Raw genomic sequence first — 57,081 nt, 5'->3', positions numbered from 1 at the left:
GTCATTTCGCAGTTTCGCGATACGCAGTACCACCAGCGGGAAGACCATCAGCACAACCTCAAGCCAGAACATGGCTGAGTAGAAATCGCCTGCAAACGCATACGACAACTTGTCCCGATAGATCAGTTCACCAAAGCGTAGAACCACGAAGATCGCCAACAAGACGCTAATCGTATTCGTCAGTTTGATGAACAAACTCTTCTCGTCCGGCCCATTACCTTTCAGGCCGCTTTGTACCAGCGAACCTTCAAAGATGACTATCGAGAAGCCCATTATAAAGGCGGTAAGCACCGAGAATAGCGGCAGCATTTCATAGGCTTGCCACAGTGGATGCACCTTATTACCAGCAGAAATCATCAATGAACCCATTGAAGACTGGTGCATTGTCGGCAGCAGTGCGCCGAGGGCGATAATAAAGAACATCACTTTGTTCAGACGCTTGAGCGAAACTTTCCACCCCAGGCGTTCAAACAAGGCCGGCGCAAATTCCAGCGCCATGATGCCGATATAAATGGTCATACAGACTGCCGTTTCGAACAGCACCGAGTTCACGTTAAAGTGGCCCGGAATGTAGAAGTACGGCAGGTTCCAGTAACGACCGACGTCGATGGTGATCGACAGGCCACCCAGAGAATAACCAAACAGGCTCGCCAACAAGGCTGGGCGCACCAGCGGGTGATATTCCCCTTTGTTGAAAACATAGACCGCCCATGCCAGTGCCCAACCGCCACAGGCAAAACCGGTGCCGATCAACAGGTCAAACGCGATCCATACACCCCACGGGAATCCACCGTTCAGATCGGAGACTGAGCCCAACCCGAAGACCAGACGTTTTACGATCAGGAGCATACACAGGACGATTAACGGCCCAAAAATAATGACCGGCTTGCTGATTATTCTTCCGCCCAGCGGTTTAGGATCATGACTCATGATCGTCTCCTCCATCGTGATGGTCGTTTTTCATATTACGACGAACCAGCACGGTTATGCCCGCCAGCGCTGCCAGGGGTAAAATCATGCCCTTATACAGGGAATGTTGAACATGCTCAGAACGCGCACCGGTTGACAGATCAGCCAGCTGTGGGAGATCCAGATTTTCATAAGGAACGCCCGTCAGTACCAATACCTGCGTACCGCCGCCTTCTTTCTCGCCGTACAGGTGCGGGTAATATTTCGGCACCGTGTGCAGATAGGTATCGCTGTCTTTCACCGTCTGACGCGGATAGTGGTATTCGCTGCCAGGCTTCAGCGCCAGGCGTTTTTTCGCCTCAGCCATCAGCTCTTCGCGCGTACCAAAAATCACCGCACCGGCAGGACACACTTCAACACAGCCCGGTAAACCACCTTTATCCAGGCGCTCTACACCTTTCTGGTTACACAGCTCGCACTTATGGAGTGCACCAAACGGGTTGTTGTAGTCGTATTTAGGCACGTTGTACGGGCAAGCGACCATGCAGTAACGGCAACCGGTACAGACATCTTTGTCATAGTGGACGATGCCGGTTTTCGGATCTTTTTTCAGCGCGGAGACCGGACAAACAGAAACGCAGTTCGGATCGACACAGTGCATACATTGTTTCTTGATGTACGCGTAGCCGTTCTGCTCCTGGTCTTTGTTAACGCCTGTTCCACTACGCCACACCTGAATGATGTTATTGGTGTACGGTGACAGTTTGTCGTTGTTCGACCAGGTTTGCTCCCCCTCAGGGTTGCGCGCTGGGAAGTTGATGTCCTGACACTTGGTGACACAGGCCTGACAGCCGACACACAGCGTCGAGTCATACAGCATCCCAAGGGAACCCGGGATCGGCGGACGGTTTTCTGCAGCCGCATGGCTGACGGACGGCGCAGCGCCCAACAGCAATGCTCCGCCAGAAGCTGCTTTAATAAAGTTACGTCTGTTCACGGTTATTCTCCCCGTGAGTCAGCGTTATCTTTCTTTTGCTGACGTCCCAGTTCACGTACCGCCATCACGCTGACGCCGGCCACCAGTCCTACTACGCCACCCAGCAGCCCAATAGCCCCAGCAGAAATGTTGCCACCTTCTTTCAGGTTGACATCCGGCTTCTCTGAACGCGGAGTTTGGTTTTCCACAGAAGCGAGTTGGTGAATGCCTTTATGGAAACCGACGCCTTCTTCGTTACAGCCGTAGCAAGGGTGACCGATCGCCACTGGCCACACGCCGCCAACATCACAGAACTGTAACGTTGAGCAGTTGCCGTAGGTTTCTGGCCCTTTACAGCCCAGATGGTAGAGGCACCAGCCTTCACGATGGCCTTCATCGCCGAACTCTTTAGCAAAACGACCCGCATCAAAGTGCGGACGACGCTCGCAGTGTTCGTGGATCAGGCGACCGTAGGCAAACGTTGGACGGTTTTTCGCATCCAGCTTCGGTGGCTTACCGTAGGTGATGATGTGTGCGACCGTTGCGAGGAAGTTATGTGGGTTCGGCGGACAGCCTGGAATATTGATGATGGTTTTGCCTGGCAGGACTTCCTGCAAGCCAACTGCCCCCGTTGGGTTAACGCCAGCGGCAGCAACACCACCCCATGCGGCACATGAGCCGATAGCAATGATCGCCGCAGCGCCTTCGGCCGCCTTGCGGATATGATCCACAATAGGCTCACCGGCAACCATGCAGTAAACACCGTTATCTTTCAGTGGGATAGAACCATCTACGACCAGAACATACTGCCCTTTGTACTTCTCCAGAGCGTTATGTTTGTTCTCTTCGACCTGGTGGCCGAAGGCGGCGGAAAGCACCTCATGGTATTCCAGAGAGATCGTCTCCAGGACGAGGTTTTCCACGGTAGGGTGTGTCGCACGAAGTAGCGATTCAGTACAGCCCGTACACTCCTGAGCACCTATCCAGATAACCGGCGGGCGCTGAGGGCGGGATACTGATTCCGCCATTTCTGCGGCGGCTTTGCTACTGAGCCCCATGGTAGCGGCCAATGCTGCACAAAGCTTCATGAAATCACGGCGATTGATGCCGTTCGAATTGATGAGAGAGTTATCTCCAGTCATTTTATTGTTATTCCGTTGCGAAGACCTGGCTTTTATTTTGCACCATTCGCATGTTGCTTATTGCGATCGGCGCGCCATTACCACACTTTTTATATGGTTATGTGCGTTATAATACTTCGGCAGGGCAACAAAACGAAGGTGTAGGTCAATAGTGTAATTAATTAAAGCAAGATAATACCCCTTTCGGATCAAGCTTCGAGCCGATAACCGGCCATGAAAAAGCGAATTGTTGTACTGGACTGGTTCTCCTTGAAGAAATCCATCACCATTTCTTTATCCAGCCCGTAGCGGCGCGTGAGGATCCCCGCCTCCCACGCACTCAGTTGCCGATCGCCCGTTCGTTCAAACATCCGATGTGAAAAGCCCAGCACAAAGCCACGCTTATAGTCAGCACAAAAATTCGCCACCGTTCGCGCGCTATCTGCACTTGAGGCGTTTAATCCTGCCATCAGGCCTTTTCCAAAATGGTTATCCATGCATTACCTCCAATCGCTATATAAGAAATTATATAGCGATTTTTTAAGCAAAGGCCAGAGGTATCACGCACTTTTTTGTGCCAGATTAAAAGGCCACCCATTCATCCGGTTTAGATGCTTTAGGCGCAGCGCTTTCTTCGGCGGGTAAAACGGTGTTGGTTGGTGCATGCTGCACGTCACTTGCGGAAAGCCGGAACTGCTGAACGGCACGCTGCAGGTCTTCGGTTTGTCGCTCCAACGCCACTGCCGCCGCCGATACCTGCTCCACCAGCGCGGCGTTTTGTTGGGTCACGCTGTCCATTTGTGTGATCGCGACGCTCACCTGTGAGATGCCTTTATTCTGCTCTTCAGAGGCGGAGGCAATTTGTTTCATAATTGCCGTCACTTCGGTTGCTCCGCGCAGAATAGCGTCCATCGTCAAGCCGGTCTCCTTGACCAGACGCGCGCCCTGATCGACACGGCGCGCCGACTCGCCAATCAACGTCTCAATCTCTTTCGCCGCGCCTGCGCTGCGGCTGGCAAGATTTCGCACCTCACCGGCAACCACCGCAAAACCACGGCCCTGTTCGCCCGCTCGGGCCGCTTCGACGGCGGCGTTGAGCGCCAGGATGTTGGTCTGGAATGCGATGCTGTTAATAACTGAGGTAATTTCGGCGATCTGCTTAGAACTGGCAGCAATCCCGTCCATGGTATCCACCACCTGCGAAACCAGCGTGCTGCCTTTGCCCGCCGTTTCTGATGCCGTATCGGCAAGCTGGCTGGCCTCGCGCGCATTCTCAGCATTCAGTTTCACCGTGGCGGTGAGTTGCTCCATGCTGGCGGCGGTCTCTTCCAGCGCTGCGGCCTGCTCTTCCGTACGCGAAGAAAGATCGTTATTGCCGCTGGAAATCTCCGTCGCGCCGCGCCAGATGTTGTCACTGCCTGACCGAATCGTACTGACGGCTTCACGCAGGCTGTCCTGCATCGCACTGAGTAAAGGCACCAGTTGCCCTACGCAATTACGACCAAATTCTTCAATCGGATGGCTAAGGTCGCCGTGGGCAATCTGGCGGAACTGCTGGCGAATGCGTGCCAGCGGCTTCACCATCATTGCCACAAGATAGCGGTCGGTAAAGATAAGAATGGCAATACCGAGGATAACGGCGGTGATAATCAAGGTGCGGATAATCGATGTTTTACCGTCGACCATAATGCGCGTCGCATCCAGTCGCTTACCGGCAGCGGTATTAAACCGCTCGGCACTGGCACCAAAATCGCGGCTTAGCGCCGGTGTAACGGTGCTGGCATGCTCTGACCATGCGGTAAGCGATCCCTGCTGCGCCAGTTGCATCTGCGGGATCACACCTTTCTCCAGCAGCGCTTGCCACGTCGTCAGCACCGCGGTGGCAATTTCCGCATCCATCGGCCCCGGCGACAGCGTTTTCATCTGCTCAAGTTTTTTACGCATGCCATCCAGAGATTGCTGAGCCGGACCAAAGTCAGGCGTTCCGCCGCCGATTTTGACATCCACAGCTCGGCTTAGCCGCGTGACAAAGCGAAAGTACTGATCGTTCCCCTGACTAAGAACCGTCATCTGCTGTACGAGATGACGATCAATCTCATTGCCTTCTGATATTTTAGATAACGAATGGAGGCTAAATAACCCCACGCCCGACCAGAGCAGGCAAAATAGTCCCAGTATTGCCAGCATGACAATACGAATAGTGAAGTTTTGCAGCAAACGCATAATAGTTTCCTTGCCGTAGATGAGGATTTTCGCCATCAGGCGAGACTTATCCTTGTTATCGGCAGGTCACGAAGAAGATATAATGCGTTGTTTATTTTTTTACTTTTTTAAGCACATCGACTCTTCCTGTTCCTCCCCGTTATATCGATATGAAGGCTAATAAAACCAGCAATTATTATTACCTGGGGAATCAAGTCCATACGTTAATTAAGTGCGTACCTATCTGGCCCGACGCCTGAGGGTTACTTTCAACACGAAACACAACTCTCAGTTTTTCATCTCAATGTGACCTGGTGAACGGGATAATCATCGTGAAACAGCTAGAATAGAAACGTCGTTTCGAAATTCACCTGCACGATTAACCTGCACTAAGGAGATCTCATGGCCTGGTTTGCCAACCCTGAACGTTATGAGCAAATGCTCTATCGCTACTGTGGTCGCAGCGGTTTGCGCTTGCCTGCACTGTCGCTGGGTTTATGGCACAGTTTTGGACACGTCCAAGCACTGGATTCACAGCGTGCCCTGCTGCGTAAAGCATTTGATTTAGGCATCACGCATTTCGATTTAGCCAATAACTACGGGCCGCCGCCGGGCAGCGCTGAAGAAAACTTCGGCCGATTATTGCGTGAGGATTTCGCGCAGTACCGTGACGAATTAATCATCTCTACCAAGGCTGGCTACGACATGTGGCCGGGACCGTACGGTTCTGGCGGCTCGCGTAAGTATCTGCTTGCCAGCCTCGACCAGAGTCTGAAACGCATGGGCCTCGATTACGTCGACATTTTCTATTCTCACCGCGTTGACGAAAGCACGCCAATGGAAGAGACCGCCGCGGCGCTGGCTCACGCCGTGCAAAGTGGCAAAGCGTTGTATGTTGGTATTTCATCTTATTCCCCGGAGCGCACGCAAATAATGGCCGACCTGCTGCGGGAATGGAAAATTCCGCTGCTGATCCACCAACCGTCCTACAACCTGCTTAATCGCTGGGTCGACAGCAGTGGCCTGCTGGATACGCTGGACACAAACGGTATTGGTTGCATCGCCTTTACCCCGCTGGCTCAGGGGTTGCTGACGGGGAAATACCTGAACGGTATTCCAGAAGGTTCGCGTATGCAGCGTGAAGGGAAAAAAGCCCGTGGCCTGACGGAAAATATGCTGACGGAAGAAAATCTTAACAGCCTGCGGTTGCTGAACGAGATGGCGCAACGGCGTGGACAGTCGATGGCGCAAATGGCATTGAGCTGGTTACTCAAAGATAACCGCGTGACGTCAGTGTTAATTGGCGCCAGCCGTCCCGAGCAGTTAGAAGAAAACGTTCAGGCGTTGAATAACCTGGCATTCAGCGCTGAAGAACTGGCGCAGATAGATAAGCACGTCACCGACGGCAAGCTCAATCTGTGGCAGGCCTCATCAGATAAATAATCGTCTAAACAGTATGCCGGGGGGGCGGTAAAATTGCCGACCCGGCCGTACTGATTTAGTGATTGTGGCGCGTCAGTCGATCCAGATACCCCATCACAAAGGCTGAGAGCACAAAGGTCAGGTGGATAATGACGTACCACATCAGCTTGTTATCAGGGACATTTTTAGCATCCATAAAAATACGCAATAAATGGATGGAAGAAATGGCCACGATAGACGCCGCAACCTTATTCTTCAGTGACGTGGCATCCATCTTACCCAGCCAGCTCAGCTTCTCTTTGCCTTCAGTAATATCCAGTTGTGAGACAAAATTCTCGTAGCCGGAGAACATCACCATGACCAGTAACCCACCGACCAGGGTCATATCGACCAGCGACAGTAGTACCAGAATGAGATCGGCTTCTGCCATCGAAAAGATATTGGGCAGAACGTGAAAGATCTCCTGAAAGAATTTCAACGCCAGGGCAACCAAAGCAAGAGAAAGGCCAAAATACACGGGAGCAAGCAGCCAGCGGGACGCGTACATTGCGTTTTCCAGAAAACGTTCCATATGATCCTGTCTTGTAACTAAACCGGGCAGTAGTATATCGCAATTGTGCAACATCGAAACAACATACGCCTCAAACCTCTTCGGCATTGATGGGCGGGCGCTGGAGCTCTGGCCACACCAGTGCGACGAGTGCAGGATAGGCTTCCAGGCTGAACTCCCTGAAACATTGACGCAAATTGAGCACATCTAAATCGGCGTGCGGGACTTTCTCTCCGCTCAGGCAGCGTTTTTTGATGTTGTCGTAATATTTGTAGACCGCTGAATTGAGATCGCTGCAGCGCCGCTGTGCATCAAATAGCCCTGGCGTTTCATTTAACTCCACCATGGTCATACGCTTTATTGTCGAGTGGATAAAATCAATATATTCATGATTGACCCGCCAATACCATACCGGCGTAATCGAATTCATCAATGCTGAGAAATGATCTTCTCCCTCTTCTTTGCTAAGCGTTTCCAGTTTGGGATAAGAGGTAAGTTCCTCATTCGATCGATTTTTATTTGCACCGCGCATCAGCACAAGAACCCCGCAGGTAAGCAATAGCAGGGTAATAACAGAATAAAATATACTGTTCATATACAAGCTCCATTTTTTTTGATTTTAAAATTACCCCATGCTATTGTCAACGCAGCCTGTCTTATTAAAAAAACTTACCTCACTGGCAGTAAAGGATATTTCAACATGCTTCCCGAGCATCTTGTTCCCTCTCGTTTTCATTTATCTACATCCCCAACCAATACTGATACCGTAGAAAATAGTGAAAATTTGACTCAGGGAAAGACAACCTTAAGCGAGTTTGAAGCGGATATTTTAATTAGCGCCACCGCTACCGGTCAGACCCGTAACATGTTATTTGAAGAATGTGACCGCCATTTAAAAGAGCGACTGTTTCGCGCAGCAAAAATCGAATCATTCACCCGTCTGCTTAATTCACTGCAAGCAGAAGGTGACATTAACGCACAAGAATTAAGTAAAATTTTGGCAAAAAACACTGCGTTAATAAATGAGCAGGGCAATAAAATTTGGCTTAATTTACTGACTCGCGAAACCAGCGATCCGATTTTTTATTCTCTGGAAGAGAAATAAAATGAAAGATGTTGAGGATAACAACGTTTATTTGGCTTTAGACAACCATAAAAGTGACGAATTTGTCTTAAAGCAGAATCTGGATATCTTAATTGCCAATAAAAATGCCACGCTGGAGAGCGTGGCTCAGGAAATGGTATCAATACCCGCAGCCCTGGTACGCATGAAGTGGCAAAACCGCCGGGAAATCTATGCTCTGCAAGCCAAAGAAGAGATCTACGGTGCCACCATTGAAGCCATTATTGCCCAACAGCCGGCGCTGCGGGACAAAATCATGGCCCGTCTGGAAAGCGCGTACCAGCATTTACTCGCGCGAGAAACGGCGACATTGCGCCTGACGCGTAAGCTATCTGAAGGGAGTTATGCCGCGACCAGAGTCACTACCGTCGCGCTGGACGAAAAGAAATGAGGGGATGGAGGAAGCCGAAAGAGGAGGCCGGGTAAGGCGAAACCCTTCACCCGGCAACAGAGATTACTTCGCTTTCACGGTCTCTTCACCAACCAAACCAATCTTCAGGAAACCTGCCTGATGCAGCGTATCCATCACTTTCATCATGGTTTCATAGTCGACGGTTTTATCAGCCCGGAAGAAGATAGTGGTATCTTTCTTGCCTTCTGTCAGCGTGTTTAGCGCGTTAATCATGGTTTCATCGGTCACCTGATCGTTGCCGATAAACATCGTGTTATCCGCTTTCACTGACAGGTAAACCGGTTTTTCAGGACGCGGTTGCGGCGTGCTGGTCGAAGCCGGTAGATTCACCTTCACATCCACCGTTGCCAGCGGCGCGGCCACCATAAAAATGATCAACAACACCAACATAACATCGATAAACGGCGTGACGTTGATGTCGTGCATTTCACCGTTATCGTCCAGGTTTTCATTAAAACTCATTGCCATGGAACATTATCCTACACGTAATTTCTGCGCAGCGCGTACCGGATGCGCCGCAGCGCTTGCACTCAGGTCCAGATCGCGACTTTGCAATAACAGCACCTGTGCCGCAACATCACCCAGCATGGCTTTGTAGCTGCCAATCTGACGGGCGAAGATGTTGTAGATAACAACAGCAGGAATAGCGGCAACCAAACCAATCGCGGTGGCTAACAGCGCTTCTGCAATCCCCGGCGCAACCACGGCCAGGTTCGTCGTTTGCGTTTGTGCAATACCGATGAAGCTATTCATGATGCCCCATACTGTACCGAACAGACCCACAAAGGGAGAGATAGCCCCAATGGTCGCCAGGTATCCATTACCCCGCCCCATATGACGCCCTACAGCTGCAACGCGACGTTCCAGGCGGAACCCGGTACGCTCTTTAATCCCTTCGTTGTCATCGCTGCCTTCTGACAGTTCCAGCTCGTTCTGCGCTTCGTTAATTAACATTGCGCCCAGGCTTTTGGCATCGAATCCAGCGGCAATCTCACTTGCCTGGTCTAAAGAGCGGGCATCTGCCAGCAGTTGCTGTTCGCGCTTAAGACGGCGCTTCTGCGTAAAGAACTCAAGGCTCTTACTGAAGAAGATAGCCCAGGTGACCACGGACGCCAAAATTAGCCCAATCATCACGCACTTAACCACGATATCGGCGTGCTGATACATACCCCAGACGGAAAGGTCCGTCTGCATCAAATTATTACCCACTCTGTATCTCCAGGACGCAAATCACAAAATCTGAGCGTAATGATATCAAAAAGACGTCGAATTGATAGTCGTTCTCATTACTATTTACATAGTGCCGCACCTTTGGTTTCTTTTCCTTGCGCTTACGCAGTAAAAAAGTCAGCAGACACATTTTGGGACTATTTTCTACTTTATGGCCCTTCTGCAGGATGCGTCGCCGAAGATCCATGCTAGTTTAGACATCCAGACGTATAAAAACAGGTAACCCAACATGGCAGACAAGCATCTTGAGACCAAACTCGTTCAGGCAGGACGCAGTAAAAAGTACACGCAGGGTTCCGTCAACAGCGTGATCCAACGCGCCTCTTCACTGGTATTCGAATCCGTTGAGGCTAAAAAACAGGCCACCCACAACCGCGCTAACGGCGCACTTTTTTACGGACGCCGCGGCACGCTGACACATTTCTCCCTGCAGGAAGCCATGTGTGAGCTGGAAGGCGGCGCGGGTTGCGCCCTGTTTCCCTGCGGCGCCGCAGCCGTTGCCAACACGATTTTGGCCTTTGTTGAACACGGCGACCACGTGCTAATGACCAACACGGCCTATGAGCCGAGCCAGGATTTTTGCACGAAAATCCTCGGCAAGCTCGGCGTAACCACCGGCTGGTTCGATCCGTTAGTCGGTGCCGATATTGTGAAGCACATTCAGCCGAACACCAAAGTGGTATTTCTGGAATCTCCCGGCTCCGTCACTATGGAAGTGCATGATGTTCCGGCGATTGTCGCTGCCGTCAGAAGCGTAGCGCCGGACGCCATCATTATGATCGATAACACCTGGGCTGCCGGGGTGCTGTTCAACGCGCTGGATTTTGGAATCGACATCTCAATTCAGGCGGGCACCAAATACCTGATTGGCCATTCCGATGCAATGGTCGGTACGGCGGTATCAAATGCCCGCTGCTGGGACCAACTGCGCGAAAACGCCTATTTAATGGGGCAAATGCTGGATGCCGATACCGCCTATATGACCAGCCGCGGACTGCGGACTCTGGGCGTTCGTCTGCGCCAGCATCACGAAAGCAGCCTGAAGGTTGCCGAATGGCTGGCCGATCATCCGCAGGTCGCCCGCGTCAACCACCCCGCGCTTCCCGGCAGCAAAGGGCACGAATTCTGGAAACGTGATTTTACCGGCAGCAGCGGTCTGTTCTCGTTTGTGTTGAATAAGAAGCTGAACAATGACGAGCTGTCAGCGTATTTGGATCACTTTACGCTGTTCAGCATGGCCTACTCCTGGGGCGGGTTTGAATCACTGATTCTGGCCAATCAACCCGAACACATTGCCGCCATCCGTCCTGAAGGCAACGTGGACTTCAGCGGTACGCTCATCCGTTTACACATCGGTTTAGAAAATGTTGACGATCTGATTGCGGATTTAGCCGCCGGATTCGCCCGAATCGAGTAACATTGCCGCAGTTGGACATATATGCAGACACTTCTGGTGGAAAAGTCTGCAATTGTTGCGTCCGGGATCAAGGCATCCCGGACAATTCAGGAGTACAATCCACTCATAAATGCTGTTCCACAGGAAAGTCCATGGTAGTCATTCAAGATATTATCTCCGCGCTCTGGCAACACGATTTTGCCGCGCTGGCAGATCCGCACGTTGTGAGTGTGGTGTACTTCGTCATGTTTGCCACGTTGTTTTTAGAAAATGGTCTGCTGCCTGCTTCCTTTTTACCCGGAGACAGCCTGCTGTTACTGGCCGGAGCGCTGATCGCGCAGGACGTGATGAGCTTTCTCCCGACAATTGCTATTCTGACTGCCGCAGCCAGTCTGGGCTGTTGGCTGAGCTATATTCAAGGGCGCTGGTTGGGCAATACGCGGACGGTGAAAAGCTGGCTGGCGCAATTACCTGAAAAATATCATCAGCGTGCCACCTGTATGTTTGACCAACACGGTCTGATGGCGCTGCTCGCGGGACGTTTCCTGGCATTTGTTCGCACCCTGCTGCCAACAATGGCGGGGATTTCAGGTCTGCCTAACCGCCGGTTTCAGTTCTTTAACTGGCTGAGCGGCCTGCTGTGGGTCACCGTGGTCACCAGCTTTGGCTATGCTCTCAGCATGATCCCATTCGTTAAACGCCATGAAGATCAGGTGATGACCTTTCTGATGATCCTACCCATCGCGCTGTTAACTGCTGGTCTGCTAGGTACCTTGTTCGTGGTGATTAAAAAAAAATGCTGTAGCGCCTGAGTCGTCATCGTTGGCCGGGTAAAATCACCCGGCATTTTCGCCTGATGCCGCTTTGCTAATCAGGCCAACGGTGAACATCATTAACTTCCCTGCATCGTCCGAATTCTTGCCGCATCCTCCCCCGGCGTTACGCCAAAGTACCGTTTAAACTCGCGGCTAAACTGCGACGCGCTCTCATAGCCAACCCGCATTGCTGCCGCGCTGGCCTTCATGCCGTCGTGAATGATCATCATCCGAGCCTTATGCAGGCGATAACTCTTCAGATACTGCAGCGGTGAAGTGCTGGTCACCGATTTAAAATTATGATGAAACGCCGACACGCTCATGTTGGCTTCTGCCGCCAGTTGCTCAACGTTGAGGTTCTCGGTGTACTTGTTTTCGATGCGCTTCAGCACGCGACTGATCAAACTGAAATGCGTCTGACGACTGACCAACGCAAGCAGCGCGCCACCGCGTGGACCGGTCAGCACATGGTACAAAATCTCACGGATGATCTGTTTTCCCAGAATTCGCGCGTCCAGCGGTCGCTCCATCACATCCAGCAAACGCTCGGCCGCGCAAAGAATCTCATCAGAAAGCGTGGCCGAGTTTATTCCGCTCGCCGCCATTGCAGGCTGGAACAGTTCATCTTCGCCAATGTCCATCAGGAGTTCCTGCAATTGCAGGATATCGACATTCAGCCGCAGACCGGCCAGTGGAATCTCCGGTGTCGCATACGTTTCACATTCAAAGGGTAAAGGTACGGTGAGCAGCAGGTATTCGTTGGCGTCATAACGAAATACACGCTCATTGATGTAACCAATTTTATGACCAGAGAAGAGAAATATAATGCCAGGTTCATACATCACAGGGGTGCGCAGCCCAGGCTCCATGCCATACAGTAAACGCACATCAGGCAGCAATTTATTGAGTTTATTTTCATTATTTTTCAGCTGCTTAATTTTTTCCGTCAGCAGAAGGCAGACATCATCACGGTTCATAGAGCGCCCTTTCGTCATCGAATTGTAACGTCCACAGTGTGCGTATTTTTATCCGTTTTCTCCAGTAGTCTGTAGAAATAGGCAAGACATTGGCAGAAATGAGCATTGAGAGGAATGCGTCTGACGACCACAATGTTCACCATCAGGCAGACACTCACCTGCCCTCTTTTTTTACCCACACAAGGTAACGAGCAATGAATAACTTTAACCTCCATACCCCAACCCGCATTTTGTTCGGTAAAGGCGCTATCGCTGAACTGCGCGATCAAATCCCTCAGGATGCTCGCGTGCTGATTACCTACGGCGGCGGCAGCGTGAAAAAAACCGGCGTACTGGCACAGGTTCAGGATGCCCTGAAAGGTCTGGATGTACTGGAGTTTGGCGGTATTGAGCCGAACCCGTCTTATGAAACGCTGATGAATGCGGTCAACATCGTGCGTGATGAGAAGGTGACATTCCTGCTGGCCGTCGGCGGCGGCTCTGTTCTCGATGGCACTAAATTCATCGCCGCAGCGGCCCATTACGCTGAAGGTGTAGATCCGTGGCGCATCCTGGAAACTCACGGCAACGACGTAAAAAGCGCCATCCCGATGGGCTCCGTTTTGACCCTGCCGGCAACCGGCTCTGAATCAAACTCCGGCGCGGTAATTTCCCGCAAAACCACCGGCGATAAGCTGGCCTTTATGACACCGTTTGTGCAGCCGGTCTTTGCCGTGCTGGATCCGGTTTACACCTACACTCTGCCGCCGCGTCAAGTCGCAAACGGCGTAGTGGACGCGTTTGTTCACACCGTAGAGCAATACGTAACATACCCGGTCAACGGCAAAATACAGGACCGCTTTGCCGAAGGTATTTTGCTCACATTGATAGAAGAGGGCCCGAAAGCGTTGCAGGAGCCAGAAAACTACGATGTCCGCGCCAACGTCATGTGGGCAGCGACCCAGGCGCTGAACGGCCTGATTGGCGCAGGCGTACCGCAGGATTGGGCTACCCATATGCTCGGTCACGAACTGACCGCGATGCACGGTCTCGATCACGCACAAACACTGACCATCGTTCTGCCGGCACTGTGGAATGAAAAACGCGACACTAAGCGCGCCAAACTGCTGCAATACGCGGAGCGCGTCTGGAATATCACCGAAGGGAGTGATGACCAGCGTATCGATGCCGCCATTGCCGCGACGCGTCAATTCTTCGAGAAGATGGGCGTCCCAACCCGCATGTCCGACTACGGTCTGGATGGCAGTTCCATCCCGGCGTTGCTGGAAAAACTGGCAGCGCACGGTGGGACGAAACTGGGCGAACATCAGGACATTACGCTGGACGTCAGCCGCCGCATTTACGAAGCGGCACGCTAGGTTTTTTGACCTCTGACTTTCGTTTTTGGGTATTTATACCAGGCTTAAGTCACACAAACCTCACCGGGGCTGCTCCGGTGAACTCAATTTACACCCAATCATTCATGATGCATCGAGGCGGCAATTGAGTGAATCCCCGGGAGCGTACATAAGTACGTGACCGGGGTAAACGCAAGCAGCCAACAAAGAGGCAGCCTGAAGGATTCAGTGTAGGGGGGAATTATGACCAGTCCGACCATTATCAAGCTACAGGATGGTAACGTCATGCCTCAACTGGGCCTGGGGGTCTGGAAGGCAAGTAATGAGGAAGTCATCTCCGCGATCCATAAAGCGCTGGAAGTCGGTTATCGCTCTATTGATACCGCTGCCGCGTATAAAAATGAAGACGGTGTCGGTAAAGCATTACGCGACTGCGGCGTGCCCCGGGAGGAGTTATTCATCACCACTAAACTGTGGAATGACGACCAGAAACGTCCCCGAGAAGCGTTGCTCGAAAGCATGGAGAAACTCCAGCTCGATTACCTCGATCTTTACCTCATGCACTGGCCCGTCCCGGCAATCGACCATTACGTTGAAGCATGGGAAAACATGATCGACCTGCAAAAACAGGGACTCATTAAAAGCATTGGCGTGTGCAACTTCCAGATCAACCATCTCCAGCGCCTGATGGATGAAACGGGCGTTGCGCCAGTGATTAACCAAATCGAGCTGCACCCGCTTTTACAGCAGCGGCAGCTTCATGCCTGGAACGCCACGCATAAAATCCAGACTGAATCCTGGAGCCCGCTGGCACAAGGCGGCAAAGATGTGTTCGATCAAAAGATAGTTCGCGATCTCGCCGAAAAATACGGTAAATCACCGGCACAAATTGTCATTCGCTGGCATCTGGATAGCGGCCTGGTGGTGATCCCTAAATCAGTCACTCCTGCGCGTATCGCGGAGAACTTTGATGTCTGGGACTTCCGCCTGGACAAAGATGAACTAGGCGAAATGGCCAAACTCGACCAGGGCAAACGTCTGGGGCCGGACCCGGACCAGTTCGGCGGCTAATCCCTTCTCTCCAGCCCGGCATCCCAGTCGGGCTCTTCCTGCATGGAAATATCAAGAAACAATTCACTTACATTTATTGATGTATTTATTTCAGTCGCTGGAGCAGCATTGCGCCACATAACCTACTAATTATTCACTAAATATATTCATACGGTGAATATATTCACAATGTATATAGGTGCATGACCGTGGCTGAAAAAAAATCGCAGGGAGTTAAATGGCTCCCATTAATTCTAATAATTTTGATTTCAGCCGGGCTCTGGCAACTTACCCCACCAACGGGATTAAGCGCTTCCGCCTGGCATTCGGCAATTATTTTCGTGGCCACTATCGCCTCTATCGTGGCAAAAGTTCTGCCCATTGGAGCAGTCGGTATTATTGGCATAACCGTCTTTGCCCTCGCCTATGCCGCCGGGGATAAAACCGCCAGCGGTGCGATTACCACCGCTCTGAGCGAACTGAACAGTTCACTCATCTGGCTGATCGTCGTTGCCTTTATGATTGCCCGCGGGTTTATCAAAACCGGCCTTGGTCGACGTATCGCCCTGCAGATGATCCGCCTGCTCGGCAAGCGCACGCTCGGACTTGCCTACGGCCTGGCGTTTGCCGATCTGATCCTCTCTCCGGCGATGCCCAGCAATACGGCACGCTGCGGCGGCGTCATCTATCCGATTGCCGACTCACTGGCGCGCAGTTTTCATTCCAATCCGGAAGATGAATCGCGCAGCAAAATCGGCACCTTCCTCATTACCTGCATTGGCAACGTCAACGACGTCACCGCCGCACTGTTTATGACCGGCTATACCGGCAACCTACTGGCAGTAAAACTGGCGGCCAACGCCGGGGTCACGCTAACCTGGGGAAGCTGGTTTATGGCGGCGCTGCTGCCTTGCATGGTGTCTTTGCTGTTGGTTCCGCTGCTGGTGTACTGGCTGGTGCGTCCGGAAATTAAACACACGCCGGATGCCCCGAACCTGGCCCGTCAGGAACTGGCGGAAATGGGCAGCATGTCACGCGGTGAGTGGTTGATGCTGGGTACCGTTGGCGTCCTGCTGGTGCTGTGGATTTTTGGCGATACGCTAGGCGTCGATGCCACCACCGCGTCGTTCGTTGGACTCTCAATTTTACTGCTCAGCGGTGTGCTGAGCTGGGAAGACGTCAAAAGCGAAAAAGGTGCATGGGACACGCTGATTTGGTTTGCCGCACTGCTGATGATGGCAAACCAATTGAAGAAGCTCGGTTTCACCACCTGGTTTGGTAATCTGATTGGCGATAGCCTCAGCAGTACCATGCATGGCACCAGTTGGGTGGTCGTCCTGCTGCTGCTTAACGCCGCCTACTTCTACACCCACTACTTTTTTGCGAGCGGAAATGCGCAGATCGCCGCATTGTACGCGGTATTCCTTGGCGTCGGCCTGCATCTGAATATCCCGGCAGCCCCGACCGCGTTGATGCTGGCTTTCACCAGCAGCCTGTACTGCTCTCTCACCCAGTACACACATGCGCGTGGTCCGATCCTGTTTGGTGCGGGGTATGTGCCGACAGGCGTCTGGTGGCGAACAGGGTTTATCGTCAGCCTGTTTAACCAGGCAGTCTTTATTACCGTAGGTCTGATGTGGTGGAAGGTGTTGGGGCTGTACTAAAACAGATTTGCCGGATGGCGGTGCAAGCACCTCATCCGGCTTTCAAAGCAGTGGCCCAGTAAGCAGAGCGCTACCGGGCTTCAGGATTAACGCCCTGCTACTTTGCCACGTTTTTTATTCGCGGCGGGCGTCTGGCGCTGGTGTGCAACAGGTGTGTGCTTGGTCAGTGCCGGGCGAGTATGACGATTCTGGCGACGCGCTTCACGCATTTCTTCCAGCGTAGGCGACGGAACCAGACATTCACGACGACCGCCAATCAGGTGCTTTTTACCCATATCTTCCAGCGCCTGACGGATTAACGGCCAGTTAGCCGGATCGTGGTAACGCAGCAGCGCTTTATGTAAACGACGCTGCTTATCGCCTTTCGGCACCACCACATCTTCACTCTTATAGCCAATTTTACCCAGCGGGTTTTTCCCGGTGTAATACATGGTTGTCGAGTTCGCCAGCGGTGATGGGTAGAAGTTCTGTACCTGATCAAGGCGGAAACGACGCTGCTTCAACCACAACGCCAGATTCACCATATCTTCGTCACGCGTACCCGGGTGCGCAGAGATAAAGTAAGGGATCAGATACTGCTCTTTACCGGCCTGCTTCGAGTAGGTGTCGAACAGCTCTTTAAAGCGGTCGTAGCTACCCATGCCCGGCTTCATCATCTTCGACAGCGGACCTTCTTCGGTATGTTCCGGTGCAATCTTCAGATAGCCACCAACGTGGTGGGTCGCCAGCTCTTTGATGTAGCGCGGATCTTCCACGGCGATGTCGTAGCGCACGCCGGACGCAATCAAAATCTTTTTGATGCCTTTCAAATCACGCGCGCGACGATAGAGGTTAATCGTCGGTTCGTGGTTGGTGTCCATATGCGGGCAGATGTCCGGATAAACGCACGACAGACGACGGCAGGTCTGTTCCGCACGTGGCGACTTACAGCGCAGCATGTACATGTTGGCCGTTGGGCCACCCAGATCGGAAATCACGCCGGTGAAGCCCGGTACGGTATCGCGAATCGCCTCGATCTCGTTGATGATCGAATCTTCAGAACGGCTCTGGATGATGCGTCCTTCATGCTCGGTGATCGAACAGAAAGAACAGCCGCCAAAGCAGCCGCGCATAATGTTGATGGAAAAACGGATCATCTCGTAGGCCGGAATACGGCTGTTGCCATATGCCGGGTGCGGGACACGTTTATACGGCAGTGCGAATACGCTATCCATCTCTTCGGTCGACAGCGGGATCGCCGGAGGGTTAACCCAAATGTAGCGGTCGCCGTGTTTTTGCATCAGGGCGCGCGCGCAGCCAGGGTTGGTTTCGTGGTGCAGAATACGTGAGGCGTGAGCGTACAACACTTTGTCGCCTTTCACCTTCTCATAAGACGGCAGCAGCACGTAGGTTTTTTCCCACGGCTTCGGACGCGCAGGCTGAACGGTCACCGCTTTGGCTTCCTGCTTTTTAGGCGCTACTGGCTTGTTATCTGCACACGGTAAATCTTCACCGTACGGATGCGGGATAGGGTCAATTTTCCCCGGCATATCCAGACGCGTGGAATCCACACCGCTCCAGCCGGGCAGCGCTTCTTTAACCATAATCGCGGTGTTACGCACGTCGCGGATTTGGTCGATGGTTTCACCCATCGCCAGGCGGTGCGCAACCTCAACCAGCGGACGTTCACCGTTGCCGAACATCAGCATATCCGCTTTGGAATCCACCAGCACCGAGCGGCGCACGGTATCAGACCAGTAATCGTAATGCGCGGTACGACGCAGGCTGGCTTCAATACCACCAAGGATCACCGGCACGTCTTTCCATGCTTCACGACAACGTTGGGTATAAACCAGCGTGGCGCGGTCCGGGCGCTTACCGGCGACGTTGTCCGGCGTATAGGCATCATCATGGCGCAGGCGACGATCGGCAGTATAGCGGTTGATCATCGAGTCCATGTTACCGGCGGTTACGCCGAAGAACAGATTCGGTTTACCCAGACGCATAAAGTCGTCTTTACTGTTCCAGTCCGGCTGGGCGATAATCCCGACGCGAAAACCCTGGGCTTCCAGCATACGGCCACAAATGGCCATACCGAAACTCGGGTGATCAACATAGGCATCACCGGTAACCAGAATAATGTCGCAGCTATCCCAGCCAAGTTGGTCCATCTCTTCTCGCGACATTGGCAGAAACGGCGCGGGGCCAAAACAGGCGGCCCAGTACTGCGGCCAGGAGAAAAGGTCTCTGTCCGGTTGGATCAGGGATATTGCGCTCATAATGCTTCCAAAAATGGTAAAAAAATAATCAAAGGCCGGGGATTATACGCTGTATGTCCGCCAGAAATGAAGCGGAGTCTGAGCCAGACGAGTAGAAAGTTAAATAAATTGTTAAATTTTACTACGCCTACTTTTATCTATACCCAAAATAATTCGAGTTGCATGAAGGCGGCAAGTGAGTGACAAATTCGTCAGGAAAGAATTTGAACAGCCAAAGGCTGGCCTCCGGTGAGGGACATGGATGTCCCTCATTAATCTCCAGGAGCATAGATAACTATGTGACTGGGGTGAACGAACATAGCTAACGCACATGCAACTTGAAGTATGACGGGTATATCATAATTGACATCATGTCTTGCCAGCCGTACCAGGTCTTTTTGGCGGGGGATTTTCCATTGCATCGCAACGAATCACTTAATATTTCCCAGCTGCGGGTTGTTCTTCACCTGTGCGGATTTCTGGTTCTCCTGTACAGCTTCTCTATGCTGCCGCCGATGGCCATCGCCTTGCTGAACAAAGAACGGAGTTATTTTGCTTTTTTGAGCACCTTTGCCGTTTTTTTTACCCTCGGCGGCGGTGCCTGGCTGGCGACAAAACGTGCGGGCATTCAGCTACGAACCCGCGATGGGTTCGTCATCATCGTTCTTTTTTGGCTACTTTTTTCATTCATCAGCGCCATGCCGATGTGGATGGAAGACGGGTTAAATCTCTCCTTTGCCGACGCCCTGTTTGAAGGCGTCTCCGGTATTACCACCACCGGGGCGACGGTCATTGACGATGTCGGCGCGATGCCCAGATCTTATCTGTATTATCGGGCGCAGCTCAATTTCATCGGCGGTCTTGGCGTTATCGTCCTCGCCGTTGCCGTCCTGCCGCTGCTGGGGATCGGCGGCATGAAGCTGTATCAGTCTGAAATGCCAGGGCCGTTTAAAGAAGAACGCCTGACCCCACGACTTGCCGATACCGCACGTACGCTGTGGCTAACCTATGTCACCCTGGGGTTTGTTTGTACGCTGGCCTACTGGATTGCCGGCATGTCGTTTTTCGATGCGTTATGCCATGGGCTTTCGACAGTCTCCCTCGGTGGGTTCTCCACCCGAAGCGAAAGTATCGGTTTTTATAACAGCCACGCCATTGAGCTTGTCGCCGGGCTGTTTTCGCTGCTTTCTGCCTTTAACTTCACCCTCTGGTACGTCGCCATTGTCAAACGGACCTTCAAGCCTTTTCGCCGTAATGCCGAACTGCAGCTGTTTCTGATCATTGCGCTGGTGATCACCCTGATAGCCACCTGGCAGGTCTGGCGGGCAGGTATGTACAATTTAACGGACAGTCTGGTGCATGCTTTTTTTCTGGCAAGCTCAATGCTCACAGACAACGGCCTGTCGACGGCGGATTACGCCCAGTGGCCTTCACATACTATCTTCATGCTTCTCATCGCCAGTTTCTTCGGGGGGTGTATCGGTTCGACCTGCGGGGGTATTAAGGCGCTGCGTTTTTTAATTATGTTCAAGCAGTGCCGACAGGAATTACACCAACTGGCCCATCCTCGTGCATTACTGAATATCAAAGTGGGTAATAGCGTGGTTAACGAGCGCGTGATCCGCTCAGTGTGGAGCTTCTTTTTTCTCTATGCTTTGTTTACCAGTTTTTTCGTCTGGGCGCTTAATCTGATGGGCTACGATCTCTTTTCCTCGTTCGCCACCGCCGCGGCCTGTATCAATAATATGGGGCTGGGATTTGGCATCACGGCGGTCACGTTTGGTACTTTAAACGAAGAGGCAAAGCTGTTGATGTGCGCGGCCATGATCATGGGGCGTCTGGAAATCTACCCCATTTTGATCCTTTTCTCGCGCATGTTCTGGCGGGCGTAATAGCCTGCCCGGCACATTATGGCGCCGGGTTCACCAGCATCTGTCCGATCGAGCCACGATCGGCCATTTCCAGCGTCTGGCTGTTAAAGTAGAACGGGAAATGCGCCCAGGAAGGCTGTCCGTAATACACCAGCAGCTCAACCTGACCATCCACCCAAACGGTATCTTTCCAGCCCCGGTCTTCCGGGAACGGCATCGCGCCGTTCACATTGCGGATCAGGAAAGAGACGCCTTCGATATGGAAAGACTGCGGCATATCCGCCCGCACCGTCCAGCGCTCCCAGGAGCCCTGCTGAGCGGTAATGTCCATGCGGTTTACATCCCACAACTGCCCATTAATGCCGGGATCGTCATCAAGGCTGATCTCACGACTGCGAATCGGTGAGCCGCTTAAAATTTCCGTAGGCAACAAACGCATCGGCAGATTGTCGGTCACCAGCGGCAGCAGCCCGGTCGGGCGCAGGGTCAGTACCAGCGTGGAAATCAGAATACTGGAGGGCTCGAAGAAGCCGCGGATCCGGTCGACAATGCTGGCCGCCTCACCACAGGTGATCGACACTTCATCGCCGTTGGTCATGTCCACCAAAATCTCACGACGTTCACCCGGGGCCAGCGAGAGTTGCTTCACCGAAACCGGCGCGGGTAAAAAGCCCTGATCGCCGGAAATCACATGCAGCGCACGACCGTCACTCATTTGCAGCTGGTAACGACGCGAGTTCGACGCATTGAGTAAACGCAAACGCACCCAGCCGCGAGACACTTCCACATACGGGCTTTGTGCCCCGTTAACCAATAGCGTATCACCAACAAACCCGCCGCTACCCGGCTCGCTGTATTCAGGCGTGCCGAAGTTATCCAGGCGCTTGTCCTGAATAATGACCGGAAAATCATCCACGCCATAATGGTTGGGAATTGGCAGCGACTTACTGACTTCATCTTCAATCAGCCACATACCAGCCAGACCGTTATAGACCTGCTGCGCGGTACGGTTCGGCGTATTGGCGTGATACCACAACGTGGCGGCGTCCTGGCGAATGGGCAATACCGGCGCCCAGTCCGCATTCGGTGACATCATGCGTGCCGGCCCGCCCATCAGTGGGCCAGGAACCTGCAGCCCGGCGACGGTCATTGAAACATTCTCGGTAAGACGGTTGCTGTAAATAAGCTTGACGTCATCCCCTTTCCAGACGCGGATGGTCGGCCCCAGGTAACGCCCGTTAATCCCCCAGACCGGCGCGCGGGTGCCTTGCGTAAAGGACCAGTGAGCGCGTTGCAGGGTCATAAATAGCGGCTGTCCGCGGCGAGACTCCAGCAGCGGTGGAACAGGTAACGGTTGTTGCTGACCGGCAGCATTAGCCTTCAGCGGAATAGCACCTGCACACAGTGCGATCCCCGATGTCTGAATGAACTGACGCCGACTGAGTGACATATAAGCTCCATGTAAAACTGGCGATTAACACGCAGGAAAGTATTTCCTGTAACAAACTCGGATGGCGCGAATCACACCTTACCGGTAGCTTCACGCTCGGCAACTTCTTTGTCGAGTTCGGCGATTTTTTGTTCCATTAACGTGCGGCAATGCGCGGCCAGTTCACGAACCTGATCCTTACCATAGTGGCTGATATCTACTGGCGGTAACATCTCGACGATCGCCAGACCATTATTTAATCGGTTAAGTTTAATCTTATTTGAGGTCGTTGAGACGCACACCGGGATCACCGGAACACCCGCGGCAATTGCCGCATGAAACGCGCCAGTTTTAAACGGCAGCAGACCACGGCCACGGCTACGCGTACCTTCCGGGAACATCCAGATAGAGATACGACGTTTTTTAAAATGATTAACGACCGTCGCAATGGTGCTGTGCGCTTTGGCGCGATTGTTTCTGTCGATCAACAGGTTACCGGTGAGCCAGTACAGCAGGCCGAAGAACGGGATCCACAGCAGGCTTTTTTTACCGACCGTAACCGTCGGTGGTTGCACGATCTTCGCGGCGGTAACCATGTCATAGTTATTCTGGTGGTTACAAATATAGATAGCGTTGCCGTAGTCCTTTGCGTCCGGCGGCATGCGGCATTCCACCTTCAGGCCGTACAAGGGGGCCAGTCGACCAAACATATGGCCAAACGTTGAGACGTGTTTAGGATTTCGTGGGCTGAACAGACAATATATACAACCAAAAACACAGACCAGAATGCAGTAAATTACGGTAATGAATAAACGAAAAATATATAGCATAACAACCTCTAAGGCCTAAGAGCCTGGCATTTTACGTCACCAGATGCAGAACCCTGCGTCAGGTTAGGGCTTTGTTAAGAGCGGCTCTCTGGAAAAGCGTATTGTTAATCGCAATGCACGAATAAACAACGGTTTCACGGGAATTTTTAATGTTGACTCTCCCTGCGTAAAAGCAGGGAGAGTCAGACGACAGCGTTATTCTTCGCTGTCGCCCTGACCGGCACGTCGTGGTGAGTCAATTTCGATACGGTCGATGCGCTGTAAACCGCGCATCAGCGTACCGCGACGCCCACGCTCGCCGGTCACCTTCTGCAGTTCTTCAGGACGCAGTTTAATTTTGCGTTTACCAACGTGAATGGTCAGCGTACTTTGCGGAGGCAACACGTAGAGGTGCGCCAGCCCATCATCCCCTTTCGCCGCTTCTGCAGACGGAATGTTGATGATCTTGTTCCCTTTCCCTTTCGACAATTGCGGCAGATCACTGACCGGGAACATCAGCATACGCCCGGCATGGGTGATCGCCAGCAGCATGTCGCTTTCATCTTCAAGCACCACCGGCGGCATCACATGCGCGTTCTCCGGTAACGTAATCAATGCCTTACCTGCACGGTTGCGCGCCACCAAGTCATTGAAGGTGCAGACGAAACCGTAGCCAGCATCGGAGGCCATCAGCAGTTTCTGGTCATCACTTTCCATCAGCATATGCTCAACCGTCGCTCCCGGCGGCAGCGTCAGCTTACCGGTCAGCGGTTCACCCTGACCACGTGCCGACGGCAGCGTAATCGGGTCGATGGCATAGCTGCGCCCGGTTGAATCCACGAACACCACCGGCTGGTTGCTCTTGCCCTTCACCGCCGCCTTGTAGCTGTCACCCGCCTTATAGCTTAAGCCCGGCGCATCAATGTCATGGCCTTTGGCGCTACGCACCCAGCCGCTTTGCGACAGTACAATGGTGACCGGCTCAGACGGCAGCATGTCGTGCTCGCTCATCGCCTTCGCTTCTTCGCGCTCTTTCAGCGGAGAACGGCGATCGTCGCCATAGGCATCTGAGTCTGCCTGCAGCTCTTTCTTCAGCAGGTTACTCATCTTGCGCTCAGAGGCCAGAATGCCCTGCAGCTGATCGCGTTCTTTCGCCAGCTCGTCCTGCTCGCCACGAATTTTGATCTCTTCAAGTTTGGCAAGATGACGCAACTTCAGTTCGAGGATGGCTTCAGCCTGGGTTTCAGAAATGCCAAACCGCGACATCAGCTCAGGCTTCGGTTCATCTTCATGACGAATGATTTCAATCACTTCGTCAATGTTGAGGAACGCCACCAGCAAACCTTCGAGGATGTGCAGGCGCTTGAGGACTTTTTCCAGACGATAGTTCAGACGACGACGCACGGTATCTCGGCGGAACGCCAGCCATTCGGTGAGGATCTCCAGCAGGTTTTTCACCGCCGGGCGACCGTCGAGGCCAATCATGTTCAGGTTGATGCGGTAGCTTTTTTCCAGATCGGTGGTGGCAAACAGGTGGTTCATCACCTGCTCCATATCCACACGGTTGGAGCGCGGCACGATCACCAGACGGGTCGGGTTTTCGTGATCCGACTCATCGCGCAGATCGTCCACCATCGGCAGCTTTTTATTGCGCATCTGGGCGGCAATCTGTTCAAGCACTTTGGCACCGGAAACCTGATGTGGCAGCGCGGAAATCACCACCGCGCCATCTTCTTTGGTCCAGACCGCACGCATACGCACGGAGCCACGTCCGTTTTCGTAAATCTTACGAATTTCTGCACGCGGGGTAATGATTTCTGCTTCGGTCGGGTAATCCGGTCCCTGGACGATATCCAGCAGCTGATCCAGCGTCGTTTTCGGCTGCTCAATCAGCGTAATCGCCGCTTTTGCCACTTCACGCAGGTTATGTGGCGGAATGTCCGTTGCCATGCCGACCGCAATACCGGTGGTGCCGTTCAGCAGAATATTCGGCAAACGCGCAGGCAGCATCTTCGGCTCCTGCATGGTGCCGTCGAAGTTTGGCACCCAGTCCGACGTCCCCTGGCCGAGTTCCCCCAGCAGCAGTTCCGCATATTTAGACAGTCGAGATTCGGTATAACGCATCGCCGCGAACGATTTCGGATCGTCCGGTGCCCCCCAGTTCCCCTGCCCGTCAACCAGCGGATAACGGTAAGAGAACGGCTGCGCCATCAGCACCATCGCTTCATAGCAGGCGCTGTCGCCGTGTGGGTGGTATTTACCCAGTACGTCGCCGACGGTACGGGCGGATTTTTTAAATTTGGCGCTGGCATTCAGCCCCAGTTCGGACATCGCGTAAACGATGCGTCGCTGAACGGGTTTCAGACCATCACCAATAAACGGCAACGCCCTGTCCATGATGACGTACATGGAATAGTTCAGATAGGCGTTTTCCGTGAATTCATGCAGCGCAAGGCGCTCTGCCATATCGCTCATTAATCGTGGTTCCTCAACTGTTAGCCCGAACAATACCCGGTATTCGTCAGGCAATATTGCCGCAGATACTACCCTATCTGGCGAGTTGAGTCACAAAGAAAAGGGCCGCGAACGCGGCCCTGATGGGGATTATTTGGTGACTTTGGTAATCTGTTTTACGTCGATTTCAACGGAGTTCCAGTCTTTATCCACTTCGCCCTGGATTTCTACGACATCCTGCGGCGTGACGGTTAAACCGTTCCAGCGCTTGTGGTCGATATCCACGTTCACCGTGCCAGATGCATCTTTAAACAGGTACAGATCGTCGGAGATACGCTCAACGATGTTACCGCGCAGCGTGACCCAGGTATCATCACGCAGCGATTTTGCGCTTTCTACCGTCGTGCTGCTGCCATTCGGACCCACAAATCCGCCCGCCTGGCTTTGCGTCGCCGTTGGGCCAGAGAATCCGCCCTGCTGCGCTGCCATAACAGGTGCGGAACACAGTGCCATCACGGCAACCATTGCAGCTAATTTTTTCATCTTCATGTCTCCCTTATCATGTTGTTTCACGACTATTTAATAAGTTAATCCTTAACAACTTCTTAAGGCAAAAAAAGATTCTTTTTTTGCTGTACATCCCCGGTTGCCACAAGGTTTACTGGCAGCCAACTGAGTGAGCGCAGGGAAGAACATATGCGTATTTTACTGGTAGAAGATGACGCGTTGATTGGCGACGGTCTGAAAACGGGTCTGAGTAAAATGGGGTTCACCATCGACTGGTTTACCGAAGGTCGTCAGGGTAAAGAGGCGCTTTACAGTGCGCCTTATGACGCGGTGATCCTCGACCTGACGCTGCCGGGTATTGACGGCCGCGATATCCTGCGCGAATGGCGCACAAAAGGAAAACAGGAGCCGGTGCTGATTTTAACGGCCCGCGACGCGCTGGCAGAACGCGTGGAAGGTCTGCGCCTCGGTGCGGATGACTACCTGTGTAAACCCTTTGCACTGATTGAAGTGGCCGCCCGACTGGAAGCGCTGGTACGTCGCGCCAGCGGTCAGGCTACCAGCGAACTACGCCACGGTCAGGTGACGCTTAATCCCGGCGCACTGGTCGCCACGTTCGCAGGCGAGCCATTGTCGCTCAAGCCGAAGGAGTTCGCACTGTTGGAACTGCTGATGCGTAATAAAGGGCGCGTCCTGCCCCGTAAACACATTGAAGAAAAACTGTATAACTGGGACGAAAACGTCTCCAGCAATGCGGTTGAAGTGCACGTCCATCACTTACGCCGTAAGCTCGGCAGTGATTTTATCCGCACCGTGCACGGCATTGGTTACACCCTGGGTGATGCATGAAATTCACACAACGCCTCAGCCTGCGCGTCAGGCTAACGCTTATCTTCACCATTTTGGTGCTGGTGACCTGGCTGATTTCCAGTTTTGTCGCCTGGAAGCAAACCACCGACAACGTCGACGAGATGTTTGACACACAGCTGATGCTGTTTGCCAAACGGCTGGTCACGCTGGATCTTGACGAACTAAAAGCCTCTGAGCGCTTTGCCCAAACGCCAAAGAAATTCAAACACGGCCATATTGACGACGATGTGCTGACCTTTGCGGTCTACACCCCGGACGGAAAAATGGTTCTGCACGACGGCGACAATGGTCAGTACATTCCCTATAGCTATCGCCGGGAAGGGTTTGACGACGGCTATCTGAACGGTGACAACGATAAATGGCGCTTTATCTGGCTGACTTCAGCAGATAAAAAGTACCGGGTCGTGGTCGGTCAGGAGTGGGAATACCGCGAAGATATGGCGTTGGCGATTGTGACGGCCCAACTGGTGCCGTGGCTGGTCGCCCTGCCGTTGATGCTGCTGATCCTGATTGTACTGTTAAGTCTTGAACTTAAGCCGCTGAAAAAGCTGGCACAGGCTTTACGTTTGCGCGATCCGGAATCTGAAGAACCACTGAGTCTGAAAGGCATTCCCGGCGAGGTTCGCCCACTGGTTGAGTCGCTCAATCAGCTGTTTACCCGTATTCACACCACCATGGTACGCGAGCGGCGCTTTACCTCAGATGCCGCGCACGAACTGCGTAGCCCGCTGACGGCGCTCAAGGTTCAAACCGAAGTGGCGCAACTGTCTGACGATGACCCGCAGTCACGACAAAAAGCGCTAATGCAGATGCAGACGGGAATTGACCGCGCCACTCGCCTGGTCGATCAGCTGCTGACGCTTTCGCGTCTCGATTCGCTCAACAACCTTCAGGATGTCGCCGATATCTCACTCGAAGAGTTACTGCAATCCGCCGTCATGGATATCTACCACCCGGCACAGCAGGCCCACATCGACGTGCGCTTGCAGATTAACGCTCACGACGTTAAACGCACCGGCCAACCGCTGTTGCTTAGCCTGATGGTCCGCAATCTGCTGGATAATGCAATCCGCTACAGCCCGCAGGGTAGCGTCGTGGACGTGACGCTCAACAACCACTGTTTCAGCGTCAAAGATAACGGTCCGGGCGTTACGCCAGAGGTATTACTGCAAATTGGTGAGCGTTTCTATCGTCCACCAGGACAAAACGCGACCGGCAGTGGGCTGGGCCTGTCGATCGTCCGGCGTATTGCGACGTTGCACGGTATGTCCGTGTCATTCGCCAACGCCGCGGAAGGTGGATTTGAAGCCAAAATCAGCTGGTAACGTTGAATTATTGCGCTACCAGCAAAAGACTTTGCACATTTTGCTAATTTCACCGCACCGATCATCGGCGTAAAATCGCTCTCAAACGTAATTCTTTGAGGACACAACATGAGCAACATTCTGATTATCAATGGCGCTAAAAAATTCGGCCATTCTAATGGTCAGTTGAATGACACCCTGACCGAGGTCGCGGACGGTATCCTGCGCGACCTCGGACATGATGTTAGAGTCGTGCGCGCAGACAGCGATTACGACGTACAAACAGAAGTGCAGAACTTTGTCTGGGCTGACGACGTTATTTGGCAAATGCCGGGCTGGTGGATGGGTGCACCGTGGACAGTGAAAAAATACATCGATGATGTGTTCACTGCAGGGCACGGTACGCTGTACGCCAGCGATGGTCGCACACGTTCTGATGCCACTAAAAAATACGGTTCTGGCGGCCTGATTCAGGGCAAAAAATACATGTTGTCCCTGACCTGGAATGCACCGATGGAAGCCTTTACTGACAAAGATCAGTTCTTCCACGGCGTCGGCGTTGATGGCGTTTATCTGCCGTTCCATAAAGCAAACCAGTTTTTAGGTATGGAAGCGCTGCCGACTTTTATCACCAATGATGTGATTAAAATGCCGGATGTCCCGCGTTATATCGCAGAATATCGCAAGCATCTGACCGAGATTTTTGGTTAACTAGTTACCTGGAATTAGAAGGAGTTAACCATGCTTACCGTTATTGCAGAAATCCGTACACGTCCAGGTCAACACCACCGCCAGGCGGTGCTGGATCAGTTTGCTAAAATCGTTCCAACCGTCCTGAAGGAAGAAGGCTGTCATGGCTACGCGCCGATGGTCGATCACGCCGCAGGTGTGAGTTTTCAGACCACAGCGCCGGATTCAATCGTGATGATTGAACAGTGGGAAAGTATTGCGCACCTTGAAGCGCATTTGCAAACCCCGCATATGAAAGCTTACAGCGAAGCCGTGAAAGGTGATGTGCTGGACATGAGCATTCGTATTCTGGAATCAGGTATTTAAGATTGTTGATGTACCGGATGACGTCGCCCGCGACGTATCCGGTCTACACACAATCTGTAAGCCCGGTAAGCACAGTGCAACCGGGCCAATAAACTTACCAGTACAACTTCCAGCACTGCGTAAAACGGGTTAACGCCTCAACGTAAAAGTAATCTCCCCAGCTTGCGCACTCATCGACCCCTTTATTGCTCGCAAGATGGTAAACCGAGTGTTTCAGTAGCCCGTTGCCCTTCTCATCTTTGCCCATCAGATAATGCTGCGTCAGCGATGACATGATCCCCATCGCCCATTGTTGATAACGTTCACGATCCGGATCGGTCACCGGCAGGTGTTTAATCAACTCCAGCAGGCCACATACCGCAATGGCCGCCGAAGAAGAATCACGCAGCGCATCGGTGCCCACCAGCGCCAGATCCCAGTGACAAACGGCATCATCCGGCAGGCGATTGAGAAAGTAGTTGGCCAGTTTTTTCGACAGCTGCACCATCTCGCGATCGCCGGTATAGATATAGCTCAACAGAAAACCATAAATCCCCCACGCCTGCCCACGCGACCAGCATGAATCATCAGCGTAACCCTGCTGGGTATTACCGTAGCGCGGCGCGCCGGTTTGCACATCCATGTAGTAGGTATGGAACGTCGAGGCATCTTCACGGATCAGATATTTCGCCGCCTGCGCCACGTGCGCTTTTGCCGCATTGGCAAAGCGCGGATCGCCCGTCTGTTCACTGGCCCAGTACAGCAGCGGCAGGTTCATATTGCAGTCAATGATCATCCGACCAGCCTGCTCGGGATCGCGGAGATCGCCCCATGCCTGAATGATCTGCGCCTTCTCGTGAAAACGTTCGAGCAGAGCTTCTGCCGCCATCAGCGAAAAACCGCGCGCATCGCGATTGCCCGTCAACCGCCAGGCCGCCACACAGGAAAGCGTGTACAGGAAGCCCAGGTCGTGGGTGTTGGTGTCATGACGCCCGGCAATACGCAAACCAAATGAGCGCACGTGCTTTTCGGCCATTTCACGAAATGTCGCTTCACCGCTCATTTCCCACGCCAGCCACAGTTGCCCAGTCCAGAAACTGGTGGTCCACTCCACATTATCCGTCAGCGGGTAATAACCGTTGACGCAGGTTTCGGCAGGAAAGTATTCACCGAATTCCGTTAACTGACGGCTAAGCAGCTCGAGGATATGTTCCCTGGCGCCATTCATTTGTTCCTGAAAGGCTGCGGTATTAAGCGGGCTACCAGGAAAAGCGCGCAACGTTTCCTCAACGATATGCTTTAACATATTTTGGTTCCTTATTACGTAGATTATCTTGTCGCGTTATTTTCGGCGATATCGAGCGCGGTATTATTGCGACGTTTACTTTGGCAGGCGGATAACGTAAATGCCGAAATCAGCGTAAAGGTCAGCGCAATAATACCCATAATGATATAGGTCTTTTCAAAACCAATTCGGTCATACATTAATCCGGCAGGTGAAGACACCACCACGTTGCCAACATACAGCATCGCCTGATAACCCAGTAAATACATGGTTGCGTTGACGCGTTTATCAAAATGTTCGGCAATGTATTTAAAGACAGAAACCAGCAATAAACAGATTTCCAGGCCATACAACGGTTTTAGCACTGAAATTAACAGATGCGAGTCGCACAGTCCGGAGATAACCAGACGCGCGCCGACCAGTGCCCCGACAATCAGCAATCCCCGCTTCGCGCCGATGTAGTTAACGAACAGCGGGATCACCATATACATGATAAATTCCATACCTGACTGCACGGTGCCCAGATATCCGAATACCGCATTGCCTTTATGGACATCAGCAAAGAAGGTGACAAAATAACGCGAGAATTGCTGTTCGGCGATAAACATCATCCACGCCACGCCTGCGACATACAGGCAAAACGCCCAAAACTTGCGGTTACGCAGCAGCGCGTAAACATCCGCAGGAGAGATTTTATCTTTGGTCAGTACCTCTGAGGCATTGGCTGAATTTACGTTCACTTTCAGGCTTAGCAGGACAATCAGCATTACCACCGACGCCACGCTACCTAACATAAAGTTATACGCCGGAGAGAGGTTAAACAGCAGCCCCGAGAACGACGACGCGACTGCCCAACCGAGCGATCCCCACATGCGGATTTGCCCAAACTCCATGCCGTTTAAACGACTGTAGCGGTCAGAATAGGATTCGCAGGCGGCCACACCGGCGTACCACGCAAAGCTTAAGTAAATTGCGCCGACAATAATACCCAGCAGGGTATTGGAGATTAATAGCGGCTGATATACATAAATAAAAAACGGTGCCATTAATGCCGACATAATCACGACAAAATAGAGCAGGTATTTACTCATACCGATTCTGTCGAGGATATAGCCATAAATCGGCTTCAGTATCACCGAGAAAATACCGTTCACTGCAAATACGGTACCGATAACCGTCCCACTTAACTGCGCTTTCTGCCCCAACCAAATGGCCAGCAAACCAATACTGGCCGACCAGGTAAAGAAATAAAGAAAAATAAAGCTACTAATTTTATAATATTCTGTTCTGTTACTCGCTGAACTCTTTTTCATACCATCCTCGCTATAAAAAGAACGACAACTGACGTGCACCGTCAGGTTCGCGAATAACGACCTGGTTACGGTTAATTTGCAGCAGTGGGACCGTGAGCACGTTTTTTTGCTTGCCGCTGGCATTCACGGCGCAGCACAGCCAGCTCTCGCCCGGCAGGATCTCGGTGGTCAGCGTCGGAATAGCCGCGCACTCAGCAAACATAATGCTGCTGTTAGGCGGCGTGACCACATTGTCCGGCTGGCGGATGATGGCAGGCGACAGATCCACAATCGCACTGGTCCCGTTACGCGCTGCCAGCAGACATCCCCGTGCGCTGAGCTGCGGCTCTGTCTTCATCACTGCAAAGCCCCCTTCCACCGTTTGCAGCGTTCTCGCACTGTGAATGCGGTGCAAACGAATATGCCACTCGCCAAACGGCACCAGCCAGGTCTCAATACTGACGTCATGCCACGGCGACCAACGGGACCAGAGATAATTTTCATCAACGCGAACGTCATCGCACTGACGACGTCCACGGAAGTAATTATCGCCATCTGCCAGCAGCAGCATGGAATCGCACGCCGCATGTTTGATGCCGTAGCGCCCGCGCTCAATGGTGAAGCCAAAACGGCTGGAGTAGGCAAATTTGGTGTACTTGGCCTCGGTATTCACATAGTTGTTCAGCTCAAGCTGCCCTGACGCCAGCATCGTGACATGCGCAGAATCTTCGCTGTGTTGCAGGATCTGCCCGGCATGGGTAATCACCCGTTTTTCGTCAAGCACCGGGAGCGGCAACTCTTCAGCCTGCCAGAACGCGTGATCGTCTGGTAACGCGAGGATCAAGAAGACTTTCAGTGCCCAGTACGGCGATCCCGGCGAATTGTAGTCTTCACACATCGCCAGGTTTGGATAGGCAAAGCCCAACGTCAGGATGCCGTCTCGATCAAAAATCGGCTGCTGTTGCCACCAGCGCAGATGGCGCAGGATCACCCCTTTGATAACCCCGGGTGAGAACACATCCAGTTCAGCAAAGGCCACCGCACTCCAGAAAGCGACCATGGCAAAGCGGTAGGTCAGGCTGCGACCAAACGGCACCGATGCCCCGTCGGCGGCAGACATAAAGATAAAATCCGCGGCAAACAGCCGGGAACGTTCACGCAAGGTAGCGGCGCGACGGGTGTCCTCCGGGCTGAGGGTGGCATACAGCAGGCCATAAAAATGAAAGGCCATGGAGATGTAATAATCTTTAGGTCGCCCGGGACCGTCGGAATACCAGCCATCGCCGAGGTAGTAGGCGTCCATCATCTCAAATCGCCGATCGATAGCCTGTTGGTCAAACGGTAATCCTGCACGTTTAAAGCCAAGCTGCACGATAATGGCGAAATAGTTCCAGTTGCTGTCCGGCATCTGAGCATCGGTAATTTGATTCAGCCAGCGGTGCAGATTGTCCTGCTCCATTGCGCTGAACATCCCGGTTAAACGCGTCTGCAATAACGCCAGGCCCAGACCATACGCCGCCATCTCGACCAGACGCTGATCGTAAGGACCGGTATCCCCCCAATAGTGCGAGCTGTGGGGATCGGTGCCGAGTTTTATCGCCTGAATATATTTGTCGGCAAACGGCACATCCGCCCCGCCGGCCATCAGCGGAAATAGCCCCCACAGCGCTCGGGAAAGCCCTTCCATGCAGGCAATATCCACGCTGTAATGCGCGCAGGTATCACCGAGAGAAAACTGAGCCTGTCCCGCTGGGAATTGCTTGTCGAGTGCCCGTAAAAGGGTATTAACGGCACGCGTAACGTCTTCGCGGGATGACAATGGATTTGATTTTTCTTCAGTTGCCGACCACATACTCTGCCCCTCTGAATTAAGTGGCTAAAGAATAGTGAATGGCAGACAAGCAGAAATGTTACTTCAATCACACCACAAACATTAAAATAAAACAGTGATTGAAGAAATTTAAAAATAGGGTTTATAAACAGGAATTCGCCGGCAAAAGTTTAAATTTATTGCACTATGAACTTATCTTCCCCTCAAGAGTACCTGGAGCTGATTGCCCTCAACGACGCGGTGGTGTCGTTCAGTCGTTTATTTGCCAATACGGTTCGTTATCACCATTGGCATCAGTGTCTGGAAGTGTTGTACGTGGAAGAAGGGTTTGGCGTGGTGACGGTCGATCATAAGCAATACACCATGCGTCCAGGGCGGATGTTCTTTTTCCCGCCGTTTACGCTGCATAAAATTTTTGTCGACGAGCAGGTGCGGGACCGTTATCGGCGGACCATTATTCATCTCGATCAGCACGCGGTGCTGAAGGTGTTACGCGACTTTCCACTTCATCAACAGCGTCTACAACACCTGAGTGTACGCGGGAGCGAGGCGTGGGTCATCGACGCCGCAGACGTCCATACGCACATTGATTTTCTGTTCAGCCGCTATGCAAAACTGGCCGCGCAGAAACCGCTTAACACTGAGCACGTTACCTGCCTGTTATTGAATTTATTCAGCCTGTTACCCGAAGATAACGTCAATATGCATGATAGTGATACGGGGATGGCCAGCCAGGTGATGTTCTGGCTTGATGAGCACTACATGCATAAATTTAGCCTGGTGACGCTGGCACAAGCGTTAGGAAAATCAAAAAGTTATGTTTCTCGGCGTTTTCAGGTAGAAACAGGCGAGAGCATCCTCGGGTATCTCAACACGCTGAGGTTGAGAAAAGCCTGCGAGGCGCTGTTACACAGTGAGGCAAGCGTCAGAGAGATTGCGCAAAAAGTGGGGTTTTCTGATGTGACTTATTTTATCAGCGCCTTCGGAAAAGGCATTGGCGAGACGCCGTTACAGTACAGGAAGCGGCATAAGCCGTAACGCCTGATGGCGACGCTAACGCGTCTTATCAGGCCTACGGGCACAATGTGAATGTAGGCCGGATAAGCGAAGCGCTATCCGGCATTCACAACATCATGCTTACCCTTCGAGATCCGCCAGGTCGCCTTTCTCCTGCAGCCAGTTACGGCGATCTTCTGAGCGCTTCTTCGCCAGCAGCATATCCATCATGGCGTTGGTGCGCTGATCGTCTTCATCATCAATGATGAGCTGCACCAGGCGACGGGTATTTGGATCCAGCGTGGTTTCGCGCAGCTGCATCGGGTTCATTTCACCCAGACCTTTAAAGCGCTGGACATTCGGCTTGCCTTTCTTACGCTTCAGCTGCTCCAGTACGCCCGCTTTCTCTTCTTCCGTGAGCGCGTAATACACTTCTTTCCCGAGGTCGATACGGTACAGCGGCGGCAGCGCTACGTAGACGTGTCCGTGTTTGACCAACGTGCGGAAGTGCTTCACAAACAATGCGCACAGCAGCGTAGCAATGTGCAGACCATCGGAGTCCGCATCCGCGAGGATACACACCTTGCCGTAGCGCAACTGGCTGAGATCGTCGCTGTCCGGATCGATACCGATCGCTACCGAGATATCGTGAACTTCCTGGGAGGCCAGCACTTCATCAGAAGAGACTTCCCAGGTGTTCAGGATCTTACCCTTCAGCGGCATGATCGCCTGATACTCACGATCGCGCGCCTGCTTGGCCGATCCGCCCGCCGAGTCACCTTCCACCAGGAACAGCTCGGTGCGGTTAAGATCCTGTGCGGTGCAGTCCGCCAGCTTACCCGGCAGTGCCGGACCGCTGGTGAGTTTTTTACGCACCACTTTTTTCGCTGCACGCAGACGACGCTGAGCGCTGGAAATCGCCATTTCCGCCAGCAGCTCTGCTGACTGCACGTTCTGGTTCAGCCACAGGCTAAAGGCATCTTTTACCACCCCAGAAACGAACGCCGCGCACTGGCGCGAAGAGAGACGCTCTTTGGTCTGACCGGCAAACTGTGGATCCTGCATCTTCACGGACAGCACGTAGGCGCAGCGATCCCAGATATCCTCCGCCGACAGCTTCACGCCGCGCGGCAGGATATTGCGGTATTCACAGAATTCACGCATCGCATCCAGCAGACCCTGACGCAGGCCATTGACGTGCGTCCCGCCCTGCATGGTTGGGATCAGGTTAACGTAGCTTTCGGTCAGCAGTTCACCGCCTTCCGGCAGCCACAGCAGCGCCCAGTCCACCGCTTCCGTATCACCGGAGAACGTCCCGACAAACGGTTTTTCCGGCAGCAACGGCAGGCCGTTCACCGCTTCGCCCAGGTAATCGGTCAGGCCATCGGCGTAGCGCCAGGTCTGTTCGGTATCGTTGACCTTATCCTTGAAGATGATCTCCACGCCCGGGCAGAGTACCGCTTTGGCTTTCAGCAGATGGCTCAGGCGAGAAGCGGAGAAACGTGGGCTGTCAAAGAAGCTTTCATCTGGCCAGAAGTGCACGCTGGTCCCGGTATTGCGCTTTCCACAGGTGCCGGAAACGTGCAGGTCTTCGACCTTTTCACCGTGTTCAAAGGCGATACTGTGAATCTGACCATCACGACGAACGGCCACTTCAACACGTTTTGACAAGGCGTTAACCACCGAAATCCCCACGCCGTGCAGGCCACCGGAGAACTGGTAGTTTTTGTTAGAAAACTTACCCCCTGCGTGCAAACGGCAAAGGATCAATTCAATGGCCGGGACGCCCTCTTCCGGGTGGATATCGACGGGCATGCCACGTCCATCATCAATGACTTCCAGTGATTGATCGGCATGAAGGATAACCTCGACACGTTTCGCGTGCCCGGCCAGCGCTTCATCCACACTGTTATCAATAACTTCCTGCCCCATATGGTTAGGACGAGTCGTATCTGTGTACATCCCCGGGCGGCGGCGAACCGGCTCAAGCCCAGTGAGTACCTCAATGGCATCAGCGTTATAAGTTTGCGTCATGGTTTAAATTAGCAATTCGAATTGATCGTCAAAAACTGTGCAGTCCAAGGAAATCGACAATCTGGTTGAAATAATCTTCGAAGCCTGTGAATGCGTGGTTTCCGCCCTCAATAACAGTTTGACGGCAGGAGGCGTAATACGCCACCGCCTGGCGGTAGTCCAACACTTCATCGCCCGTTTGTTGTAGCAGCCAGAGCAAATCCGGCGCCTCCAGCGGGTCAATCTGCATGACTTTAAGATCGTAAATATGGCGAGACTCTAGCACATATTGCTGGCCCGTGTAGGGGTTCTCGTTTTGGCCAAGGTAGTCGACCAGCAGTTCGTAAGGCCGCACCGCAGGGTTCACCACCACCGCAGGCAACATAAAACATTGCGACAGCCAGGTGGCGTAATAACCCCCTAAAGAGGAGCCAACAATCCCCAGCGACTCTCCGCCATGCTCAAGGACTATTGATTCCAGCATCTCTGCCGCTTGGGCAGGATACGGTGGCAGCTGCGGTACGATCATCTCAACGTGCGGGTGGTGCTCTGCCAGCCAGCTTTTCAGCAGACACGCCTTCGCCGAGCGAGGAGAGCTATTAAATCCGTGTAGATAGAGAAGCGTAGACATCAGTAGCCTTCTGAAGCGGTATCAGGGTGGAACCGAATTCCCGGCAGACGGCACACCTGAGTGTGCAACGAACCATCAGCAAAAAGTTCCAGCGTACGCCAGCCGGGACTAATGGTATCTAACGTAAAGTTGGCACAATGCGGCTTGAACTGCACGCATGTCGACGGCGTAGCCAGCAGGCGGCGACCGTTCCAGTCGAGATCCAACTCCTGATGAATATGCCCACACAGCAGATACTTCACGCGCGGATAGTTCACCAGCACGTTGTCCAGCTCAGCAGCATTGCGCAGGCTGTGCTGATCGAGCCAGCTACAGCCCGAAGGCAGTGGGTGGTGATGCAAAAGCAGCAAGGTATTCCGTTCAGGCGCATCGGCAAGTTTTCGCTCCAGCCATTCAAGCTGGAACTCACTTAATTCTCCGTGGGGAACGCCAAAAACCTGGCTATCGAGCAGCAAAATTTGCCACTGTTCACCAATGAAGACGCGTTTCGCAGGTGAAATTCCGGCGTCCTGCAGGGCGCTGTACATGGCTGGCTGAAAATCATGATTGCCAGGTAACCAGACGCAAGGCGCACGAAAGCTTGCGATACCCTCAGCAAAATGCTGATACGCCGCAGCGGATTGATCCTGCGCTAAATCGCCTGTCGCCACGATCAGATCGAAGTCGGTCGACTCAGCATGTATAGCGTCCAATACGCACTGATAGCTGTCCCAGGTGTTCACTCCCAGCAGCGTTTCATGCTTTTCGGCAAACAGGTGAGTGTCTGTAATTTGCAAGATCCTGACTCTGGCCTCACCAGCCAAAGGAAGGGTTAACAGGCTTTCCAAATGGTGTCCTTAGGTTTCACGACGCTAATAAACCGGAATCGCCATCGCTCCATGTGCTAAACAGTACCGTAACCAGTCGGCCAGGAACTGATTAATTTGATGCTTTTCGTCGCGTTGATGCAACTTTTTATTTGGGTAATCATACCGCGCTTTGAAGCGAAAGATCTGCTGACTTGAACACACTTCAGCCACCCTCGCATCATGATACAGGCGGACGGTAAGCGATGGCAGGCTCCAGTAAGTGACAGCAGGCGCCGTCTGTTCGATCGCAACCAGCGTAGTGTATCGGGTCGATTCAACAATCGTTAACCGATATTGTGCGTTTGCCACCTGATAGCTCACTGTTTCGCCGACCACATCATTTCGCGGCAACAGACGGCGCAGCTGCGAAAAGTTGGTTTCGCACAGGCGCATCATTTCAGGGAAATCAGGTGTATAACGCTTCATTTTTTCCACTCAGTTTTTAACTCTTGATAGTGCAGCTGTAACCATTGCAAGGCGATGACAGAAGCCGCGTTGTCGATTTTTCCCTCTTCCACCCACTGATAAGCCTGTTCCCGGCTTACCACATGAACGCGAATATCTTCGTTTTCATCCGCCAGACCGTGGATCCCGCTTGCGGTCGTGGCGTCCACTTCGCCGACCAAAATGGACAGGCGCTCGCTCGTGCCGCCGGGGCTTGCCAGATAGCTCAGCACAGGTTTGGTTCGTTTTACGTCCAGTCCGGCTTCTTCCATCGCTTCACGGCGGGCAACGTCCTCAACGGTTTCACCTTCTTCGATCATCCCGGCGACCATTTCCAGCAGCCACGGGCTTTCGCTGGTATCAAATGCCGCAATACGAATCTGCTCAACCAGCACAACTTCGTCCCGCTCAGGGTCAAAGGGTAGCAAGACCGCCGCGTGTCCGCGCTCAAAAATTTCGCGCGTGACTTCCTCACTCATTCCACCGTTAAACAGGCGATGGCGGAACCGATAAAGATCCAGTGAAAAAAAACCGCGGTATAGCGTTTCTCGTGCAATAATTTCTACATCATTTTTCGTGAAAGTCATTGGCAAGCTGTCTGGTTTACGCATTGTGCTGTCCTGATACCAATAGTGATTAAAATGTGAATTTCAAGGTCGTTTGACTGCTGTTTGGGCGCCCTTGTGTTAAATTGATGCAAATTAACGCCGTATGGCACGTAACGCCAACTTTTTGAAGTGGTGGATTCTGCTAGAATCAACAATTATTTTTACCATTTGATCAGCGCTAAATACTGCTTCACAACAAGGAATGCAAATGAAGAAATTGCTCCCCATCCTTATCGGCCTGAGCCTGTCGGGGTTCAGTACTTTGAGCCAGGCAGAGAACCTGATGCAGGTTTATCAGCAAGCACGCCTGAGCAACCCGGAATTGCGTAAATCCGCCGCCGATCGCGATGCTGCATTCGAAAAAATTAACGAAGCGCGTAGTCCGTTACTGCCTCAGCTGGGCTTAGGTGCCGATTACACCTACAGCAATGGCTACCGTGATTCAAACGGCGTGAATTCCAACGCCACCTCTGCTTCGTTAACCCTGACTCAGTCTCTGTTCGATATGTCGAAATGGCGTGCCCTGACGCTGCAAGAAAAATCAGCGGGCATCCAGGATGTGACCTATCAGACCGATCAGCAAACGCTGATCCTGAATACCGCCACGGCCTATTTTAAAGTATTGAACGCGATTGATGTGCTGTCATACACCCAGGCACAGAAAGACGCAGTTTACCGTCAGTTGGATCAGACTACCCAGCGTTTTAACGTCGGCCTGGTCGCCATTACTGACGTACAGAACGCCCGTTCACAATACGATACCGTGCTGGCAAATGAAGTTACCGCGCGTAACGATCTGGACAACGCGGTGGAAGAGCTGCGCCAGGTTACCGGCAACTACTATCCGGAACTGGCCTCGCTGAACGTTGACGGTTTTAAAACCAACAAACCGCAGGCAGTAAATGCGCTGCTGAAAGAAGCCGAAAACCGCAACCTGACCTTACTGCAGGCGCGTTTAAGCCAGGACCTGGCGCGTGAACAAATTCGTCTGGCGCAGGACGGTCACCTGCCGACGCTGAATTTAACCGCCTCCACCGGGGTCTCTGATACCTCTTACAGCGGATCTAAAACTCGTGCAAGCGATGCAGGCACACGCTTTGACGATAGCAATGAAGGTCAGAACAAAATTGGCCTGAATTTCTCGCTGCCGCTGTACCAAGGTGGCATGGTTAACTCGCAGGTGAAACAAGCACAGTACAACTTTGTGGGCGCGAGCGAACAGCTGGAAAGTGCGCACCGCAGCGTGGTACAGACCGTACGTTCATCCTTCAATAACATTAATGCGTCCATCAGTAGCATTAACGCGTACAAACAAGCGGTTGTCTCTGCACAAAGCTCTTTGGACGCGATGGAAGCCGGTTATTCCGTTGGTACACGTACCATCGTGGATGTGTTGGATGCCACCACCACGCTGTACAACGCCAAACAGCAGTTGGCTAACGCACGTTATACCTATCTGATTAACCAGTTAAACATCAAATCTGCGCTCGGTACGCTGAACGAACAGGATCTGGTGGCGCTGAACAATACGCTGGGCAAACCGATTCCGACCGCGCCTGACACCGTCGCGCCGGAAAACACACAGCAAGACGCTGCAGCAGACGGCTATACCGCGAGCAACAACGCGGCAGTCGCTCAGCCGACGGCAGCACGTTCAACCAGCAGCACCGGCAACAATCCGTTCCGTAACTGATGGTGATGACGGGGCTTCGGCCCCGTCTGAACGTAAGACAACGTAAAGATCCGCCCCTTCTTCCGCATTCTCGCCTCTTCCCGCTTCAATTTCGACCAGTCATCCTCTATTCTGAGCAGTATTTACCACTGGGTCCTGGAAGACATAAATGAAACGGACAAAATCTATACATCACGCGTCGTTCCGCAAAAGCTGGAGCGCACGCCACCTGACTCCTGTTGCCCTGGCTGTTACCGCCGTTATTATGCTGGCGGGCTGTGAGCAGAGCGACGAAACAGTATCGCTTTACCAAAATGCGGACGACTGCTCGACGGCGAATCCGGGTAAAAGCGCTGAATGTACAACCGCATTCAACAACGCGCTGAAAGAAGCTGAGCGCACGGCGCCGAAGTACGCCACCCGCGAAGACTGTATCGCTGAATTCGGCGAAGGTCAGTGCCAGCAGGCACCTGCACAGGCCGGTATGGCACCAACGGGTGAAGGCCAGGCTCAGGCGCAGAATCAAAGCAGCGGCAGCTTCTGGATGCCGCTGATGGCAGGCTACATGATGGGCCGCATGATGGGCGGCGGTATGGGCGCTCAGCAGCCGCTGTTCAGCTCGAAAAATCCAGCCAGCCCGGCCTACGGCAAATATACCGATGCTGGCGGCAAAAACTACGGCGCAGCAACGCCGGGCCGTACCATGACCGTACCGAAAACCGCCATGGCGCCGAAACCGGCAACCACATCAACCGTCACGCGCGGTGGATTTGGTGAATCTGTCGCCAAGCAAAGCACCATGCAACGTAGCGCCAGCGGTACCACCACGCGTTCAATGGGCGGCTGATCCACATGGAAAGAGTCAGTATTGTTGAGCGCCCGGACTGGCGCGAAAAAGCCACCGAATACGGTTTTAACTTTCACACCATGTACGGCGAACCGTACTGGTGTGAAGACGCCTACTACAAGCTCACGCTTGCACAGGTCGAAAAGCTGGAAGACGTCACCGCTGAACTGCACCAAATGTGCCTCAAGGTGGTTGAAAAGGTCATCGCCAGCGACGAGCTGATGACCAAGTTTCGTATTCCCAAACACACCTGGGGATTTGTCCGCCAGTCATGGCTGACTCAGCAGCCGTCGCTCTATTCCCGCCTCGATCTGGCATGGGATGGCATCGGTGAACCTAAGCTGCTGGAAAACAACGCCGATACGCCAACCTCGCTGTACGAAGCTGCATTCTTCCAGTGGATCTGGTTAGAAGATCAGCTCAATGCCGGGAACCTGCCGGAAGGCAGCGATCAGTTCAACAGCCTGCAGGAAAAGCTGATTGAACGCTTCACCGCGCTGCGCGAACAGTATGGTTTTCAGCTACTGCACCTGACCTGCTGTCGTGACACCGTCGAAGATCGCGGGACCATCCAGTATTTGCAGGATTGCGCGGCCGAAGCAGAAATCGCCACCGAATTCCTCTATGTCGAAGATATCGGCCTCGGTGAGAAAGGTCAGTTCACGGACTTAGAAGATCAGGTGATTGCCAACCTGTTTAAGCTCTATCCGTGGGAATTTATGCTGCGCGAGATGTTCTCTACCAAGCTGGAAGATGCCGGCGTTCGCTGGCTGGAACCGGCCTGGAAGAGCATCATCTCCAACAAAGCGCTGTTACCACTGCTGTGGGACATGTTCCCGAACCATCCGAACCTGCTGCCTGCGTATTTCGCCGAAGACGACTATCCACAGATGGAAAAATTCGTCGTGAAACCGATCTTCTCGCGAGAAGGCGCTAACGTCTCGATCGTTGAGAACGGTAAAACGATCGAATCGGTGGAAGGCCCGTACGGTGAAGAAGGTATGATCGTACAGCAGTTCCATCAGCTACCGAAGTTTGGCGATAGCTACGTGCTGATCGGCAGTTGGCTGATTAACGATCAGCCAGCCGGGATTGGCATTCGCGAAGACAGAGCGCTGATCACTCAAGATCTTTCCCGCTTCTATCCGCATATTTTTGTCGAATGAATGAAAGTGCCGGGTGGCGGCTCTGCCTTACCCGGCCTACGACACGAACTGTAGGCCCGATAAGCGCAGCGCCATCGGGCATTAATCATCCAACCTGCACCGACAGCATACTCAGACTGCCCATCTCAATGCCGTCCACAGGAATTGTCACGGGTTCTTTTCCATCCCACGCGCCTAATACGTAAAGCAGCGGCAGATAGTGATCCGCCGTTGGATTCGACAACGATCCGCCTTCATGATCCAGATAGTTGACCAGCGGATGTTGTTCAACCGGTCCCTGCCATGTCAGGTTGGCCTTCACATAATCGTTGAATGAGGACGCCCACGGGTATGGCGTATTTTCACCGTGCCAGCGTGCCGTGCGCAGGTTATGCACCACGTTACCACTGGCGACCAGCATAATACCTTCATCGCGCAGCGCCGCCAGCTTACGACCCATTTCAAAATGCCAGGCGGCCGGCTTCGTGCTATCAATGCTTAATTGCACCATCGGGATGTCGGCATTCGGGTACATCTTGATCAACACGCCCCACGACCCGTGGTCAAAACCCCAGGCTTCTTTGTCTAAGGCGACTGGGACGGGAGACAGCAAATCCACCAGATGCTGCGCCAGTTCTGGCGAGCCCGGCGCCGGATAATGTGTGTCATACAGAGCCTGCGGAAAACCACCAAAATCATGAATCGTTTTCGGTGCTTCCATGGCAGTTACGCCAGTGCCACGGGTAAACCAGTGCGCCGAAACCACGACTATGGCTTTCGGGCGCGGCAACGTTTCCCCCAGTTGCTGCCAGGCACGGGTATAAACGTTATCTTCCAGAACATTCATCGGGCTGCCGTGCCCCAAAAACAATGCTGGCATACGAGTTGAAGACATGATGATATCCTTACTGAGGGAGTCATTTTGATATCATCACAATACGCTTTTTCGGTTGATGAAGAACTCAGATAACCATGATGAAGATCATCAGTTATTTTGACGGTCTGGCCCGGACAGCTGATGGATAAGGAGTTGGATTTGTCGATGTCAGTACCTTTACTTCTGACTTTACTGGCGGGTGCCGCCACCTTTATTGGCGCCTTTCTTGGCGTGCTGGGACAAAAGCCCTCAAACCGCGTGCTCGCCTTTTCTCTGGGTTTTGCCGCGGGCATTATGCTGCTTATCTCCCTGATGGAGATGCTACCCGCCGCACTGGCTGCAAAAGGAATGTCACCCGTACTTGGCTACGGGATGTTTATCGTAGGCTTACTGGGCTATTTTGGTCTGGATCGTTTGCTGCCGCACGCCCATCCTCAGGATCTCGTGCAAAAAACAACACAACCTTTACCCGGTTCTATTAAACGCACCGCCATTTTGCTCACGCTTGGCATTAGTCTGCACAATTTCCCGGAAGGGGTCGCGACGTTTGTGACTGCCAGCAGCAACCTCGAGCTGGGTTTTGGTATCGCCCTCGCCGTGGCATTGCATAATATTCCTGAAGGTTTGGCCGTTGCCGGACCCGTGTACGCTGCAACCGGTTCGAAACGTACCGCGATATTTTGGGCTGGGATCTCCGGTATGGCGGAAATACTCGGCGGCGTACTGGCGTGGTTAATTCTGGGGAGTTTAATTTCACCGGTGGTCATGGCGGCAATTATGGCGGCTGTTGCCGGAATTATGGTCGCACTGTCCGTCGATGAACTGATGCCGCTGGCAAAAGAAATCGACCCGAATAATAACCCCAGCTATGGTGTACTCTGCGGAATGTCGGTGATGGGACTCAGCCTTGTCATCCTGCAATCAATGGGCATCGGATAATACAGACGGCGGATGCTGTCCTGCCCTGCAGGCCATCCGCCCCTACAACAGCAAAGCGACAGGGATTATTCATGCTCCCTGGCCGTGCCAGCCTCTTCGCTCGTACGGCGAAAGAGTTTGTTACGCGCCTCAAGCAACGCATCTCGGTCTTGTCGAAACGCGCGGCAATAACGCTTCATATGACAATAATAACCAATAGCAACGAGTGCAATTAATACCATCCAATACCAGGCAATAAACATTCTTTTACCCTTAAAATTTAACATCATTAAACATTTAACGTTAAAATTTCACATATCCTTATTTCAACCTACCACTATAGTGGCACATTACAGAAACAAATAGATGATTTCGATCATATAAACCAGCGGATAGAGCCAATTGAAAAACATGCATTAAAAATAAAACAATACAGAACCTGCAAGCATCTATAAATAACATTAATTATAATAAGTACATTCCAAACTGACTTTATTTAATTAAATCAATACACTAGTGGTTGATAACAAACACACCTAAAACAGTAAACACATTTACTTATCACAAAGATTTAGCCATATTCTTATATGGTAAAAATACAAAAATAGCGCATGCGGAATATATTATATGTCGATAAAATATAAAGCAGTATATCCTCGTTAAAGGATACCGTTCGTCTGGGCAAAGCTAAATAGGCGGGCCGTAATAACAAAAAACCGAAGCCAGAAAACTGACTTCGGTTTTTTATTGCCACCGCAACTGGCGTGGTAAAGCGTGTGCTATCAGCTGGCTTTACGTTCGTGCGCCTGACGGTAAGCGACTAAATCTTCGATCGTGACCACAGCCATATTATGCTTGCCTGCAAATTCGATGCACGCTGGCGCACGCGCCATGGTGCCATCATCATTGGTCAGCTCACACAGTACACCAGCCGGTTTAAAACCTGCCAGCGTCATCAGATCGATGGTAGCTTCAGTATGACCACCGCGGGTCAACACGCCGCCAGCCTGAGCACGTAGCGGGAAAACGTGTCCCGGACGGTTCAGATCGGAAGGTTTAGCACCGTCTTTAACTGCCGCGCGAACCGTGGTAACACGGTCAGCAGCAGAAACACCGGTAGTTACGCCTTCAGCGGCCTCAATGGTCACGGTAAAGCCCGTGCCGTAAGCGCTGGTGTTATTTTCCACCATCATTGGCAGATCGAGCTGCTTGCGTCGATCTTCAGTGATGCACAGGCAAACAATACCGCTACCGTGACGGATGGTAAGTGCCATCTGTTCAACGGTCATGGTTTCTGCCGGGAAAACCATATCGCCTTCGTTTTCACGATCTTCGTCGTCAAGCACCATCACACCGCGTCCTTCACGCAGCGCAGACAGCGCAAGTTCAACACGTTCGAAAGGCGTACCAAAAGAGGAAAGTAGCGTCTGATTCATGGTAAAAAAACCTCACTAAAATTATGGTTACCAGAATCAGGGCAGTCTTAGGAGTACCGTCTAAGCGGCAAAAAAATAACGTGAGCGGGTCCATGCCCGACTGGATCGTTACTCTCTCCCATCCGGACTCTAACCGTCGGCCCCGGAATTACACCGGATCTGCTGACCTTTTCGCGTTAACGAAAAGCGCTCGCGGGCTTTCAACATCAGTTGATTTACCGCCGGTGGGGAATTTCGCCCCGCCCTGAGAATAAGCGAGTTAACTATAACGCTATTGATTACCTTCATCAACGCCTTTGCTTGACTTCACTTCACACAATTCTGGTTTATGCCGCTGCCAGTTCGCACTACAATAGGCAGCAACACGTACCAGTTCAGGGAAACCACCATGATTGACCCGAAAAAAATTGAGCAGATTGCTCGTCAGGTCCACGAGTCGATGCCGAAAGGGATCCGCGAGTTTGGGGAAGACGTCGAGAAAAAGATTCGCCAAACGCTGCAGTCACAGCTGACGCGCCTGGATCTGGTAAGCCGCGAAGAGTTTGATGTACAAACCCAGGTGTTGCTGCGCACCCGCGAAAAGCTCGCGCTGCTTGAGCAACGCCTGACCGAGCTGGAAGCGCGCGAGAAACCGGCTGAAGTGAAGCCTGCGCCTGCTATCCCGCCCGTCGATCCGCAAGCGTAAAAACGACAACGGGCCGCAAGGCCCGTTTATCTGTTAGTGTTCCAGCTCTAATTTTTTCGCCTCAGTTGCCTGCTGGCAATACAGCGCGTAGCGTTTGCAAAACCAACTGCGGTGCTCCTCATCCATGTTGCCGGTTACGGCCTGGATATCAACAGGGTGCCCCTCAGCCTGCATCCTGGCAAAACTCCGGGCCAGGAAATCGAAATTGTTCAGTGAATACATATTGCTGTTCATGAGCATACCCTCCAGTTATTGAATATCTGTTAAGGCCATATGCTTTTTCTGATTTCAGTATTTCCCTATACAGAAAGTTGTTCTGTACATAATGTGCGCAAATTGAGAGCTATGCTTCACACTTTCCTACGAAATCTGAGAGGGGGAGATGTCTTTTTTCGGATGTAAGGAACCTGCAGAACTTCAGGCTCCGCTGATTGATTCGCTGTTAAATGAGATTGGTTTGTCCGGCGGTTCGCTTCACGCCCTGGCTGAGCCGCTGAAAAACAGTCCACAGCCTGTGGAGAAAACTGAAGCATAAGAGACAGGAATGCCGGATAAGGTGTTTATACCGCTATCCGGCAATCGACCAGACTATGACTTATCGCTGTCTTTCTGGATCTTTTTGATGATATTGGTCGTTGAGCAGCCGTCTTCGAAGTTCAGCACCAGCACTTCACCGCCGTTCGCCCATACCTCTTCGCTACCCGCAATTTGTTCCGGCTTGTAGTCACCACCTTTTACCAGCAGATCCGGCAGAACACCTGCGATCAGTCGCTGTGGGGTATCTTCTTCAAAAGAGACCACCCAGTCGACGGATTCCAGCGCACCCAGTACGATCATACGCTGCTCGAGAGGGTTGACCGGGCGCGTTTCACCTTTCAGACGTTTGGTGGATGCGTCGCTGTTTACCGCCACGATCAGACGATCGCCCAGCTTGCGCGCATTCGCCAGATAAGAGACGTGGCCCGCGTGCAGGATGTCGAAAACGCCATTGGTCATGACCACCTTCTCACCGCGCTTGCGCGCGCTGGCCACGGCTTGTTTCAGCTCGGCTTCTGTCATCACACCAAAACCGGTATCCGCACGACCGCGCACAGCGTTTTCCAGTTCGATAGGCGAAACGGTGGACGTCCCCAGCTTACCCACTACCACGCCCGCCGCAGCGTTAGCAAAATAACACGCTTCTTCCAGTGAGTTACCCGCCGCCAGCGTTGCCGCCAGCACGCCAATAACCGTATCGCCAGCACCGGTCACGTCATACACTTCCTGCGCCTGGGTCGGCATGTGCAGCGGTGCTTTGCCCGGCTGCAGCAGCGTCATGCCCTGCTCGGAACGGGTGATCAACAGCGCGGAAAGGTCGAAATCCGCAATCACCTTCATGCCGCGTTCAACCAGTTCCTCTTCGCTTTTGCACTTACCGGCAACCGCTTCAAACTCGGAAAGATTTGGTGTCAGCAGCGTCGCACCGCGATAGCGTTCAAAATCAGTGCCTTTCGGATCGATAAGCACCGGTACGCCAGCCTTTCGTGCCAGCGCAATCATCTGCTGCACGCTGGCCAGCGCGCCTTTGGCGTAGTCAGACAGTACCAGAGCACCGATAGAACCCAGCGCCTGGTTAATACGATCGTGCAGCGGCTGTGGATCTACGCCTTCGAAACCTTCCTCGAAGTCCAGACGGATCAGCTGCTGGTTGCGTGAGAGTACGCGCAGTTTGGTGATCGTCGGGTGCGTCGGCACCGAAACGAAGTCACATTTCACATTCACGTCCGCCAGCGTTTTACTCAGCGCACGTGCCGCATCATCAATACCGGTCAACCCCACCAGACGGGAATTTGCGCCCAGAGAGGCAATGTTCATCGCCACGTTTGCCGCGCCGCCGGGACGTTCTTCAATGGTATCCACTTTGACTACCGGAACTGGGGCTTCTGGTGAAATACGGCTAGTAGGCCCGTACCAGTAGCGATCCAGCATCACATCACCGACAACCATGACTCCTGCACGTTCAAACTCTGGCAGCGTTACTTTCATTCCTGTCTCCTGAGAGATTCTCTGAGGGTCTTAAAATTTGCGCGCGATCATAGCACACTTCACTCGGCAACCAGCCACTTCTGCCAGCTGTCACGCACCAGCGCGCGCTCAGCGCTGAAGCACTCCGGCGCCACATGGCCCGGAAGTTCCTGCAAAGCAAGATGATGAAGTTCATCACGCAGCGTGGTATAGGCGCGGGTCAGCGCCAGGGCTTCTTGCTCTTCCATAATGTCGTTTTGTGCCAGTAATTCCAGAATGCGCACGTTATCTGACCAGCGCGTCAGTTTCGGTTTTTCATGGGCATAGCGCAGCACCAGATATTGAGTAATAAACTCAATGTCGGTGATCCCGCCTTCATCTGCTTTGATATCAAAGCGATCGCGATGCTTATTACCCAAATGAGCACGCATTTTCTCGCGCATTTCACGCACGTCGGTCTGCAACGTTTTTCCGTCACGAGCGAGCGTCATGATATCGCGACGCACCGCGTCAAACTGAGAGGTCAGCTGCGGGTCGCCATACACCACCCGAGCACGCACCAGCGCCTGATGCTCCCATGTCCAGGCTTCGTTGCGTTGGTAATCGGCGAAAGCCTCGGTTGATGTCACCAGCATGCCTGCGGCACCGGATGGGCGCAGCCGCGCATCCACCTCATATAAAATGCCGGAAGACGTGCGGGTACTGAAAAGGTGCATGATGCGCTGTGACAGACGCAGATAGAACTGCCGCCCGTCAATTTCACGCTCGCCGTCAGTCATCACGTCCATCGGACAATCGTGCAGGAAGATCAAATCAAGATCGGAGCTGTAGCCCAGCTCCCAACCGCCCAGCTTGCCGTAACCGACAACGGCGAAACCGCGGCCCTCGCGATCGCCAAGGTGCGTTGGCTGCCCGTAGCGGGCGACCATTTGCGTCCACGCCTGCTGAACCACGGCATCGATAATCGCTTCGGCCAGCCAGGTTAAGTGGTCGCTCACCTTCATCACTGGCAGCGTCCCGGCGATATCGGCCGCCGCAATACGCAGCAGTTGAGTTTGCTTGAACTGACGCAACGCTTCCAGTTGCTGTTCTTCGTCATCCTCCGGCACACGCAGCAGATACTGACGTAGCTCATCACGGTAGGCATCGGTTGCGGTGGGCTGATACAGGGTGTTCGGATCCAGCAACTCGTCCAGCAGCAGCGGATAGCGCGCCAACTGGCTGGCGACCATCGGCGAGGCGGCGCACAGCGAAATCAGGTGCTTCAGCGCGCCAGGGAATTCACTCAACAGCTCCAGATAGGTCGTACGGGTGACAATGCCCACCAGCAGCGGAGTAATACGCGACAGCGGCACCGAGGCATCAGCGCGGGAGCAAACATCGCTCAGCAAGTGCGGCATCAAATGATCCAGCACCTGGCGTCCACGTGGGCCGATGGTGCGCTTATCCAGCTCTTTGCGAAAATCGGCGATCAGAGTCAGCACGCGGCGCTGATCGTCTTCCGCAAGATGCGCCAGCACTGGCGTGGTGTCATCTTCCTGCAAAGCATCCTGCCACAGTTCGCGCCACTGTTCCGACAAAGACTCTTCCTGGGTTTCGGTTTCATCATCACCGATTAACTCATTGAACACCCGACGCACGTTGCCCATGTGAACGTTCAGGACAGCCGTCAACTGCGACCAGTCATCCGCCCCCATGGCCCATGCCAGACGTGCGCGATTTAGCTCATCGCCCGGCAGCGTCTGGGTCTGTTCATCGTTGATGCTCTGCAGCAGGTTTTCCAGACGACGTAAAAAGAGATAGGCACTTCGTAAATGCTCCGCATCGGTATCAGACAGTAGATGCAGCGCGTTGATGGCGCTGAGCGTAGGTAACAGCGCGCGGGATTGTAGCGATGGCTCACGCCCGCCGCGAATCAGTTGGAAGACCTGAACGATAAATTCGATTTCACGAATACCGCCCGCCCCCAACTTGATATTGTCTTTCAGACCACGGCGGCGGACTTCACGGGCAATCATCCCTTTCATGTTACGCAGCGACTGGATCACGCTGAAATCGATATAACGACGAAAAACAAAAGGCCGCAGCATGGCGCGCAGTTCAGCGACGTAAGTACCGTCAGCATCCCCCATAATACGCGCCTTAACCATCGCGTAGCGTTCCCAGTCACGCCCTTGCTCCTGGTAATAATCCTCCAGCGCCGAGAAGCTCAGCACCAGCGGACCGCTGTCACCAAACGGGCGTAAACGCATATCCACCCGATAGACAAATCCATCCATAGTCGGCTGATCCAACACTTTAATCAGCCGTTGGCCCATACGCGTAAAGAACTGCGCGTTATCCAGCTCACGCCGTCCGCCCTGCGTCGATCCGTGTTCTGGCCAGGCAAAAATCAGGTCGATGTCGGAGGAAAAGTTAAGCTCGCCGCCGCCCAGTTTTCCCATCCCTAAAATCAGCAGCGGCTGCGGAACACCGTCAGGGTTGCACGGCGTTCCCCACTCACGACAGCAGGCGTCATACAGCCAGTCTCGTGCAGCGATAATCAGCGTTTCAGCCAGATGGCTTAACTGCTGCAAAATGCTCTCTTCCGTCACCAGCGACAGCGTCTGCGCCCAGGCAATTCGCACCATGATGCGACGGCGAAACAGGCGCAGCTCACGCATCAGCGCCGCTTCATCACCGACGTCAGCTAATGCTTGCTGCAACCAGACGCCATAGTGCTGCCATTCATCCGCCAGCGGCGGTTCGCTTTCCAGCTCTGCCAGCCACTCGGGATGGGCGATCACGCTGTCGCGAACAAAATCACTGAATGTGAGCACTGACTTCGCCTGCAGGCTAAGCGACGCTTCAGGTATTGCTGCTGGCAGCCGATCAACAACGGTCGGCCAGTACTGTTGTAACGGTGAAGAGAGCTGCTGCATTTACGGGTTATCCTTTAAATGATGCCGGATAGTGGCGTTTCGCCTTATCCGGCCTACAAGACATTTAAGCCCATCGCGTAGGCCTGATAAAGGCATCCTGATCTCGGTCCTGATTATCGTTTACCGCTGTGCAGCCAGAACGGCTCCTCAGAGATCGCTTCATTACGATAATGTTCAATTTCAATATGTTGGCGCGTCATGATGGCATGACGTAAACCCTGCCAGGTCGCAATCCATTCCGATGCCACCTTCTCATCGTAATAGCCTGCCAGCATCAGAATACTGTCAATGTTTCGCGTCAGGCGCGGGATTTGGTCGGCATATTGATCGCCCAATGGCTGACCAAACACCGTTTTCAGTTCAGCCGCATGACGTGAAAGATGGGTATCAGAGAAACGCTTGAAGGAGTCGGCGATTTTGGCCTGCGCTTTCGCATCGAGGAACGGTTGCCACTCTTTAGTCACCAACCACTCGGTGAGTGCCAGTTTTGCCATTGCCGTTTGCGGGTTGTAAACCGCAGATACCGCAGAAGTTTCAGCAGCAATAATCGCTTCCGACTGGGTCAGCAAATCACGTAAGTGAGCGCTCGCTTTACGTGGAACATTCCCGCCAAACAGCATCAGGATGTGGCGTACCAGCCCCATCGCGGCCAACACTTCCGATTTGGCGCCTTTTACGCCGCGAACCCATAACTCCTCATGGTACTGCCATTGCGACAATGCTAGTTCCAGCGCGGCTTCAAGCCCCTGCTCAATGCTGGCCTTGGCCGGGACTTTCAGAATACGCGTCGGCTTCAGCTCGCGTGGGGCATTCCCCTGCGCCAGATGATAACCCCGTGCCGCCTTACTCAGGCTACCCAGGCGTAAACCCTCCTCGGCAACCAGCTGATTTGCCAACTTCAACACTGCGCGGGTATCGCCGCTGACCAGTTCCAGTTCAAGCTCACAGAGCGGTTCAGCGAACTCTCCGGCCTTCACTTCACCCAGATCGAGGGCGAGTTCAATCTGGCTACCGTCAACCTCAAGCAGCCATTTCTCACGGTTAAAATCAGTGCTGAACAGCGGTTGTAGCTGAGAGGCGAGATCGGCTGGCAGTTCGCCATTTGGCCAGACTTCGGCTGGAAGCAGCGCAAGATCCAGTTCTGGCTCGCTCAACGCAACATTATACTCTGGTCGCTGATGCAACCCCCCCGTCACCCGTCCGGCAATTTTCAGGGTCATTTCATAACGACCGTTCTCACCGCGAATACGCAGCCCCATATCATGGCTACGCAACCACCCATCCGGCGTTTCATAGTAGATATTCAGCAACTGGCTGGGCGCATGATGCTCTCCCCCCAGCGTATTCAGACGTTCGCGCAATGCATCAACAGCATCATTATTGACAATAAATTTTAATTCGATTTCCTGGGTCATGATCTTGTACTTATGGGTTATGTCACAGTTGAGAAAACAGACTGCGAACTAAGTGCGTTCTTGATTGTCAGTAGATAGTATTTTGCGCCAAATTGCCATGCAACGAGCAATTTGACGGGCGTAAAAGTTTCGAGTGGTGGCAAAAAGGACACAGATGATTCCGATTGATGTTGAATGCTTTGCGTAGAGACACTGATGCCACTACTATCGTTCCACTTTCTATGACAATAACGACAGCCTGATGCCAAAATTACGCCTGATTGGATTAACTTTACTCGCACTTAGCGCCACTGCCGTCACCCATGCAGAAGAAAAGCGCTATGTCTCTGATGAACTGAACACCTGGGTCCGCAGCGGTCCGGGAGATAATTATCGCCTCGTGGGTACGGTTAACGCCGGCGAGGAAGTCATTCTGTTACAGACCGATGCCAGCACCAACTACGCCCAGGTAAAAGACAGTACCGGACGTACGGCCTGGATCCCGCTGAAAGAGCTGAACAGCACGCCAAGCCTGCGTACCCGCGTTCCGGACCTGGAAAACCAGGTAAAAACACTGACCGATAAGCTCAATAATATTGATACCACCTGGAACCAGCGTACCGCCGATATGCAGCAAAAAGTGGCGCAAAGCGACAGTGTGATCAATGGGTTGAAAGAAGAAAACCAGAAGCTAAAAAACGAGCTGATTGTGGCGCAGAAAAAGGTCAGTGCCGCGAATTTGCAGCTTGATGACAAGCAGCGCACCATCATCATGCAGTGGTTTATGTATGGCGGCGGCGTACTGGGTCTGGGTCTGTTGCTCGGTCTGGTTCTGCCACACATGATCCCAACCCGTAAACGCAAAGATCGCTGGATGAACTGAATCGCCTTCTCCGCCACACTGACATATGATTAAGGGATGATTTTTTTCAAAAGGAAAGTGGCGTGAAGATTTATCTGGTCGGTGGAGCTGTTCGGGATGCGTTATTAGGGCTACCGGTTAAAGATAAAGATTGGGTTGTCGTTGGCGCCACGCCGCAAGAGATGCTCGACGCGGGCTACCAGCAGGTAGGCCGCGATTTTCCTGTTTTTCTCCATCCGCAAACACGCGAAGAATATGCGCTGGCGCGAACCGAACGAAAATCAGGTTCAGGCTACACCGGATTTACCTGCTATGCCGCAGCAGACGTAACGCTGGAAGCCGATCTCCAGCGCCGCGACCTGACGATCAACGCGCTGGCCCGCGATGATGACGGCGAGATTATCGACCCGTATCACGGACGTCGCGATCTGGAAAATCGTCTACTGCGCCATGTTTCCCCTGCTTTTAGCGAAGATCCGCTACGCGTACTGCGCGTGGCGCGCTTTGCCGCGCGTTATGCACACCTCAGCTTCCGTATCGCCGATGAAACCCTGGCCTTAATGCGCGAGATGACCGCTGCCGGAGAACTGGCACATTTGACGCCGGAACGAGTCTGGAAAGAAACGGAAAATGCGTTAACTACCCGTAATCCACAGGTCTTTTTCCAGGTCCTGCGCGACTGCGGCGCACTGCGCGTTCTGTTCCCGGAAATAGACGCTCTGTTTGGCGTCCCGGCACCGGCTCAATGGCATCCGGAAATCGACACCGGTATTCACACGCTGATGACGCTGTCGATGGCGGCCATGTTGAGCCCAAACGTAGATATACGTTTTGCCACGCTGTGCCACGATCTTGGCAAGGCTCTGACGCCAAAAGCGCTGTGGCCACGTCATCATGGTCACGGCCCGGCGGGTGTCAAACTGGTAGAGCAGTTATGTCAGCGTCTGCGGGTGCCCAATGACATCCGCGATTTAGCCAAACTGGTGGCGGAATTCCACGATCTCATTCATACGTTCCCGATCCTGCAGCCGAAAACTATCGTGAAGTTGTTTGATTCCATCGATGCCTGGCGTAAACCGCAGCGTGTGGAACAAATTGCCCTGACCAGTGAGGCCGACGTCCGGGGTCGCACCGGTTTTGAAGCAGCAGATTACCCGCAAGGTAGGCTGCTGCGGGAGGCCTGGCAAGTCGCACAGACTGTGCCGACGAAGGAGGTCGTTGAGGCAGGATTCAAAGGGTCGGACATTCGCGAGGAGCTGACACGACGTCGCATTGCGGCGGTGGCCAGTTGGAAGGAACAGCGTTGCCCAAAAACGTAGGCAGTATGTTGCCGGATGCGCTGCGCTTATCCGGCCTACGGGGTCAACATCTCGTTCCGTAGGCCCGGTAAGCATAAGCGCCACCGGGCACACAAAAGTTAGAAGAACACCACGTAAACAGCGGCGGCGACCACAAAACGATAAATCGCAAATGGAATAAACGAGATACGTTTAATCAGCTGCAGGAAGGTTTTGATCGCCACCAGCGCCACGACAAATGCCGTCACGAAGCCCACAGCAAACATTGGAATGTCTGACGCGCTCAGGAACGACCAGCTTTTGTAGAGATCTAACGCCGTGGCACCCATCATCATTGGTACCGCCAGCAGGAATGAGAATTCCGATGCGGCATAGCGGCTCACGCCCATCAGCATACCGCCTGAAATGGTCGCTCCGGAGCGGGAAAATCCCGGCCACAGCGCCAGGCACTGGAAGCAGCCAATCATAAACGCCTGGCGATAAGTCATATCATCCAGACCCGGCGCGCGCGGCTCTTTCGGCTTCAGGCATTCTGCGGCTATCAGCAGCACGCCCCCCACCACCAGCGCATACATCACGTTGATCGGGTTAAACAATGATTTGATGGTATCGTGGAAAATCAGTCCCAGTACCACGGCCGGGATCATCCCTAACAGGATATGCCCCAGCGTTAGTCGTCCCTTGCCGGTTCCTTCATGCGGGGCTTTACCAAAGTGAATGCCAATCAGGCCAAACAAGCGACGCCAGAACATCACCACAACAGCCAAAATGGAACCCAGTTGAATAACCACTTCAAATGTCTTTGCGGTAGCGCCTTCAAACCCCAGCAGATGGCCAACAATAATCATATGGCCGGTGCTGGATACAGGCAAAAACTCCGTCAATCCCTCGACCACACCCAAAATTGCCGCCACCAGCAGCGAGTGCATATCACTCATCAATTAACCCCTAGATAGAAAACCACGGCAAAAAAGAGCCAACGTTAGGACTCTTTTATACCTGTTAGGTTTAGATATTATTAATTTAATTACGTTCTTTCAGATTATTGCCACGCTCAATGATAACGCCGACGTTTGTCGCTCTCGCCACCGCCCCCGGCTTGCTGAGCTTGATGCGTACCCATGGGGAATTAAAACGGCTAAGCAGGAGGTCTGCCACCTCTTCAGCCACGCGTTCAACCAGCGCAAAACGTCCGCCTTCCACATGGCTGACCACCGTTTGTGCGATATCAGCATAGCTCAGGCAATCGGCAACATCGTCGCTTTTCGCTGATTTGCGGTTATCCCATGCCATTTCGATATCGAACACCAGTTTTTGTTCGATAGTCTGTTCCCAGTCATAAACACCAATAGTGGTGATTACCGAAAGTTGCTC

Annotated in this window: 53 protein-coding genes, 1 pseudogene and 1 riboswitch (2 of these 55 only partly in view); of the genes and pseudogenes, 22 read left to right on the top strand and 32 right to left on the bottom strand. The window is 53.0% G+C overall.

What is annotated here, in order from left to right; genetic code table 11:
* From hybB to FDX22_RS26105, 5 genes are all read right to left on the bottom strand, one after another.
* Window positions 1–930 carry the 5' portion of a Ni/Fe-hydrogenase cytochrome b subunit gene (hybB, locus tag FDX22_RS26125; RefSeq protein WP_096755678.1) on the bottom strand. The gene continues 249 nt to the left of window position 1, outside the view, so the window shows 930 of its 1,179 coding nt (coding positions 1–930); the start codon lies at window positions 928–930; the stop codon falls past the left edge of the window.
* The gene (gene hybA / locus FDX22_RS26120) at window positions 920–1,906 is read right to left on the bottom strand and encodes a hydrogenase 2 operon protein HybA (protein WP_096755677.1); all 987 of its coding nucleotides are present in this window, start codon (window positions 1,904–1,906) and stop codon (window positions 920–922) included. The genes hybB and hybA overlap by 11 nt, the downstream gene beginning before the upstream one ends.
* A gap of 2 nt (window positions 1,907–1,908) precedes the next feature.
* Complete coding sequence (hybO, locus tag FDX22_RS26115) at window positions 1,909–3,027, bottom strand: hydrogenase 2 small subunit (protein ID WP_096755676.1); 1,119 nt, start codon at window positions 3,025–3,027, stop codon at window positions 1,909–1,911.
* A 188-nt stretch (window positions 3,028–3,215) separates the two neighbouring features.
* Complete coding sequence (locus FDX22_RS26110) at window positions 3,216–3,503, bottom strand: DUF2623 family protein (protein WP_096755675.1); 288 nt, start codon at window positions 3,501–3,503, stop codon at window positions 3,216–3,218.
* 85 nt (window positions 3,504–3,588) lie between these two features.
* A complete protein-coding gene (locus FDX22_RS26105; RefSeq protein ID WP_115259899.1) occupies window positions 3,589–5,229 on the bottom strand; it encodes a methyl-accepting chemotaxis protein in 1,641 nt (546 codons plus the stop codon).
* A gap of 381 nt (window positions 5,230–5,610) precedes the next feature.
* On the opposite strand from FDX22_RS26105, the gene FDX22_RS26100 reads away from it, so the two are divergent.
* Entirely contained in the window at window positions 5,611–6,651 is a 1,041-nt protein-coding gene (locus FDX22_RS26100) for an aldo/keto reductase (RefSeq protein ID WP_117342670.1), read from the top strand.
* 55 nt (window positions 6,652–6,706) lie between these two features.
* On the opposite strand, the gene FDX22_RS26095 is transcribed toward FDX22_RS26100, so the two are convergent.
* Window positions 6,707–7,201, bottom strand: coding sequence for a TIGR00645 family protein (locus tag FDX22_RS26095; RefSeq protein WP_115257490.1), 495 nt, complete (start codon window positions 7,199–7,201; stop codon window positions 6,707–6,709).
* A 70-nt stretch (window positions 7,202–7,271) separates the two neighbouring features.
* Window positions 7,272–7,775, bottom strand: a complete 504-nt coding sequence (locus tag FDX22_RS26090) for an ESA_00282 family adhesion-associated protein (protein ID WP_115257489.1) — start codon at window positions 7,773–7,775, stop codon at window positions 7,272–7,274.
* A 105-nt stretch (window positions 7,776–7,880) separates the two neighbouring features.
* Here FDX22_RS26090 and FDX22_RS26085 point away from each other — a divergent pair, with 105 nt between their 5' ends.
* Together FDX22_RS26085 and FDX22_RS26080 are read left to right on the top strand one after the other, a co-directional pair.
* Window positions 7,881–8,285 (top strand): hypothetical protein, encoded by a 405-nt coding sequence (locus FDX22_RS26085; protein ID WP_137363349.1) that lies wholly within the window; start codon window positions 7,881–7,883, stop codon window positions 8,283–8,285.
* A gap of 1 nt (window position 8,286) precedes the next feature.
* Window positions 8,287–8,694, top strand: a complete 408-nt coding sequence (locus FDX22_RS26080) for a cytoplasmic protein (RefSeq protein ID WP_115257487.1) — start codon at window positions 8,287–8,289, stop codon at window positions 8,692–8,694.
* 63 nt (window positions 8,695–8,757) lie between these two features.
* On the opposite strand, the gene exbD is transcribed toward FDX22_RS26080, so the two are convergent.
* Window positions 8,758–9,183: a TonB system transport protein ExbD gene (gene exbD / locus FDX22_RS26075; RefSeq protein ID WP_096755670.1), complete on the bottom strand. Its 426-nt coding sequence runs from the start codon at window positions 9,181–9,183 to the stop codon at window positions 8,758–8,760.
* Window positions 9,184–9,189: 6 nt separating this feature from the next.
* Window positions 9,190–9,924, bottom strand: coding sequence for a tol-pal system-associated acyl-CoA thioesterase (exbB, locus tag FDX22_RS26070; protein ID WP_096755669.1), 735 nt, complete (start codon window positions 9,922–9,924; stop codon window positions 9,190–9,192).
* Window positions 9,925–10,174: 250 nt separating this feature from the next.
* Here exbB and metC point away from each other — a divergent pair, with 250 nt between their 5' ends.
* Entirely contained in the window at window positions 10,175–11,362 is a 1,188-nt protein-coding gene (metC, locus tag FDX22_RS26065; RefSeq protein WP_096755668.1) for a cystathionine beta-lyase, read from the top strand.
* Between the two features lie 131 nt (window positions 11,363–11,493).
* Window positions 11,494–12,153 carry a DedA family general envelope maintenance protein YghB gene (yghB, locus tag FDX22_RS26060; protein ID WP_115257486.1) on the top strand — a complete coding sequence of 220 codons (660 nt, stop codon included), beginning with the start codon at window positions 11,494–11,496 and terminating at the stop codon, window positions 12,151–12,153.
* Between the two features lie 80 nt (window positions 12,154–12,233).
* On the opposite strand, the gene FDX22_RS26055 is transcribed toward yghB, so the two are convergent.
* Window positions 12,234–13,133, bottom strand: coding sequence for an AraC family transcriptional regulator (locus tag FDX22_RS26055; protein ID WP_135953045.1), 900 nt, complete (start codon window positions 13,131–13,133; stop codon window positions 12,234–12,236).
* A 194-nt stretch (window positions 13,134–13,327) separates the two neighbouring features.
* Here FDX22_RS26055 and yqhD point away from each other — a divergent pair, with 194 nt between their 5' ends.
* The 3 genes from yqhD (at window position 13,328) to FDX22_RS26040 (ending at window position 17,184) form a co-directional block, all read left to right on the top strand.
* Window positions 13,328–14,491, top strand: a complete 1,164-nt coding sequence (yqhD, locus tag FDX22_RS26050; RefSeq protein ID WP_146717990.1) for an alcohol dehydrogenase — start codon at window positions 13,328–13,330, stop codon at window positions 14,489–14,491.
* Between the two features lie 222 nt (window positions 14,492–14,713).
* Entirely contained in the window at window positions 14,714–15,541 is an 828-nt protein-coding gene (gene dkgA, locus FDX22_RS26045; protein ID WP_096755664.1) for a 2,5-didehydrogluconate reductase DkgA, read from the top strand.
* A gap of 182 nt (window positions 15,542–15,723) precedes the next feature.
* Window positions 15,724–17,184, top strand: a complete 1,461-nt coding sequence (locus FDX22_RS26040) for a DASS family sodium-coupled anion symporter (protein WP_170974751.1) — start codon at window positions 15,724–15,726, stop codon at window positions 17,182–17,184.
* Between the two features lie 86 nt (window positions 17,185–17,270).
* Here the strand turns inward: FDX22_RS26040 and FDX22_RS26035 are convergent, their stop codons facing one another.
* Window positions 17,271–19,442 (bottom strand): YgiQ family radical SAM protein, encoded by a 2,172-nt coding sequence (locus FDX22_RS26035; RefSeq protein WP_096755663.1) that lies wholly within the window; start codon window positions 19,440–19,442, stop codon window positions 17,271–17,273.
* 395 nt (window positions 19,443–19,837) lie between these two features.
* On the opposite strand from FDX22_RS26035, the gene FDX22_RS26030 reads away from it, so the two are divergent.
* Window positions 19,838–21,313 carry a TrkH family potassium uptake protein gene (locus FDX22_RS26030; protein WP_146717989.1) on the top strand — a complete coding sequence of 492 codons (1,476 nt, stop codon included), beginning with the start codon at window positions 19,838–19,840 and terminating at the stop codon, window positions 21,311–21,313.
* A gap of 16 nt (window positions 21,314–21,329) precedes the next feature.
* Here the strand turns inward: FDX22_RS26030 and ftsP are convergent, their stop codons facing one another.
* From ftsP to FDX22_RS26010, 4 genes are all read right to left on the bottom strand, one after another.
* Entirely contained in the window at window positions 21,330–22,742 is a 1,413-nt protein-coding gene (gene ftsP, locus FDX22_RS26025) for a cell division protein FtsP (RefSeq protein WP_115257481.1), read from the bottom strand.
* A 71-nt stretch (window positions 22,743–22,813) separates the two neighbouring features.
* Window positions 22,814–23,551 (bottom strand): 1-acylglycerol-3-phosphate O-acyltransferase, encoded by a 738-nt coding sequence (plsC, locus tag FDX22_RS26020; RefSeq protein WP_115257480.1) that lies wholly within the window; start codon window positions 23,549–23,551, stop codon window positions 22,814–22,816.
* Window positions 23,552–23,746: 195 nt separating this feature from the next.
* Window positions 23,747–26,005 (bottom strand): DNA topoisomerase IV subunit A, encoded by a 2,259-nt coding sequence (gene parC, locus FDX22_RS26015; RefSeq protein ID WP_096755658.1) that lies wholly within the window; start codon window positions 26,003–26,005, stop codon window positions 23,747–23,749.
* Window positions 26,006–26,134: 129 nt separating this feature from the next.
* Window positions 26,135–26,527, bottom strand: a complete 393-nt coding sequence (locus FDX22_RS26010) for a YgiW/YdeI family stress tolerance OB fold protein (protein WP_146717988.1) — start codon at window positions 26,525–26,527, stop codon at window positions 26,135–26,137.
* A gap of 153 nt (window positions 26,528–26,680) precedes the next feature.
* Here FDX22_RS26010 and qseB point away from each other — a divergent pair, with 153 nt between their 5' ends.
* The 4 genes from qseB to FDX22_RS25990 all read left to right on the top strand — a co-directional run bounded on the left by qseB (window position 26,681) and on the right by FDX22_RS25990 (window position 29,721).
* The gene (gene qseB / locus FDX22_RS26005) at window positions 26,681–27,340 is read left to right on the top strand and encodes a quorum sensing response regulator transcription factor QseB (RefSeq protein ID WP_096755656.1); all 660 of its coding nucleotides are present in this window, start codon (window positions 26,681–26,683) and stop codon (window positions 27,338–27,340) included.
* Window positions 27,337–28,686, top strand: coding sequence for a quorum sensing histidine kinase QseC (gene qseC / locus FDX22_RS26000; RefSeq protein ID WP_146717987.1), 1,350 nt, complete (start codon window positions 27,337–27,339; stop codon window positions 28,684–28,686). Before qseB ends, qseC begins: the two co-directional genes overlap by 4 nt.
* A gap of 108 nt (window positions 28,687–28,794) precedes the next feature.
* Window positions 28,795–29,376 carry an NAD(P)H-dependent oxidoreductase gene (locus FDX22_RS25995; RefSeq protein WP_146717986.1) on the top strand — a complete coding sequence of 194 codons (582 nt, stop codon included), beginning with the start codon at window positions 28,795–28,797 and terminating at the stop codon, window positions 29,374–29,376.
* Between the two features lie 30 nt (window positions 29,377–29,406).
* Complete coding sequence (locus FDX22_RS25990) at window positions 29,407–29,721, top strand: putative quinol monooxygenase (protein WP_096755653.1); 315 nt, start codon at window positions 29,407–29,409, stop codon at window positions 29,719–29,721.
* Window positions 29,722–29,815: 94 nt separating this feature from the next.
* Here FDX22_RS25990 and FDX22_RS25985 read toward each other — a convergent pair whose 3' ends face one another.
* Genes FDX22_RS25985 through FDX22_RS25975 form a run of 3 tightly spaced genes read right to left on the bottom strand, consistent with a single transcriptional unit; the run spans window position 29,816 to window position 34,129 of the window.
* The gene (locus tag FDX22_RS25985; protein ID WP_146717985.1) at window positions 29,816–31,006 is read right to left on the bottom strand and encodes a glycoside hydrolase family 88 protein; all 1,191 of its coding nucleotides are present in this window, start codon (window positions 31,004–31,006) and stop codon (window positions 29,816–29,818) included.
* Window positions 31,007–31,029: 23 nt separating this feature from the next.
* On the bottom strand, window positions 31,030–32,298 hold the full coding sequence (locus tag FDX22_RS25980; RefSeq protein WP_096755651.1) for an oligosaccharide MFS transporter: 1,269 nt from the start codon (window positions 32,296–32,298) through the stop codon (window positions 31,030–31,032).
* A gap of 10 nt (window positions 32,299–32,308) precedes the next feature.
* On the bottom strand, window positions 32,309–34,129 hold the full coding sequence (locus FDX22_RS25975; RefSeq protein WP_146717984.1) for a DUF2264 domain-containing protein: 1,821 nt from the start codon (window positions 34,127–34,129) through the stop codon (window positions 32,309–32,311).
* A 165-nt stretch (window positions 34,130–34,294) separates the two neighbouring features.
* On the opposite strand from FDX22_RS25975, the gene FDX22_RS25970 reads away from it, so the two are divergent.
* Window positions 34,295–35,146: an AraC family transcriptional regulator gene (locus tag FDX22_RS25970; protein WP_146717983.1), complete on the top strand. Its 852-nt coding sequence runs from the start codon at window positions 34,295–34,297 to the stop codon at window positions 35,144–35,146.
* A gap of 99 nt (window positions 35,147–35,245) precedes the next feature.
* Here FDX22_RS25970 and parE read toward each other — a convergent pair whose 3' ends face one another.
* The 5 genes from parE to nudF are packed head-to-tail and all read right to left on the bottom strand — an operon-like array spanning window position 35,246 to window position 39,651.
* On the bottom strand, window positions 35,246–37,138 hold the full coding sequence (gene parE, locus FDX22_RS25965) for a DNA topoisomerase IV subunit B (protein WP_146717982.1): 1,893 nt from the start codon (window positions 37,136–37,138) through the stop codon (window positions 35,246–35,248).
* A gap of 28 nt (window positions 37,139–37,166) precedes the next feature.
* Window positions 37,167–37,748: an esterase YqiA gene (gene yqiA / locus FDX22_RS25960; RefSeq protein ID WP_115257472.1), complete on the bottom strand. Its 582-nt coding sequence runs from the start codon at window positions 37,746–37,748 to the stop codon at window positions 37,167–37,169.
* Window positions 37,748–38,575: a 3',5'-cyclic-AMP phosphodiesterase gene (gene cpdA, locus FDX22_RS25955; protein ID WP_096755646.1), complete on the bottom strand. Its 828-nt coding sequence runs from the start codon at window positions 38,573–38,575 to the stop codon at window positions 37,748–37,750. Before cpdA ends, yqiA begins: the two co-directional genes overlap by 1 nt.
* Before the next feature lie 24 nt (window positions 38,576–38,599).
* Window positions 38,600–39,022 carry a DUF1249 family protein gene (locus FDX22_RS25950; protein WP_096755645.1) on the bottom strand — a complete coding sequence of 141 codons (423 nt, stop codon included), beginning with the start codon at window positions 39,020–39,022 and terminating at the stop codon, window positions 38,600–38,602.
* Window positions 39,019–39,651, bottom strand: coding sequence for an ADP-ribose diphosphatase (nudF, locus tag FDX22_RS25945; protein WP_096755644.1), 633 nt, complete (start codon window positions 39,649–39,651; stop codon window positions 39,019–39,021). The genes FDX22_RS25950 and nudF overlap by 4 nt, the downstream gene beginning before the upstream one ends.
* A 199-nt stretch (window positions 39,652–39,850) precedes the next feature.
* Between nudF and tolC the strand changes: the two genes are divergently transcribed.
* The 3 genes from tolC to FDX22_RS25930 all read left to right on the top strand — a co-directional run bounded on the left by tolC (window position 39,851) and on the right by FDX22_RS25930 (window position 43,333).
* A complete protein-coding gene (gene tolC / locus FDX22_RS25940; protein WP_117342681.1) occupies window positions 39,851–41,341 on the top strand; it encodes an outer membrane channel protein TolC in 1,491 nt (496 codons plus the stop codon).
* 148 nt (window positions 41,342–41,489) lie between these two features.
* A complete protein-coding gene (locus tag FDX22_RS25935) occupies window positions 41,490–42,167 on the top strand; it encodes a DUF1190 family protein (protein ID WP_115257469.1) in 678 nt (225 codons plus the stop codon).
* A 5-nt stretch (window positions 42,168–42,172) separates the two neighbouring features.
* Window positions 42,173–43,333 (top strand): glutathionylspermidine synthase family protein, encoded by a 1,161-nt coding sequence (locus FDX22_RS25930; protein WP_096755641.1) that lies wholly within the window; start codon window positions 42,173–42,175, stop codon window positions 43,331–43,333.
* An 85-nt stretch (window positions 43,334–43,418) separates the two neighbouring features.
* Here the strand turns inward: FDX22_RS25930 and ygiD are convergent, their stop codons facing one another.
* Window positions 43,419–44,207, bottom strand: coding sequence for a 4,5-DOPA dioxygenase extradiol (gene ygiD, locus FDX22_RS25925; RefSeq protein ID WP_096755640.1), 789 nt, complete (start codon window positions 44,205–44,207; stop codon window positions 43,419–43,421).
* A 147-nt stretch (window positions 44,208–44,354) separates the two neighbouring features.
* Between ygiD and zupT the strand changes: the two genes are divergently transcribed.
* Window positions 44,355–45,128 (top strand): zinc transporter ZupT, encoded by a 774-nt coding sequence (gene zupT, locus FDX22_RS25920; RefSeq protein WP_096755639.1) that lies wholly within the window; start codon window positions 44,355–44,357, stop codon window positions 45,126–45,128.
* A 65-nt stretch (window positions 45,129–45,193) separates the two neighbouring features.
* Here zupT and FDX22_RS30305 read toward each other — a convergent pair whose 3' ends face one another.
* Entirely contained in the window at window positions 45,194–45,370 is a 177-nt protein-coding gene (locus tag FDX22_RS30305; protein WP_181506558.1) for a hypothetical protein, read from the bottom strand.
* 519 nt (window positions 45,371–45,889) lie between these two features.
* A complete protein-coding gene (ribB, locus tag FDX22_RS25915; RefSeq protein ID WP_115257467.1) occupies window positions 45,890–46,543 on the bottom strand; it encodes a 3,4-dihydroxy-2-butanone-4-phosphate synthase in 654 nt (217 codons plus the stop codon).
* A 106-nt stretch (window positions 46,544–46,649) separates the two neighbouring features.
* A riboswitch (FMN riboswitch) is annotated at window positions 46,650–46,799 on the bottom strand.
* A gap of 132 nt (window positions 46,800–46,931) precedes the next feature.
* On the opposite strand from ribB, the gene ubiK reads away from it, so the two are divergent.
* Complete coding sequence (gene ubiK / locus FDX22_RS25910; RefSeq protein WP_135953046.1) at window positions 46,932–47,228, top strand: ubiquinone biosynthesis accessory factor UbiK; 297 nt, start codon at window positions 46,932–46,934, stop codon at window positions 47,226–47,228.
* Window positions 47,229–47,261: 33 nt separating this feature from the next.
* Here ubiK and glgS read toward each other — a convergent pair whose 3' ends face one another.
* A complete protein-coding gene (gene glgS / locus FDX22_RS25905) occupies window positions 47,262–47,468 on the bottom strand; it encodes a cell surface composition regulator GlgS (protein ID WP_096755633.1) in 207 nt (68 codons plus the stop codon).
* Between the two features lie 178 nt (window positions 47,469–47,646).
* Here glgS and FDX22_RS32210 point away from each other — a divergent pair.
* A pseudogene (locus FDX22_RS32210) lies at window positions 47,647–47,763 on the top strand (hypothetical protein); the annotation flags it as partial.
* A gap of 53 nt (window positions 47,764–47,816) precedes the next feature.
* Here the strand turns inward: FDX22_RS32210 and hldE are convergent.
* From hldE to FDX22_RS25890, 3 genes are all read right to left on the bottom strand, one after another.
* Window positions 47,817–49,253, bottom strand: a complete 1,437-nt coding sequence (hldE, locus tag FDX22_RS25900) for a bifunctional D-glycero-beta-D-manno-heptose-7-phosphate kinase/D-glycero-beta-D-manno-heptose 1-phosphate adenylyltransferase HldE (RefSeq protein ID WP_115257466.1) — start codon at window positions 49,251–49,253, stop codon at window positions 47,817–47,819.
* 59 nt (window positions 49,254–49,312) lie between these two features.
* Window positions 49,313–52,153 (bottom strand): bifunctional [glutamate--ammonia ligase]-adenylyl-L-tyrosine phosphorylase/[glutamate--ammonia-ligase] adenylyltransferase, encoded by a 2,841-nt coding sequence (glnE, locus tag FDX22_RS25895; RefSeq protein ID WP_146717981.1) that lies wholly within the window; start codon window positions 52,151–52,153, stop codon window positions 49,313–49,315.
* Between the two features lie 113 nt (window positions 52,154–52,266).
* Window positions 52,267–53,568 (bottom strand): inorganic triphosphatase, encoded by a 1,302-nt coding sequence (locus tag FDX22_RS25890; protein ID WP_146717980.1) that lies wholly within the window; start codon window positions 53,566–53,568, stop codon window positions 52,267–52,269.
* Between the two features lie 241 nt (window positions 53,569–53,809).
* On the opposite strand from FDX22_RS25890, the gene FDX22_RS25885 reads away from it, so the two are divergent.
* Complete coding sequence (locus tag FDX22_RS25885; RefSeq protein ID WP_096755626.1) at window positions 53,810–54,430, top strand: TIGR04211 family SH3 domain-containing protein; 621 nt, start codon at window positions 53,810–53,812, stop codon at window positions 54,428–54,430.
* A 62-nt stretch (window positions 54,431–54,492) separates the two neighbouring features.
* On the top strand, window positions 54,493–55,728 hold the full coding sequence (locus FDX22_RS25880) for a multifunctional CCA addition/repair protein (protein WP_146717979.1): 1,236 nt from the start codon (window positions 54,493–54,495) through the stop codon (window positions 55,726–55,728).
* 98 nt (window positions 55,729–55,826) lie between these two features.
* On the opposite strand, the gene bacA is transcribed toward FDX22_RS25880, so the two are convergent.
* On the bottom strand, window positions 55,827–56,645 hold the full coding sequence (bacA, locus tag FDX22_RS25875; RefSeq protein WP_096755624.1) for an undecaprenyl-diphosphate phosphatase: 819 nt from the start codon (window positions 56,643–56,645) through the stop codon (window positions 55,827–55,829).
* An 85-nt stretch (window positions 56,646–56,730) separates the two neighbouring features.
* Window positions 56,731–57,081, bottom strand: partial view of a bifunctional dihydroneopterin aldolase/7,8-dihydroneopterin epimerase gene (folB, locus tag FDX22_RS25870; RefSeq protein WP_146717978.1) — the 3' portion only. 18 nt of this gene lie beyond the right edge of the window; the window shows 351 of its 369 coding nt (coding positions 19–369); its start codon lies off the right edge, out of view; the stop codon is at window positions 56,731–56,733.

The sequence above is a fragment of the Citrobacter sp. TBCS-14 genome (assembly GCF_005280805.1).
Lineage (GTDB): Bacteria > Pseudomonadota > Gammaproteobacteria > Enterobacterales > Enterobacteriaceae > Citrobacter > Citrobacter gillenii.
Note: the sequence above shows the minus strand (reverse complement) of the source record. Positions and strands in the feature narration are given on the sequence as shown.

What these genes read in the sequence shown, in the direction of transcription:
- FDX22_RS26035 (WP_096755663.1), bottom strand. Translation starts at nt 19,442, where the DNA reads ATGAGCGCAATATCCCTGATCCAACCGGACAGAGACCTTTTCTCCTGG.
- FDX22_RS26040 (WP_170974751.1), top strand. Translation starts at nt 15,724, where the DNA reads ATGACCGTGGCTGAAAAAAAATCGCAGGGAGTTAAATGGCTCCCATTA.
- metC (WP_096755668.1), top strand. Translation starts at nt 10,175, where the DNA reads ATGGCAGACAAGCATCTTGAGACCAAACTCGTTCAGGCAGGACGCAGT.
- FDX22_RS25985 (WP_146717985.1), bottom strand. Translation starts at nt 31,006, where the DNA reads ATGTTAAAGCATATCGTTGAGGAAACGTTGCGCGCTTTTCCTGGTAGC.
- FDX22_RS25980 (WP_096755651.1), bottom strand. Translation starts at nt 32,298, where the DNA reads ATGAAAAAGAGTTCAGCGAGTAACAGAACAGAATATTATAAAATTAGT.
- qseC (WP_146717987.1), top strand. Translation starts at nt 27,337, where the DNA reads ATGAAATTCACACAACGCCTCAGCCTGCGCGTCAGGCTAACGCTTATC.
- FDX22_RS25975 (WP_146717984.1), bottom strand. Translation starts at nt 34,129, where the DNA reads ATGTGGTCGGCAACTGAAGAAAAATCAAATCCATTGTCATCCCGCGAA.
- glnE (WP_146717981.1), bottom strand. Translation starts at nt 52,153, where the DNA reads ATGCAGCAGCTCTCTTCACCGTTACAACAGTACTGGCCGACCGTTGTT.
- yqiA (WP_115257472.1), bottom strand. Translation starts at nt 37,748, where the DNA reads ATGTCTACGCTTCTCTATCTACACGGATTTAATAGCTCTCCTCGCTCG.
- FDX22_RS26080 (WP_115257487.1), top strand. Translation starts at nt 8,287, where the DNA reads ATGAAAGATGTTGAGGATAACAACGTTTATTTGGCTTTAGACAACCAT.
- FDX22_RS26085 (WP_137363349.1), top strand. Translation starts at nt 7,881, where the DNA reads ATGCTTCCCGAGCATCTTGTTCCCTCTCGTTTTCATTTATCTACATCC.
- tolC (WP_117342681.1), top strand. Translation starts at nt 39,851, where the DNA reads ATGCAAATGAAGAAATTGCTCCCCATCCTTATCGGCCTGAGCCTGTCG.
- ribB (WP_115257467.1), bottom strand. Translation starts at nt 46,543, where the DNA reads ATGAATCAGACGCTACTTTCCTCTTTTGGTACGCCTTTCGAACGTGTT.
- yqhD (WP_146717990.1), top strand. Translation starts at nt 13,328, where the DNA reads ATGAATAACTTTAACCTCCATACCCCAACCCGCATTTTGTTCGGTAAA.
- FDX22_RS25935 (WP_115257469.1), top strand. Translation starts at nt 41,490, where the DNA reads ATGAAACGGACAAAATCTATACATCACGCGTCGTTCCGCAAAAGCTGG.
- FDX22_RS26010 (WP_146717988.1), bottom strand. Translation starts at nt 26,527, where the DNA reads ATGAAAAAATTAGCTGCAATGGTTGCCGTGATGGCACTGTGTTCCGCA.
- FDX22_RS26110 (WP_096755675.1), bottom strand. Translation starts at nt 3,503, where the DNA reads ATGGATAACCATTTTGGAAAAGGCCTGATGGCAGGATTAAACGCCTCA.
- hybO (WP_096755676.1), bottom strand. Translation starts at nt 3,027, where the DNA reads ATGACTGGAGATAACTCTCTCATCAATTCGAACGGCATCAATCGCCGT.
- FDX22_RS25885 (WP_096755626.1), top strand. Translation starts at nt 53,810, where the DNA reads ATGCCAAAATTACGCCTGATTGGATTAACTTTACTCGCACTTAGCGCC.
- plsC (WP_115257480.1), bottom strand. Translation starts at nt 23,551, where the DNA reads ATGCTATATATTTTTCGTTTATTCATTACCGTAATTTACTGCATTCTG.
- FDX22_RS25995 (WP_146717986.1), top strand. Translation starts at nt 28,795, where the DNA reads ATGAGCAACATTCTGATTATCAATGGCGCTAAAAAATTCGGCCATTCT.
- FDX22_RS25950 (WP_096755645.1), bottom strand. Translation starts at nt 39,022, where the DNA reads ATGAAGCGTTATACACCTGATTTCCCTGAAATGATGCGCCTGTGCGAA.
- FDX22_RS26090 (WP_115257489.1), bottom strand. Translation starts at nt 7,775, where the DNA reads ATGAACAGTATATTTTATTCTGTTATTACCCTGCTATTGCTTACCTGC.
- parC (WP_096755658.1), bottom strand. Translation starts at nt 26,005, where the DNA reads ATGAGCGATATGGCAGAGCGCCTTGCGCTGCATGAATTCACGGAAAAC.
- hldE (WP_115257466.1), bottom strand. Translation starts at nt 49,253, where the DNA reads ATGAAAGTAACGCTGCCAGAGTTTGAACGTGCAGGAGTCATGGTTGTC.
- ftsP (WP_115257481.1), bottom strand. Translation starts at nt 22,742, where the DNA reads ATGTCACTCAGTCGGCGTCAGTTCATTCAGACATCGGGGATCGCACTG.
- exbD (WP_096755670.1), bottom strand. Translation starts at nt 9,183, where the DNA reads ATGGCAATGAGTTTTAATGAAAACCTGGACGATAACGGTGAAATGCAC.
- FDX22_RS25890 (WP_146717980.1), bottom strand. Translation starts at nt 53,568, where the DNA reads ATGACCCAGGAAATCGAATTAAAATTTATTGTCAATAATGATGCTGTT.
- qseB (WP_096755656.1), top strand. Translation starts at nt 26,681, where the DNA reads ATGCGTATTTTACTGGTAGAAGATGACGCGTTGATTGGCGACGGTCTG.
- FDX22_RS26055 (WP_135953045.1), bottom strand. Translation starts at nt 13,133, where the DNA reads ATGAACCGTGATGATGTCTGCCTTCTGCTGACGGAAAAAATTAAGCAG.
- parE (WP_146717982.1), bottom strand. Translation starts at nt 37,138, where the DNA reads ATGACGCAAACTTATAACGCTGATGCCATTGAGGTACTCACTGGGCTT.
- FDX22_RS26095 (WP_115257490.1), bottom strand. Translation starts at nt 7,201, where the DNA reads ATGGAACGTTTTCTGGAAAACGCAATGTACGCGTCCCGCTGGCTGCTT.
- ygiD (WP_096755640.1), bottom strand. Translation starts at nt 44,207, where the DNA reads ATGTCTTCAACTCGTATGCCAGCATTGTTTTTGGGGCACGGCAGCCCG.
- dkgA (WP_096755664.1), top strand. Translation starts at nt 14,714, where the DNA reads ATGACCAGTCCGACCATTATCAAGCTACAGGATGGTAACGTCATGCCT.
- ubiK (WP_135953046.1), top strand. Translation starts at nt 46,932, where the DNA reads ATGATTGACCCGAAAAAAATTGAGCAGATTGCTCGTCAGGTCCACGAG.
- FDX22_RS26105 (WP_115259899.1), bottom strand. Translation starts at nt 5,229, where the DNA reads ATGCGTTTGCTGCAAAACTTCACTATTCGTATTGTCATGCTGGCAATA.
- FDX22_RS26100 (WP_117342670.1), top strand. Translation starts at nt 5,611, where the DNA reads ATGGCCTGGTTTGCCAACCCTGAACGTTATGAGCAAATGCTCTATCGC.
- FDX22_RS25970 (WP_146717983.1), top strand. Translation starts at nt 34,295, where the DNA reads ATGAACTTATCTTCCCCTCAAGAGTACCTGGAGCTGATTGCCCTCAAC.
- bacA (WP_096755624.1), bottom strand. Translation starts at nt 56,645, where the DNA reads ATGAGTGATATGCACTCGCTGCTGGTGGCGGCAATTTTGGGTGTGGTC.
- zupT (WP_096755639.1), top strand. Translation starts at nt 44,355, where the DNA reads ATGTCAGTACCTTTACTTCTGACTTTACTGGCGGGTGCCGCCACCTTT.
- FDX22_RS30305 (WP_181506558.1), bottom strand. Translation starts at nt 45,370, where the DNA reads ATGTTTATTGCCTGGTATTGGATGGTATTAATTGCACTCGTTGCTATT.
- yghB (WP_115257486.1), top strand. Translation starts at nt 11,494, where the DNA reads ATGGTAGTCATTCAAGATATTATCTCCGCGCTCTGGCAACACGATTTT.
- FDX22_RS25990 (WP_096755653.1), top strand. Translation starts at nt 29,407, where the DNA reads ATGCTTACCGTTATTGCAGAAATCCGTACACGTCCAGGTCAACACCAC.
- glgS (WP_096755633.1), bottom strand. Translation starts at nt 47,468, where the DNA reads ATGCTCATGAACAGCAATATGTATTCACTGAACAATTTCGATTTCCTG.
- nudF (WP_096755644.1), bottom strand. Translation starts at nt 39,651, where the DNA reads ATGCGTAAACCAGACAGCTTGCCAATGACTTTCACGAAAAATGATGTA.
- FDX22_RS25930 (WP_096755641.1), top strand. Translation starts at nt 42,173, where the DNA reads ATGGAAAGAGTCAGTATTGTTGAGCGCCCGGACTGGCGCGAAAAAGCC.